This is a genomic window from Planosporangium flavigriseum, assembly GCF_011947225.1.
GTDB lineage: Bacteria > Actinomycetota > Actinomycetes > Mycobacteriales > Micromonosporaceae > Planosporangium > Planosporangium flavigriseum.
Genome location: NZ_JAATVW010000025.1, coordinates 1 through 57,671, shown reverse-complemented (window position 1 = coordinate 57,671; position 57,671 = coordinate 1). Strand labels below are relative to the sequence as shown.

The window sequence follows — 57,671 nt, the reverse complement described above, 5'->3', positions numbered from 1 at the left end:
ACACCGATGCAGCGGCCACCACCAGCGCGAACGCGGTGTGCCGCAGTGACTTCGGCGCTACCGGTAGCCGCCGATTGACCGCCAGCGGACCCAGGCGGCAGCACCCGGAACTGCCGGCCGAAGACCGAATCGTCACACCCCGGCACCACCGACCGTTTCCGCACCACCGGACGGGACGATCTCCCCCGATCCTCGGGGAACCAGGCGTAACGGAATGACCGTATTGACCGGGTCATTGTGGTCGCCGTCGAGCCGGGCGAAGAGACGCTCGGCCGCCAGTCTCCCGAGCAGTTCGGGAGACTGCTCAAGCACGGTGATCGCCGGTGACAGGACATCAGCAAGGGCGAAGTCACCGAACGACACCGTGGCTATGTCAGTGCGTTTCCGGTCATGGAGAACCTTGACCACACCCAGCGAGGTCTCCGAACGGGCACTGAAGATCGCCGTCGGTGGCTCGTCGAGGTCCAGGAACTCGCAGGTACGGGCCCGCGCCACGGCCGCATCGGCGCAGTCGGTCGCGACAAGCTCGGGCGCCACGGGCAGATCGGCCTCCATCAGCGCGTCGACATACCCCGCGTGCCGGTTGCGGGACGTCTCGACCTCCAGGTCATCACTGACGAAAGCAACCCGCTGATGGCCGTAGCGGAGCAGATGACGGACCGCCATCCGCGCGCCGCCCCGGTCGTCGAACGTCACGACATCCGCCGGGAAGTTGCGGGGATGACGGTCCACAAACACCACCGGGGTGTCGGTGGCCGCGAGATACGACAGGTCCGATGTATGCGGCGTGATGATCAGACCGGCGACCCGCCGCTGCTGGAGACTGTCGACGATCGCGACCTCCCGGTTGGGCAGCCGCCGGTTGCTCGTCACGATCACGTTCAGTCCGCGCCGGAGCGCCGCGAGCTCGATTTCGCTGATCACCGCCGCGAAGAACGGGTCGGCGATCGACTCGACGATGACACCGATCGTGTCATCCACACCCCGGCGCAGCGACCGGGCCAGCAGATCGACGCGGTACCCGAGCCGGGTGACGGCCTCCTCCACCCGCCGACGCGTCTCCGGAGCCACCCGCGGATCCCCGTTGATGACCCGCGACGCTGTCTTGGCGCTCGTCGCAGCAGCCAAAGCTACGTCGCTGAGCCGCACAACCTTCTTCGTCATGACGCCCGCGCACCCATCGCGGTGAGGGCGAGGACACCGACGCGTAACGCGACGCGTGCGGGCGCGGCAGTCCCTCCGTATAGATGGTCGTTCATCAACCGGCTCGCCGTCCTCTCTAGCCAACGTGAGACGAGGTAATCGTTGTCACGGGATATTGCGCCGAGACTGCCATCGGCGCCGACCTGCGTTAATGCTCGATGCTATGGCACAGCGCTCGGCGCCGTTGCCCTCAGCGGGTTACGGCGTACCCGACTGCCCCAGGTGCGGGATGAGGTCATGCCAGTCGTAGTCCTGTACGTAGTACTCGCGCACGCTGTACGTACCGTCCATGGTGTCTTTGAGGGACTCCGGGCCGGGGAAGCCGATGACGGTCCACCCGATCCGATCCCGGTTGCCGCCGTAGACCGGGTCCCCGTAAAAGCCCTGCCGGGTGTGCGCGACCAGGGCGTCGAAGAACGTCAGGTCGTCGTCGAACGCGTACACCTGAATGGTCGGCTTGCCACCGTCGTCCACGAGCGCCACCGGCGCCGGCTTCGGCCGGCCGGACAACTGCACGAGCACCGCGTCCTGGTCGGACTCGCCCAGTGCCACGAAGTCCGCCCCGAACCGCTCCCGGGCGATCGCGTCGAGATCGCGGACGCCCTGGCGGTAGACCCGGCCCAGATCCGAGACGCGGGCCCGCCAGGCGTCGGCCAGCTTGCCGCTCATCTGCAGGAAGCCGCTACCGTCGGCCGCGGCGTACACGAAGTCGATGCCGGACAGGTACCGGTCGATGAACCGCACGGCGCCCGCCTCGCGCGCCCCGGGGTCGTGATCGGTGGGGATGATGCGCGCGCACGCCGCCTCGATCGTGTCCCACTCGTGGTCGTCGAAGAAGAGCCGCTCACCGGAGCCCGAATCCGCGGGGGCCGGGACGACGGGCCAGTCAGCCATGGATGTCATCGTCTTCTCCTCAGCTCGTCCGTGCCTCGACCCGGCCGGCACGCCCCGGTGCCAACCGCTCGACGCGCCCCTTGGCGTGCACCTCGGCGATGTAGTCGGCGCACCGCCAGGCGTTGGCCATGATGGTCAGCGTCGGGTTCACACCGGTCGCCGTCGGGAAGCTGGCGCCGTCGAGCACGTAGAGGTTGTCGACGTCGTGCGCCTGACACCACTCGTTGAGGACGGTGGTGCCCGGGTCGGTGCCCATGCGTACGGTGCCGTGCTGGTGGCAGGTGTTCCCGCTGGCGCGGCCGCGCTCGAGGTAGACCGGGATCGTCTTCCAGGCGCCCGCCGCCTCGAGGATCTCCACGTTCTTGTCGACCTGCCATTTGGCCAGGCGGAAATCGTTGGGGTGCGCCTTGTGAGTGATCCGGGCCGCCGGCAGCCCCCAGCCGTCCTTGACGTCGGGGTCGAGGTCGACGCGGTTGGATTCGACCGGCATGTCGTGCAGGGTGTGGCCGATCTTCATGGCGTGGTTGTAGAAGTCGCGGTCGGCGTCCTTGGCCGCGCTCCCCCACGCCGGACGGCCGGGGAAGTTCCAGTTGATCGGCTGGCCGACGTGCGACGCGCCGATCAGCGCCCCGCCGATGTGCCCGCGGTCGTAGTCGGTCTCGTAGAACTGGAACGACCCGCCGCTGATGTAGTTGCCGGGGAATCCGTACAGCGGTTGCTCGTCGTTGAACAGGCCGACGGCGAACAGGTACTCGTGGAACGTGGCGTTGCGGCCGACCTGCCCGCTGCTGTTGGCGAGGCCGTCCGGGTGCTGCCGCGACGTCGACAGCAGCATGAGCCGCGCCGACTCGACCGCGCCGAGGCACAGCAGGACGAGGTTGGCCTCCTGCTCGATCTCCCGGCCGTCGGCGTCGACGTACACCACACCGCGGGCGCGGCCGTCCGCACCGACCGTCACCTCGCGCACGTAGCACTCCGACCGGAGTTCGAGGTTGCCCGTCGCCAGCGCCTCCGGCACGAACGTGTCCAGCGTCGACGAGCGCATCCCGCTCGGATCGCCGTACCCGTTCCAGAAGCTGGTCCAGTTGGACGGGGTACGCCCCTTGTAGGGCTTGGTGATCAGTGCCTGCGGGATCGGCATCGCGTTGATGCCCAGCTTCTTGCACGCGTCGTAGAAGCGCTTGCCGGCCCGGGTCGGCGGCGCCGGCGGGGTCGGGTACGGCGTGCTGCGGTACGGCTCGTACTTGTCCGCGCCGTCCAGGCCCGCGCAGCCGAAGGCCCACTCCACCTTGGACAGGTACGGCTCGAGGTCGTCATAGGTGATCGGCCAGTCGGCGAGGCTGGCGCCCTCGATGTCGCCGTGCAGCCTACGCATCATGAAGTCCGACGGGCGCGGGCGCGGCAGCCAGCCCGCCCAGTGCACGGTTCCACCGCCGACCATCTGCGGGACCATCGAGAACGGCGTCGGGACGGCCTTCTCGGTCTCGTCCGTGCGTACGGTCCGCGGGTTCACCCGCGGGTCCGACCACAGATACGTGCGGTTGAGGAACTTGATCTCGTCGCCGGAGAAGTGCTCGCGCGGCCGCAGCCACGGCCCCCGCTCCAGGCCGACCACCTTCAGGCCGGCCTCGCACAGCACCTTCGCGGCGGTGCCCCCGGACGCGCCCATCCCGACGATGACGACGTCGACCGGCTCCGGCTTCCTTGCGTACTCCATGCAGCTGACCTTTCAACCGGAGCGGGCCGGGGCAACGCCCCGGCCCGCTGGCCACCTCACGCGCTTGCTGCCGCCAACTTCCGGGAGCTCCGCGCCTGGTAAACCTTGTCCAGCACCACGGCCAGGACGAGGATCGTGCCCTTGATCAGGTACTGGTAGAACGACTCCACGTTCATCATGTCCAGGCCTGTGTTGATCTCGCTGACCATGATCGCCGCCAGGACGGTGCCGAGAATCGAGCCCCGGCCGCCGGCCAGGCTGGTGCCGCCGATGACGGCGACCATGATCACGTCGAGCTCGTACCCGGTCGCCGCCAGCGGCGTGGCCGACGACAGGCGGCCGGTCAGGATCAGGCCGCCGAGGCCGGCCAGCAGCCCGCTGATCGCGAACACGATCACGATCGTCCGGCGGACGTTGATACCGGCCAGCCGGGCATTGTCGGCGTTACCGCCCAGGACGAACAGGCTGCGCCCGAACGGGGTCGCCTTCAGCATGAACGCGATCAGGGCGGCGAGGACGACGAACAGAACCGTGATCGCGGGGATCGGCCCGTAGTTGGTGAGGCCGAACCAGTCGAACAGCGGGTCGGAGAACGTGATGCCGGCGGTGTTCGCGCTTCCGATCGCCCAGGCGATCATTAGATAGGTCAGGCCGCGCGCCACACTCATCATGCCCAGCGTGACTGCGAAGGGCGCGAGCTTCAGCCGCGCGATCAGCAGACCGCTGATCGAGCCGAGCACCCCGGTGACCACCAGCGCGATCAGCACGGCGACGACGGCCGGTAGCTTGACCGGGTTGGCGGCACTGAACGCGGTGCCGAGCAGGCCGGCGCCGATCGCGCCACCGAGCGCCATCATGGACCCGACCGACAGGTCGATGCCGCCCAGCGACCCGGTGCTGATGATGACGATCGTCAGGCCCAGGCCCACGATGCCGTACATCGACGCACTTCGTAGCAGGTTCTCGATACTGCCGGTGGACAAGAACTCCGGCGACTGGCTGGCGAACCCGCCCGCGAGCAAGGCGATCAGCACGACGAGCGCGAGCTGCTGCCCTTGGATGGGCAGCCGGCGACCGGCCTTGGGCTTGCTCGCTTCACGCGGGCTCGCTGGCGTCTCTGTCAACGTCGACATCTACTTGCTCCTGCTCTCTGCGCGCGCCGGCCGATGCGATCCGAACGCCCTCATGACCGCCTCCGGCGCCGGGCGAGCCCGTCGAGGCTGATCGCCGCAAGCAGCACCAGCCCGGTGACGACGTACTGGACCTGCGTTGAGGCCCCGAACAGGTCGAGCGCGTTCTTGATCACGCCCACGGTGAAGACGCCGATGAGGCTGCTGACGACCGAGCCGCGGCCACCGACCAGGCTCGTCCCGCCGATCACGACCCCGGAGATCGCGATCAACTCGAAGCCCGCGCCGTTGACGGTGGTGGCGCTGGCGAGCCGCGACGTCAGCACGATCCCGGCCAGCGCGGCGAGGAAGCCCAGCAGCGTGTACACGAAGATCTTCGTCCGGTCGACCTTCAGGCCGGACAGCCGGGCCGCCTCCGGGTTGCCGCCGATGGCGTAGATGGCGCGCCCGACCGTCATACGCCGGGAGACCCACCACAGCGCGGCGACCACGATCGCGAACGCCCAGACCGGCGTCGGGATCCCGAGCAGCGCGCCCTGGCCGATGAAGGCGAAGTCGCGCGGCATGGGCTTGAAGGTGATCGGATATCCGCCGGTGAACAGGAACAGCAGGCCCTTGATGAAGATCATGGAGCCGAGGGTGGCCATGAACGGCTCGATCTTCGTCTTGGTGATGATCAGGCCGTTGATGAAGCCGATCAGGGCGCCGACGGCGAGTCCGACCAGCACGGCGAGCGGCACCGGCAGCTTGAAGTCGGTGACGAAGGCGGAGTTGCTGGCGGAGTTCGCCACCAGCGACGCGGTGACCGCCCCCGACAGGCCCACGGTGGAGCCGACCGACAGGTCGATGCCGCCGGTGATGATCACGAGGGTCATGCCCGCGGCGATGATGCCGGTGATGGCCACGACCCGGGCGATGTCAAGGAAGTTGGAGAACGACAGGAACGCCGGCGAGACGATGCTCATGACGATCACAAGACCCACCAGCACGATGGCGCTGGCGATGTTCTCGAGCTGGATGTTGAACCGGGCCAGGCCGCGTTTCGGCGCCTCGACGACCTGACGGTCCACCTGCGCGGTGGTGCTCACGCGTTCGACCCTTCCTTGATTGGCTCAAGTCCCGAGGCGTACATGACGATCGCCTCCTCGCTGAAGTCCTTCCGGGCGAGCTCACCGGAGATGCGACCCTCGTGCATGACGAGAATCCGGTCGCTCATGCCCATGACCTCGGGAAGGTCGGACGAGATAATGATGATCGTCGCGCCCTGCCCGGCCAGGTCATTGAGCAGCCCGTGGATGGCGGCCCGGGCGCCGACGTCGACACCTCGAGTCGGCTCGTCCACGATGAGGATCTTCGAACCGGCGAACAGCCACTTGGCCAGCACGACCTTCTGCTGGTTACCGCCGCTCAGGCGACCGGTCTCCTGCTCGGCGCGCGGCGGGAAGACCTGCAGGTCGGCGACTAGCTTCTTAGCCGCCTGCTTCTCGGCACCCCGGTCGAGCTGACCGAGCCGGCTCACCTTCGACATGCAGGCGAGGCTGATGTTGTGCGCGTTGCTCATCGACAGGACCGCCCCCTGGAGTTTGCGGTCCTCGGGCACCAGGCCGATGCCGTGCCGGATGGCGGTGCCCGGCGAGTCCACCGTGACCTTCTCGCCCTCGACGAAGATCTCGCCGGCGGTGATCGGGTCCGCGCCGAAGATCGCCCGGGCCAGCTCGGTACGGCCCGAGCCGACCAGGCCGGCGATACCGAGGATCTCGCCCTGGTGGGCGCTCAAGCTGACGTCCTTGAGCTTCACGGTCGACAGGTTCGACACCCGGAGAGTCTCGCGGCCGCGCTCGTGCTCGGTCTTCGGGAACAGCTCCGACAGCTCGCGGCCGACCATCATGGTGGCCAGGGTGTGGGAGCTGGTCGTCTTCGCGTCGACGGTGTTCACGATCTTGCCATCGCGGAGGATCGTCGCCCGGTCACAGATCTCGGCGACCTCGTGCAGCCGGTGCGAGACGTAGAGAACGGAGACGCCGTCGGCCTTCAGCGCCCGCATGAGGGTGAACAGCCGCTCGATCTCCGCTTCGGTCAGCGACGCCGTCGGCTCGTCCATGGTGATGATCCGGGCGTTCATCGAGAGCGCCTTGGCGATCTCGACGAGCTCCTGCTCGGCGGTGCCGAGGCGGCCGACGATCGTGCGCGGGTCGATCTTCACCGCGAGACGCTCGAGGATCTCCCCCGCCTGCCGGTAGCAGGCCGCCCAGTCGACCAGCCAGGGGGCGCCCTTACGGCGGGGTAGGCGGCCGATGAAGATGTTCTCCGCAACGGTGAGGTACGGCAGGACGCTCAGTTCCTGGTGGATGAAGGCCAGGCCGGCGTCCTGCGCCTGCTTCGGCCCGGCGAACTCGACCGGCTCGCCGTCGAGGTGGATAGCGCCGGTGTCGCGCTGGAGCACCCCATTCAGGATGTTCAACAGCGTCGACTTGCCGGCGCCGTTCTCACCCAGCAGGCCCAGGACCTCGCCGCGCCCGACCTCGAGGTCGACACCGTGGAGCACCTGGACGTTGCCGAACGACTTGGTTATGCCCTCCATACGCAGGAGGGGCTGTGGAGTCGATGAAGCGACCATGGAACGCCCCCTTTCTCGTACTCCCGTTGCGGTCGGTCGATGTGCGTTCTTCCCGCTCGCCGTCGGCTGGACGGCGAGCGGGAAGAACGGGTGCGGATTGCGCTCCGCGACGTCTAACCGGGTCTGTTACCAGCCCTTGTACATCGGGTCGTTCATGTTGGTGGAGTCGACACCGAAGAAGTCCGGCTTCACCCAGGGCATGCCCTCGTGCTCGACGAGAGCGGCCTTGCGGCCCTCGTACTCCTGGTTGGCGAGGTCGGGCTTCTCACCCTTGAGCTTCTGGGCCATGAGGCGGGTGCCGATGACGCCCTCGTCCTTGGGGAAGAAGATGCCGTCGTAGTCGATCTCACCCTTGCGCAGCAGGTCGAGCGCGTTCTTGTCGCCGTCGCAGCTGATGATCTTCAGGTCGGCGCGGCGGCCGGCGGCCTTGACCGCCTGGATTCCACCGAACAGCATCTCGTCGGCCATGTAGTAGATGGCGTCGATCGAGCCCTTCGGGAAGCGCTGGAGGATGGCTTCGGTCACCTGCTGGCCACCGCTGCGCTTGAAGTCGCCGTCCGCCTTGTAGACGACCTCGATGCCCGGGTTCTGGGTGATCACCTTGTAGAACGCGCCACCGCGGTCGACCGTGGAGCCCGCGCCGGCCGTGCCCTCGACGACGGCGATCTTGCCCTTGCCGTTCAGCGCCTTGACGACCTGCTCACCGCCGACCGTGCCGGACTTGACCATGTCCCAGCTGACGAGGAAGTCCCACTTGATGCCGGAGCCCTTGGTCTCCATCCGCCGGTCGACGATCGCGAACGGCACCTTAGCCGCGTTGACCTTCTTCACCGCCGGGATCATCGGGTCGGAGACCGCCGGGGTCAGGATGATTCCGTCGACCTTCTGGGCGAGGAAGTTGTTGAGCTGCTGGGTCTGGATGGCCGGGTCGTTCTTGCCGTCCGAGAGGATGACCTTGACGCCCTGCTTGGCGGCCTCCTCCTTGATGCCTTCCATCATCAGCTGGTAGACGGGGTGGTCGAAGTACGCCACCGACCAGCCGATGGTGAGCTCCTTCTTACCCGAGTCGCTCTTCGAGCCCGACGACGAGCCACAGGCCGTGGCCGTGGCCAGCACGGCGGCGCCGGCGAGGCCTAACGAGCCGCGGCGCGTCAGCTTGGCGCTGAAAACGTCCATCCGGTACGTCCCTTTCGAAGGTGTTACGCGTTTATAGGGGGCTTGCCTCTTAACTCGCCGAGTCGCTGCCGCTCCAGCGCCTCCGTCCGGTGGCGTCGCACCGCGACACCACCGCGGCCATCGGAGCCGATCGGGCTCCGACCGGCAGTTTCCCGCGCCTTACCCGCTCCGACTCCGGAGTGTTGTGCCATGGGAGGTAATCGATGTCACGACCGAGTGCACTCAAGCTAGGTACCGCCAACCGGATTGTCAATCCTCTTCGGCGCCAGGACGGCCAGTGCTCACCGCCATGGAAAATCCACAACGGACCGGCCCGCCGCACGGCGACGAAACTTTCCTTATCGGACGGAATTTCCGCTTTGCCACACCCGGCGGTTAAGCGCCACGACGTGCTGGTTCGGCACGTTGACCGAGCCGACCGACGGCGCGACGCGCGACGCGACGCTGACGGACTACTCACGCTCGCCGCCGGCACCACGACACCACCACCTCCCGACGGTCACGCTCGTTCCGAGCGATCGCGTCACGAAGCAGCGCGGCCCACCGTGTGGGCTGGACCAGCACTGTTCCTACCGCTCGCCACCGTTCGATGTGATCGTCGTGAGGCGAGGTAATCGATGTCACAACAGGGTGCTTAGAACCTAGGGGCAGCAATCCGCGATGTCAAGGATTCGTGTCACGCCGTTTACGTGTCTGTTACGCGGGCACCTGCGGCCGGCGCCATGTGCGGCGCGGCGCGGCGCGGCATAGTGCCCAATCAGCCCCATGAGCAGGGGCGGTACCGCATTCGACGGCTTGCGCAACCGCCCGCGCGAGTACCTCGCCCGGGTCGACCAACGGCGATTTCTCCGGCGTGTCGGGGATCCTCGGAACAAAGCGGACGTCCGGGTTCATGCCGACGTCCGGGCAGGGCGGGACGATTTCCGCCGCAATATAAAGGACGCCCGACCGCTCCGGTCTGGCCGCAGCGGTCGGGCTCTGGCTGGTACTGCGCCCGGGTGGCTACTGCACCCCGAGAAGGTCAACCACGAAGATCAGGGTCTCACCGGGCTTGATGACGTTGCCCGCCCCGCGGTCGCCGTACCCGAGCTGCGGCGGGATGGTCAGCTGCCGGCGCCCGCCGACCCGCATGCCCTGGACTCCCTGGTCCCACCCGGCGATGACCCGGCCGGCGCCGAGCGGGAACGCGAACGGCGAGCCCCGGTTCCACGAGGCGTCGAACTCCTCGCCGGTCGAGTGCGCCACGCCGACGTAGTGCACGACCACCTGGTCGCCGGCCTTGGCCTCCTGGCCCTCGCCGACGACGAGGTCCTCGATCTGGAGGTCGGTCGGGGCATCGCCCCCGGGAAATTCAACGGTCGGTTTGCTCGCGGTCATACCGGCCAGCCTAGATCACAAGCCGCTCGGCGGCCTGCCGCGCCTCCGGTTGCCGCCCTCGGCGGCAGGGCGCAGGCTCGAAGCATGGCCGTTTGCGAAGTCTGTAAGAACGACTACCGCATGTCGTTCGAGGTCCACGCGGCAGGCGACGTCCACGTGTTCGACTCGTTCGAGTGCGCCATCCACCGGCTCGCGCCCATCTGCGAGCACTGCGAGGTCAAGATCGTGGGGCACGGCGTCGAGGTCGACGGCCGGTTCTTCTGTTGCGCGCACTGCGCCCGCGCAAGCGGCATGGACAAGGGTCGCCAGGTACGGGACGCCGTCGGGGCTCCCCCGGGTGGCGGGACCACCCAGCTGTGAGGCTCGCTGCCCCGTGAGCGGCCGCTCACGGGGCAGCGAGTTCGGATCACTCCGCTACGACGGCCCGCAGGATGTCGACCTTGGCTGCCCGGCGCGCCGGCAGGATCGCGGCGACGACACCGGCCAGCGCGGCGATGATCGCGCACACGACCGGCTGCACGATCGGAACCGCGACGGTGACAATCCCGATGTCCGCGAGCGCCCGGGAGAACGCCGCGCCGAACGCGAGCCCCAGGCACAGCCCGAGGACCGCGCCGACGGCCGCGATCAACACCGCTTCCCACCGAACCGCTGAACGGACCTGCCGGCGGGTCATGCCGACCGCCCGGAGCAGGCCGAGTTCCCGGGTCCGCTCCAGCACCGACAGCGCCAGTGTGTTGACCACGCCGAGCAGGGCGATCACGACGGCCAGCAGGAGCATGACATAGACCATCCCGAGCAGCTGGTTGACACTGTCGTTCTGGGTCTTCTTCAGCTCGGCGCTGTCCTGAACCGAGACGTTCGGGTACTCCGTCAGGGCCACCTTCGCCGCCTGCTTGACCTGCTCGGTGGTCACTCCCTTGCGGGCGCCCACCAGCACCGCGATATCGAGGCGCTCGCTGAAGTTGGCGTTGTAGGTGTCCAGGCTGATCAGGTAGCTGGAGCCGACCAGGGTCTTGTCGGTGAACGTGCCGGCCACCCGCAGCTTCTGGTCGCCGGTCTGCGCGAACTTCACCGTGAACGGCGAGCCCACCCGCAGACCCTTGGCCTTCGCGACGTCGGTGTTGACCAGCACGCCGTCGTGACCGAGCGCGGCGACCGAGCCGGACGCGACGCCGAGGTTGGCCATCCGGTCGACCGTGGCGGGGTCCACCCCGGCGATGTAGTCCGTCATGCCGCCGATCTGCGCCGCCCCGAAGCGCAGCTGCGACACCGCACCAACTTCCGGCAGCTTACGCAGCTTGTCGGCCACCCCGGACGGGAAGCCCGGCGCGAACTGGCTGGCGGACTTGAGGATCAGGTCCGCCTTGTTCGCCCGGTCGACCACGTCACCGACCGACGCCTTGATCGACGACGCCACCACGGTGATGCCCACGACGAGCGCGAGCCCGATGACGAGCGCCGTCGCGGTGGAGGCGGTACGGCGCGGGGAGCGTGCCGCGTTCAGCCGGCCCATGCCGCCCGTGACGCTGCCCGCGATCGGCGCGCCGAGTACCCGTACCAGCGGCCGGACCACGACCGGCGCCAGCATCGTGAGCCCGAAGAACGTGGCCAGCGCCCCGACACCGGCGGCGGCCACCTGCGCGTCCACGCTCATCGCCCGGACCAGCCCCGCCACCCCGCCGACGAACAGCAAGCCACCGAGGACCAGGCGCCAGCGCGAGACCCCCTTCGCCGGGGTTGCCGCGTCGCGGAGCGCGGCGATCGGCGGAATGCGGGTCGCCTTCCACGCCGGTGCCAGCGCCGCCACCAACGTGATGCCGACGCCGACGGCGACGGCGGCGACCACCGTACGGGCGTGAAGCTGCAGCGTCGTGTTCGGAAGCTCCATACCGATCACCGACAGCAGCCCGCGCAGACCGCTCGCCACCAGCAGACCGACGCCGAGGCCGAGGCCGGAGGCGACCAGGCCGACCACGACCGCCTCGACGAGAACGCTGCCGAGGATTTGCCGGCGACCGGCACCGATCGCCCGCAGCAGCGCGTGCTCACGGGAGCGCTGGGTGACCAGGATCGAGAACGTGTTCCAGATGATGAATGAGCCCACCAGCAGCGAGACCGCCGCGAATCCCAGGAAGATCGCGGTAAAGATCTTGAGCGCCTCACCGACGGACTTGCTGGCCTCGCTGGCGACGGTCGTGCTGGTCACCGCCTCCATATCGGCGGGGAGGACGCGCGCGATCCGCGCCCGCAGCTCGTCGGGCTTGACCCCGGACTCACCGCGCACGTCGATCGTGTCGAACTGGCCGACCCGGCCGAGCAACTGCTGGGCCGTCGACATCTGGAACGTGGCGAGCGTCGCCCCCGCCAGGTTGTCGGCCTCGCCGAACCCGGCGATGCCCACGACGGTGAATGGCCGCTGGCCACCCGTCGCGAACATGACCTTGATGGTGTCGCCCGGCACGAAGCCCTGCTTCTTGGCCGTCGCCGCGTCGATGACCACCTCGGTCGGTGTCTGCGGCCCCCGCCCCTGGCGCAGCGTGAACCCGCCGGCCAGCTTCCGGTCGATCTGGTAGCCGGCGCCCAGGGTCGGCGCGCCGCCGGGCTGGATCGGCTTGCCGGACTTGTCGAGCATCAGCGCGTACCCGGTCAGCGAGCCTTCGGCAGCCGCGACGCCGTCCACCTTGCGGACCTGGTCGACGACCTTCGTGTCGAACGGCTTGGGCGAGCCCAGCGTAGAGGTGTCGGTGAACGCCGACTTGGCCCGGACGGTCACGTCGGTGCCCTTGGTCAGCCCGGCGTAGAGCTGGTCGAACGCCGCGTTCACCGTGTCGGTGAGGACGAGCGTGCCGCTCACGAACGCCACGCCGAGCATGACCGAGATCGCCGTCAGGAACAGCCGCACCTTACGGGCGAGCAGGCCCTTGAGGGTGAGCGTGAACATCACTCACCGAGGCCCTTCATGGCGTCGAGGATCCGGTCGGCGGTCGGCTCGGTCATCTCGGAGACAACCTGGCCGTCCCGCAGGAAGAGCACGCGGTCGGCGTAGCTGGCGGCGACCGCGTCGTGGGTCACCATGACGATGGTCTGGCCGTACGCGTCGACCGCGTGGCGCAGGAACCGCAGCAGCTCAGCGCTGGAGCGCGAGTCGAGCGCGCCGGTGGGCTCGTCCGCGAAGACGATCTCGGGCCGCGTGATCAGCGCCCGGGCCGCGGCCACGCGCTGCTGCTGTCCACCGGACAGTTCGGCGGGCGTGTGGTGGAGGCGGTCGGCGAGCCCGACCGCGGAGACGACCTGGGCGAGCCACTCGTGGTCGGCCTTGCGCCCACCCAGTCGCAGCGGCAGGACGATGTTCTCTTCCGCCGTCAGCGTCGGCACCAGGTTGTACGTCTGGAAGATGAACCCGAGCCGGTTGCGGCGCAGCAGCGTGAGGTCGCCGTCGGACAGACTGGAGACGTCGGTGTCACCGATGAACACCTGGCCGGACGTCAGCGTGTCCAGCCCCGCCAGGCAGTGCAGCAGCGTGGACTTGCCGGACCCGGACGGGCCCATGATGGCGGTGAAGACTCCGCTCGGGAACTCCACACTGACATCGTCGAGCGCGCGTACCGCCGAATCCGCCCGGCCGTATCGCTTGGTGGCTCCGACCGCTCTCGCCGCGGTGCCCACCCCGGTCGGGGACTTGACCATGGACATCTGAGGTTTACCCTTCACTACGTGTACGTTGTTCTGAGTTAAACGTACGGCGTAAGTAATAACGAGTACGCGAGTCATGTAGCAGTCGGCCGAACGAAGGAGGCGGAAATGCCCAGAAAGGCACGCCTCACCGAGCGCGGGATAGCCGAAGCGGCGCTGGCCGTGCTGGATGCCGAAGGCCTCGACGCGCTGACGATGCGCCGGCTGGCCACCGAGCTGTCGACCTCGGCGATGGCGCTCTACAACTACTTCCCGGACAAGGAAGCGGTCCTGGAGGCGGTCACCCAGCTCATGCTCGCCGAGATCGAAGCGCCGCCACCGGGGGTGAGCTGGCAGGAGACCGCGCGCCGGATCATGCGCTCGGCACGGACAGTCGCGCTGCGGCACCCGTACGCCGCGACGCTGATCGCCCGGTTCCCGCCCCGCACCCCGGACGCCCTGGCCTTCGTGGAGGCCGGTTTCCGGTCGTTTCGCGCGGCGGGGTTCGACCCGCGGAACACCGCCCGGGCCTACCGGACGCTCGTCGCATACTCGCTCGGAACACAGGAGATCGAGCTGCGCGACTACTTCGCCATCCACCCGGCGGCGCGCCCGCCCGCGGACACGCTCGACCAGCCCTCAGCGGGCCGGCTGCTGCCGACCGTCGAGGAGGTCGGCCCGGAACTCGCCAACTCCGATCCCGAGCAGGAGTTCGAGTACGGGCTGAACGTGGTTCTGACCGGTCTCGAGGCGCTGCTCCCCCGCCCCTGAACGCGCCGACGGGCCCGCCCCCACCTGGGGACGGGCCCGTCGATTGTCACTCCTGGTAGGAGCCGTTACCTCTGGTCGGCCGGGGCCGACGCGCCCTTCTGGTCGGCGACGAACGCCGTGACCCAGGCCAGCGGAGCGTTCCAGTTGATGGTCAGCTCGTTGCTTGCGAACGCCATGATGTCGTCCAGGTAGCAGTACTGACCGACGCAGCCGGCGAGCTGCTTCTTGGCCAGGTCGTCCTCGTTGCCGGAGTTCGGACCACCGGCGAGGGTGCCCACCGGCGGCGGCGGCAGCTTCTTGTCCAGCTGCTTGGCGTACCAGCGGGAGTGCTGGTTGACCGAGTACGACGTGCCGAACCCGGTCACGTAGGACCGGTTCAGCACGTTGCGGCCGAGGATGTAGTCCATGCCCTGCAGCACGGCGTCGCGGTACTTGACATCACCGGTGATGTCGAACCCGGTCGCCAGCACCACCATGTTGTTGAGGATCTGGGCGTTGGAGCCCCAGTTGTAGCGGTCCGACACCGCGTACGGCATGCCCCACGGGTTCTTCTGCACCATGGCGAGGTACTTGTCGGCGCCCTCGACGACCGACTTGCGGACCCGGTCCCGGTCCGCGAGCTTGCTCGGCACGGTGGCCAGGTCGAGGCGGCCGAGCTGGGCGACGTTGCCCCAGTCGAAGCCGGTGTCACTCCAGATCGCGTCCTTGTGCAGCGGCGAGTTCTGCAGGTAGTCCGCGTACTCCTTGTCGCCGGTCGTCAGGTACAGCTCGGCGGCCGCCCAGTAGAACTCGTCCTGGGTGCTCCAGTCGCCGTAGCCGCCACCGCCCGAGCCGCTGTCGCCCGACGCGGCCATGTTCGGGTTGGCCTTGGCCGCGGCCCAGGCCTTCTTCGCGGCGGCGAGGTTCTTCTCGGCGAACTTCTTGTCGTACGGGGTGAACACGCGGGCCGCCTGGGCGCCGGTGGCGGCGAGGTTGAGCGTCGCGGCCGTCGACGGCGGGTACAGCACCCGCTTCTTGGTGTCCTGGTGCGGCAGCGTCGGCAGCGCGGTCCAGCTCTCGTCGTGCATCTTGTGGTGGGCCATGCCGGCGTTCTGCTTGCCGTCCGGCACCTGCATGCTGAGCAGGAACTCCTGCTCCCAGCGCGCCTCGTCGAGGATGTCCGGGACCTTGTTCTTGCTCTCGGGGATGGCCAGCGTGCCGTCGCCCATCTTGGCGGCCTGGGCTGTCTTGGCGGTCTTCGAGCGCTCGAACTGGTTCATCAGCTGGAAGGCCGAGATCCCGCCGTTGACCACGTACTTGCCCTGGTCGCCGGCGTCGTACCAGCCGCCCTTGACGTTGAGCTTGTAGTCGCAGCCGTTGTTGACGCAGCCCACGGCGAGGTCGCCGGTCTCGCCCTGCGACACGTGGCCGGCCGGCCGGCCGTACCCGGGCCGCAGCTTGTCGTCGATCGCGATGCCGCTGCGCTGGGTGTAGTAGAACCTCAGCGCGTCCTGACGCAGGTTGTCGTACAGCTTGTCACCGATGGCGAACGGGTGGCTCGTCTCACCGTCGACGACCAGCTTGTACCCCTTGCCGGGGGTCGCGTACTTGCTGAAGTCGATGGTGTGCACCGAGTGCGCCGAGGCGGCGTCCGGGCCCTGGGGCGTCGTCGTGCCGCTGGCGACGACCTTGCCCTTGGCGTCCTTGAGCTGCCACGGCAGGCCCTTTTCGGCGCCGGTGGTGAAGGTCGCGTTCTTCGGGCCGTTCGTCAGGTACCCGACCTGGTTGACGCGCACCCGGGGGCCGGTGCCCGACTTGTACATCTCCGGCACGGCGCCGGGCTGCACGTTGGCGCTGAGGCCGGACGAGTTGGCCGGCTCCGCCGCGAACGCGGTCGCACCGGGTGCAATGGCGAGGAGTCCAGTTGCGGTGAGCGCGGTGGCGGCAGTCACCGCCGTGCGCATACGCGCCGACCATCGGCGCCGATCGAAGATCACGTGCTCTCCCAGGGGTCGGTGAGGGGGCGGCCCATGGTAGCGCTCCCAGTTACGAATCGACCACGGAGAGCGATATTTCCTGACGATCGGTAGGGTTTTGGGCGGCTTTACCCACCCAAACTCTTACCGAACGTGATCAACAATCAGTCCAGGATCCGGCGCACCTCGACTCCACCACTGGCCCCGGGCAGCGACGGCCACTCCTGGGCGACGGCGAGCGCGGCGTCGAGGTCGTCAACCTCGATCACGACGAAGCCGCCGACGACCTCCTTCGCCTCGCTGTACGGTCCGTCGATGATCTTCTGACCTCCCGCGCGGCGGCGCACCGTACGGGCCTGCGCCGACGGCTCCAGCGCTCCCCCACCGACCATCCGTTCGCCGTGCCGGCGCTGGAACTCGTCGATCTCACGCATCAACGCGGCTCGCTCGGCGTCGCCGGCCCGCTCCCAGGCCTCCTCGGCACCGGTCAAGAGCAGCAGGAATTTCATCCATACCTCCAGGTGATCTACGTCCTGCATACTCGTCGATCGGCGGCCACGATTTTCGACAAACAAACGTCAACGAGATTCGACGCGGACGCGTGCTGGGACGACGCTATTCGATGGCAGCGGTCGCCACCCGCAGGCGGTCGTGCAGAGCCGCCGCCTCCTGCTCATCCAGGTCGGTCACGGTACGGGCGGCCAGCCACGCCGCACCGACGGCAGCGGTGGTGGTGACCAGCACCGGCGCATTCCAGCGGCGCGCCAACGTCCGGCGTACCGCGTTCTGGATCGGCCCGGTCGAGGTGAGCACGCTGCCGCCCAGCACGATCGGTGTCCGGGCCGCGTCGTCGCGTACCTCCGCGAGGGTGCCGGTCAGCCACCGCACGGCGTCGCGCACGATCGCGCGGGCGGTCGGATCGCCAGCCGCCGCAGCCTCGCTGACCAGCGGCGCGAGAGCGGCGAGTTCGGCGGGTCGCCGCCGGTACACCTCAGCCACGAGCGCCCGGGCAGGTTCGGTCGGCGGCTCGTCCCCGAGCAACCGTCGCGTCACCAGCCGGCCGAGCAGGCCCAGCGATTGTCCGGCGGACAGCGCCCGGGCCACCTCCCGCGCCGCCGCTCGCCCCAGCCAGAACCCCGAGCCCTCGTCGCCGAGCAGCCAGCCCAGCCCGCCGGCGATGCGCGTGAGCATCCGGTCGTCGACGCGGCCGGCGACCGCGCCCGTACCGGCAACGAGCACCGTGCCGGACGGCGCCGGGGTAGCGGCGACGTACACGACCGAAAGGTCGGCGACGACGCTCATCGGGCACCGCAGTCCCGCGCCCCGCCAGGCGTGCTCAAACGAGTCAGCGACCCGGGGTTCGGCCATCCGGGTGAAGCCGGCGACGCCCAGCACGCCGGCCCGTACCGCGCCCGGATCCGCGGTGGACAGTGCTATTCGGATCGCCGTGGCGACACTGGCCGCGGCCACCTCAGGCGGCCGGGACGCCGGGTTTCCCCCACCGGCCCGGCCGTGGCCGGCAAGCCGGCCGTCCAGCGTCACGACGACGGCTCGCGAGGCCGTACCACCGACGTCCAGGCCGAGCACGAGCGCGTCGTCAGCCGTCATCGGACCTCCGCGGGTCGCGCGCCCGAACGTGGTCACGCGCCTAGACTTGCGAGTATGGTCCGGCCCGACGAGGCCGTCGAGGCGCTGCTGCAAGAGTTCGCCGACCTGCTCGCGATCACCGACGGCGACCCGTACAAGATCCGGGCGTACGAGAACGCCGCGCGCACGATCGCCGGCTACCCCGCCGACGTGTCCCACCTCGACGTCGAGAGCCTCCGGGAGATCCCCAACATCGGCCGGTCGATCGCCGAAAAAATCACCGAGTACTTCACCACCGGCCGGATCGAGGCCCTTGAGCGGCTGCGGGAGGAGATCCCGGCCGGCGTACGGGAGCTCGTCAAGATCCCCACGCTCGGGCCGAGGCGGGCCATGGTTCTCTACACCGACCTGGGCATCGCCTCCGTGGCGCAGCTGGAGGACGCGATCCAGTCCGGCCTGCTGGAGGAGCAGCACGGCTTCGGCCCCAAGACCGCGGCGAACCTGCTGCACGGCATCGAACTGCTCACGCAGAGCAAGGGGCGGATACCGCTCCGCGACGCTCTTGCCACCGCCGAGGAGATCATCGTCCATCTCTCCGCCGTACCCGCCTGCATGACCTGCACGTACGCCGGATCGCTGCGCCGGATGTGCGAGACGGTCGGCGACGTGGACGTGCTGGCCGCGTCGACCGAGCCCGAGCCGGTGATGGACGCGTTCACCCGCCTCCCGATCGTCGCCGAGGTCATCGCGCGCGGTCCGACCAAGACCTCCGTACGGACCGCCACCAGCCTGCAGGTCGACCTGCGCGTCGTGCCGCCGGCGTCGTGGGGCGCCGCGCTGCAGTACTTCACCGGCTCGAAGGAGCACAACATCCGGGTACGCGAGATCGCGGTGCGCAAGGGGCTGAAGCTCTCGGAGTACGGGCTGTTCCGGGTCGACGACGACAGTCTCGTGGTGTCGGAGACCGAGGAGGAGGTCTACGCGAAGCTGGAGTTGGCGTGGATCCCGCCCACCCTGCGCGAGGACCGCGGCGAGATCGAGGCGGCGCGTACCGGTCGGCTACCGCGCCTGGTCACGGTCGCCGACATCCAGGGTGATCTGCACACCCACACCGACCTGACCGACGGGGCCGCGACGCTGTCGGAGATGCTCGCCGCGGCGCAGGGGCGCGGCTACCACTACTACGCCGTCACCGACCACGCCAAAAACTTGACCATGCAGCGCATGACCGACGAGAAGATGCTCGACCAGCGCAGCCGGCTGCGGATGCTCGCCGACACCACCGACATGGAACTGCTGCACGGCACAGAACTCAACATCGAACCGGACGGCGAGGTCGACTGGGACGCCGACTTCCTCGCCGGGTTCGACCTCCGGGTCGCCTCGATCCACTCGCGCTTCGGCCAGCCCCGGAAGGCGATGACCCGCCGGCTGGTACGCGCCTGCGAAAACCCGCACGTGAACATCATCGGCCACCCGACCACCCGGCGGATCAACCAGCGCCCGCCGGTCAACGCGGACTTCGACGCCGTGTTCGAAGCCGCGGCGGCTACGGGTACCGCGCTGGAGGTCAACAGCTCCCCCGACCGGCTGGACCTGCCTGACGACCTGATCCTGCGCGCCCGCCACCACGGCGTGAAGTTCGCCGTCAACACCGACGCGCACGCGGTCGCCCAGCTGGACTTCCTCCGGTACGGGGTGGGCACCGCGCAGCGGGGCTGGCTGACCCCCGACGACGTGATCAACACGTGGCCGCTGGAAAAGCTGCGGGAGTTCGTCGCGGCGAAGCAGGAGCGGCTCACTCCGGCCGGGGTGCCCCACCGGCGGGCGCCCCGCCGTACCTGAATGCGGTGCCCTCGCTGGATCGCCCCACATCCCAACACGCACAGTACGCAAACATGCACAACGCGAATTGTTTCTTGCAATTTCGTCAACAATCCCCGGCTCCGGCCGACGAACTGGTCACGAGCCAAGTGGGCCATCAGGTGGCACCACCCCACGTGAAGGAGACCGCACGAAATGGAGTCTGATTTACGCACTGTCGCGGTGCCGGGCCGGGCCCGACTCAGGCCGCTGGGCTGGCTGGCCGACCGGTCGGTACGCGCGAAGATCCTGCTCTCCGTCGCTGTCGCCGTAGGTACGGGCCTGCTCGTCGGGTACACCGCGGTGCACCAGCTGAACGCGGTCGACGGGGACGCCCACCTTCTCCACGCGGACGGCGTGACCAGCACCGAGCAGGTCGGCGAGATCCGCCGGCTGGCGACGCAGGCGCGGCTGGACTCGCTGTCGCTGCGCACCTCGAAGGGCGCCGACGCGGTGAAGACCAATACCGAGGCCCTGCAGAAGACCGACGCCGCGCTGGACGCCGCCGTCGCAACCTACGGTCAACGCCCGCTCTCATCCGAGCAGCGCGCTCTCCTGACCGCCTTCGCGGCCAGCTGGAAGGACTACCGGAATGTCCGCGACGAAATCACCGCCCTGTACGCGGCCGGTGACACGGCCACGTACGAGAAGCGGCGCAAGGCGGAGCTGAGCCCGCTCAGCGACAAGGCGCAGGACTACCTGGCCAAGCTCACCGACTCGACCGAAAAGCTGGCGCAGCAGCGGCTCGACGACGCCCGGCGCAGCCGTGACACGGGTGTGCAGGTCGTCGTCGCCGTCCTCGCCGTGGGTGCGCTGGCGGCGCTGGCGCTCGGGCTGTGGACCGCCCGTACCGTCCGGCGCGGGGTGGACCGGGTCGCGCAGGTGGCCGATGGGCTCGCCGACGGCGACCTGAGCGTACGGGTGGAAGCGCACTGTAGGGACGACCTCGGGCGCGCTATCGCGCAGCTCGACCAGGGCACCGCGCGCATGGCCGACATGCTGCGCACCCTGACCCGCAACGCCTCGGCCGTCGCCTCGGCCGGCACCGGGCTCAAGCGGACCTCGGCGGAGATCGCCGACAATGCGGTCACCACCCGCGACCAGAGCCGGCTGTTACGCGAGTCGACCGAGGCGGTCGCCGGCAACGTGCAGACCCTCGCCGCCGGCGCGGAACAGATGACCGCGTCCATCGAGGAGATCGCCCGCAACGCTCAGGAAGCGGCGAGCATCGCCAATGACGCCGTCTCCACGGCGCAGGCGGCCAACTCCACCATCACCAGCCTCGGCAACTCCAGCGCCGAGATCGGCGACGTGCTCAAGGTGATCACCGGGATCGCGGAGCAGACCAACCTGCTGGCGCTCAACGCCACCATCGAAGCGGCCCGGGCTGGCGACGCGGGCAAGGGCTTCGCCGTGGTCGCGTCGGAGGTCAAGGACCTCGCTCAGGAGACTGCGAAGGCCACTGAGGACATCACCCGGCGCATCAACGCCATTCAGCACGACACCGCGCAGACGGTCGACGCCATCAGCCGCGTCGCGGACATCATCAGCCGGATCAACGAGTCCCAGGCGACCATCGCCACCGCTGTCGAGGAACAGAACGCGACGATGAATGAGATCAGCCGCAGCGCCGCTCAGGCCGCCAACGGCTCGTCCGACATCGCCGGGGCGGTCGCCATCGTCGCTGACGCGGCCAGCGCCACGACCACGGCGGCGGCCCAGGCCGACGAGGCCACGGACCAGTTGGGCGGGCTTGCCGCCGCCCTGGAGGAAGCAGCCGGCCGGTTCCGAACCTGAACCGGCGTTTGCCAGCGTACGGGCGCACCGGGACCCGGTGTGCCCGTACGCGCTCTACCGGAGGTCGAACTCACCGGCCTTGACGCCCTCGACGAACGCTGCCCAGTCCGCCGGGGTGAAGGTGAGCATCGGGCCGGTGGGGTTCTTGCTGTCGCGTACGTCGATCGCGTCGCCGCGGTCGCGCACCTCGGTGCATTGGCCGTTGGATCCTGAGCGGCTGGACTTGAGCCAGACGTTACGTTCCACTTGCTCGCTCCCTGTTGACTTCCTCCACCGCTTTGAAGGGCGGGGATTCCCGCGGTCGCCCGTGGGGGTTCCTGCTTCGCCGGGCCGTGCCGTCCCCGCCGTGGCGGTTGTGGTCTCACCGGCCCTCCACAGGCGTTTTACCTCTCGACCAGCCCGGCCGCGAGGATGTTCTTCGCCGCATTCACGTCCCTGTCATGCCTCGCGCCGCAGGGGCACGTCCACTCCCGAATGGCCAGCGGCATCGTCTCGGCCAGCCGCCCGCACGTCGAGCATCGCTTCGACGACGGGTACCAACGGTCGACCACAACCAGCCGCCGGCCGTACCAGGCGGCCTTGTAGGTCAGCATCGACCGCAGCTGCGCCCAGGCTGCATCGGAGATGGCACGGGCCAGGCGGTGGTTGGCGAGCAGGTTGCGCACGGCGAGGTCTTCGATCACGACCGTTTGGTTGTCACGGACGAGTCGCGTGCTCAGCTTGTGCAGCAGGTCGCGGCGCCGGTCGGCGACGCGGGCATGGATGCGCGCCACCGTGAGTTTCGCCTTGGCCCGGTTGGCCGAGCCCTTCTGCTTGCGGGCAAGGCACCGCTGCGCCTTGGCCAGCTTGCGCCGGTCGGTGCGTTCGTGCCGGGGGTTGGTGACCTTCTCGCCGGTCGACAGGGTCACCAGGCTGGTGATGCCGACGTCCACGCCGACGGCGGCCTCGGCCGGGGGTAGGGTTTCGATCGTAGTCTCGACCAGGATGGCCACGTGCCAGCGGCCTGCCGCATCCCGCGACACCGTGACGGTGGAGGGTTCGGCGCCTTCGGGCAGCGGGCGCGACCACACAATGTCCAGGGGCTGGTCCATCTTGGCGAGCGTGAGTTTGCCCTCGCGCCAGCCAAACGCCGAGCGGGTGTACTCGGCCGATACCCGCGACCGCTTGCGCGACTTGAACCGCGGATACTTGGCGCGTTTGGCGAAGAACGCCGCAAACGCGGCGTTGAGGTGTCGCAGGGCCTGTTGCAGCGGCACCGACGACACGTCGCCCAGGAACGCCAGGTCCGGGTCGCGTTTCCACTCCGTCAGCATCGCGGAGGTTTGCCCGTAGGTGATGGTGCGGCGATGCGTGCTCCAGGCGCTCGCACGGGCGTCCAGGGCCTTGTTGTAGACCAGCCGCACACAGCCAAACGTGCGGTTGAGCTGCTCGACCTGGGCGTGCGTCGGATAGAAACGGTACCGGAAGGCCCGCCGCACCACACGTGTCATGCCCCGCATGCTGCCATGGGGGTACGTCAATTCCGCATCAGCACGCCCGGCGGTTACTGCCGCGCCTGTGGCGAGGAGGAACCCTGCCCAGTCAGACTTTCCGCCAGCCAGACGTTCGCCCGCTTCGGGCAGTTGCCGAGGCGTACGCCCGGCGAGGCCAGCCGGATGTTGCTGGGACGGGCGCGATGACTCGAATGCGGCGGCGGGAGGTGCCGGAGTTCAGCGAGCAGGGCCCCAGCAGTACGTGACCACAACGGTGCCGGCCGGGAGAAGTCCCGAGGCCCGCGCGACGACCTCGGCGGTGGGCAGGTGCACCGCGCCAGGTAGGTGGCCCGGCCGCCACGCCTCGTGGCTGCGGGAGTCGACGACGACCAGACCAGCCACGCCGGCTTCGAGGTCGGCGTGAACGTCGAAGACATCGGCTTCGAACGACAGGCGGGCGGCAAAGTGGGCGGCAAAGTGGGCCGGGTCGGCCGGCGGAACGAAAAGTACAGCGGACATGGCAACCCTCATCGCGGGGTACGGCAGTCGGGACAGCGGCGTTAGCGACGCTATTCGCTAGACGCTGTTCGCTAAGAGCCCGCCAAATCTCACCGTCAGAACACCGACGGCCCTCTCAGCCGAGGCGGACGAGCATCTTGCCGACGTTCCGCCCCCGGAGCATGCCCAGGAACGCGTCCGGCGCGTTCTCGATGCCCTCCACGACCGTCTCGTCGACCCGCAGTCGACCCTCCCGTAGCCAGCGACCGGCTTCGGCCAGGAAGTCCGGCGTGCGGTCGGCGTGGTCGCCGACGATGAACCCGCGCAGGGTCAGCCGGTTGGTGATGGCCAGCCAGAGGTTGCGTGGCCCGGGCGGCGCCTCCTCGAGGTTGTACCCGGAGATCGCCCCGCACAGCGCGGCCCTGCCGAACCTGTTCAGTGACGAGATCGCCGCCTCCAGGTGATCGCCGCCAACGTTGTCGAAGTAGACGTCGATGCCGTCCGGGGCGGCTTCCCTGAGCTGCTCGGCCACCGGGCCCTTCTTGTAGTTGAATGCCGCGTCGAAGCCGAGTTCGCGGGTGAGGTACTCGACCTTCTCGTCGGACCCGGCGCTCCCGATGACCCGAGGCGACCCGCGCAGCTTGGCAATCTGCCCCGCGATGCTGCCCACCGCGCCGGCCGCGCCGGAGACGAAGACGGTGTCGCGCGGCCGCATCGCCGCGATGTCGAGCAGCCCCACGTACGCGGTCATCCCCACCATGCCCAGCGCCCCGAGGTACGCCGAGGGCGGCGCGGCTTCCGGGTCGACCTTGCGGACCTTGTCCGCGTCGGCCACCGCGTACTCCCGCCAGCCGAGACCGTGCAGGACGGTGTCGCCGACCGCGAGGTCCGGACTGGCGGACGCGACCACCTCACCGACGGCCCCGCCGTCCAGGGCCTCCCCCAGCCGGAACGGCGGGACGTAGGACTCCACGTCGTTCATGCGCCCCCGCATGTACGGGTCGACAGACATCACGAGGTTGCGGACGACCACTTGACCCGGGCGGGGTTCGGGGACCGCGACCTCGACGAGGCGGAAGTTGTCGGCGGTGGGCCAGCCCGTCGGGCGGGCTGCGAGGTGTACTTCGCGACTGGTCTGGTTCGTCATGGTTCCCACGTTATGACGGTCCGGCCTCAGCCGATGAAGCCCTGCTGCTTCATCCAGTTGGCGGCGACCGTGGAGGCCAGTTCGCCCTTGACGTCGACCTCCTCGTTGAGCCGGCGCAGGGTGGCGTCGTCGAGCCTGGCGGTGACCGGTTCCATCAGCTTGACCAGGCTGGGGTACTTGGCGGCGGTCGCGCCGTTCAGCGTGAGCGCGGGGTTGTAGATGGGGAAGAACCTCTTGTCGTCGACGAGCGGCACCAGTTTGAGGTTGTTGATCCGGCCGTCGGTGGTGAACACCTCGCCGAAGTTGCAGGCCGTGCCCTTCTTCGTCTCGGTGTAGACGACGCCGGTGTCGACGGTCTTGATGTTGTCCGGCGGCACGGTCAGGCCGTACGCCTTGGCCATGCCGGGCCAACCGTCGTTGCGGCTGGCGAACTCGCTCTCCAGGCAGAAGGTGGCGTCGGCCTGGTGGGTCCTGGCGAACGTGGCCAGGTCGGAGAGGGTCTTGAGGTTCCACTCCTTGGCCTTGTCCGCACGTACGGCAAGGGCGTAGGTGTTGTTGGCCGGCGCCGGGCTCGCCCAGACCACCCTGTTCTTCGCCCAGTCCTCCTTGACCACCGCTTCGTACTGTCCCCGGGAGTCGGGGACTGGGTCGGTGTGGTTGAGGTAGGTGATCCAGGCCGTTCCGGTGTACTCCCACCCCGCGTCGATCTCGCCGGCCACCAGCGCCTTGCGCGAGTTCACCGAGCCCTTGATGTTGGTGCGGTTGTCCACCTTCGCGCCGGCCGCCTTCAGCGCGATCATCGTCAGGTGTCCGAGGAGGATGTTCTCGGTGAAGTCCTTCGAGCCGACCGCGATCGTCTTCCCCGCCAGCGCCGGGTCCTTCTTGATCGAGCCGCGGCCGACGGCCACCGCGGCGGCGTCGTTCTCGGTGGTCACCTGCGTCAACTTGCAGCCTGACAGCAGTGTCAGGGCGACAGCCGCCCCGGCGGCGATGAGTCCGGATTTTCTGGCACGCATGAACGAACTCCTTCGACGGTCAGGCAACGCCGCGCGGGCGCAGCAGGTCCGAGATCAGGCCGCCGAGCCAGTCCAGTGCCAGCGCCAGCGCGGCGGTGAGGACGGCTCCGGTGACCAGTACGGAGGCGCGCTGCAGCTTGATCCCGGTGACGATCAGTTCGCCGAGCCCGCCGACGTTGATGAAAGCGGCTAGGGTGGCGACCCCCACGGCGAGGACCAGCGCGGTGCGGATGCCGGCCATGATGACCGGCAGGGCCAGCGGTAGCTCGACGCGGACCAGGACGGCGAGCGGTGACATGCCGATGCCCTTGCCCGCCTGGACCAGGCTCCGGTCCACCTGGTTGATCCCGACGATGGTGTTCTGCAGCACCGGCAGCACCGCGTACGCGATGAGCCCGATCAGCGCCGTGGTGAAGCCGATGCCCAGCCAGATGCTGAGCAGTACCAGGAGCCCGATCGCCGGGGTGGCCTGCCCGATGTTCGCCAGGGCCGTGGCTCCCGGTGCGAGCCAGCGCAGCGCCGGGCGGGTCAGCAGGATGCCCGCGCCGACCGCGAGGACCACCACGACAACCGTGGTCACGGCTGTGAGCTCAAGGTGCTGGCGGAGCAGTCGGAGCAGCGTGGTGGCGTTCAGTGAGCGCTGCTCGATGTCGTCCAGCCGGCTGCTCCGCACCCACAGATAGGTGCCGAGCAGCGCTGCCGCGATGACCAGCGGCATGGCCGAGTGGCGGCGCAGGAGGCCGGGCCAGCGCGACGGCGTGGCGGTGCCGGCGGCGAGCGTACTTGCCGTCACCGCGACTCCAGGGTCCGGACCGAAGCGGAGTCCCGGCTGCCGTCCGACTGCCGAGGTAGGCGCGGCGGCGCCTCGGCCATGCCGCGGTCGCGGTCGCGCTCCACCTCCCGCATGTCGCGGATCGCGCGCATCAGGCTCTCGATGTCGAGCACGCCGCGGTAGCGGCCGTCGTCATCGACGACGACGCTCGCCCCGCAACCGGCCCCCAGCATCGCGTCGAGCGCGTCCTGCAGGGTCGCCCGCGGCTCCACGACGGCGACGGGGATGCCCACCCCGTCGAGGCTGGTCTGGCCGGGCTCCAGGTCGCGCGGACCGACCCACCGCAACGGACGGCGCTCGCTGTCGACGGTGAGCACGGCCCAGGCCCCAGACTCGTCGAGCCGGCGCAGCACGGCGGTCGGCGACTCGTCACGGTGCATCAGCTCGGCCTCGTTCCACTCGACCGCGTCGACCCGCCGCAGGTTGAGCTGCTTGAGGGCGGCGCCGGCGCCGATGAACTGGCCGACCGTCTTGTCGGCGGGTTCGGCGAGCAGCCGCTCGGGGGTGTCGAACTGGCGGATCCGCGACCGCTCGCCGAGCACCGCGATCCGCGTACCCATCTTGATCGCCTCGTCGAAGTCGTGGGTGACGAACACGATCGTCTTCTGCAGCTTCTCCTGCAGCCGGAGGAACTCGTTCTGCAGCCGGTCGCGGGTCAGCGGGTCGGTGGCGCCGAACGGCTCGTCCATCAACATCACCGGCGGGTCCGCGGCCAGCGCGCGGGCCACGCCGACCCGCTGCTGCTGCCCGCCGGAGAGCTGGCGCGGCAGTCGGTTGCGGTACTGCCCAGGCTCCAGGCCGACCAGGTGCAGCAGTTCGTCGACCCGCTCGTCGATCCGCCGGCGGCTCCACCCGAGCATCTTCGGCACCATTCCGACATTGGTGGCCACGCTCATGTGCGGGAAGAGACCGCCCTGCTGGATGACGTACCCGATGCGGCGGCGCAGTTCAGTGCCGTCGAGGGAGGTGACGTCGGCACCGTCGACGCAGATCCGACCGCTGCTCGGCTCGATCAGCCGGTTGATCATTTTCATGGTGGTCGTCTTGCCGCAACCGGACGGTCCCACCAGGACCACGATCTCGCCGCGCCGGATCGTCATCGACACGTTCTCCACCGCGGGCGCCTTCTGCCCCCGGTACCTCTTGCTGACGTTCTCGAGGCTGATCATCACGTCGTCGGTCATCGGTGAGCTCCTGTAGCGGTGAGCGAAACGGCGGCTGGTGTGCGGGCCGGCCGGAGCGGACCACGCCGACCAGACGCGGCTGACCTGGCGCGGCGGCCGGGCCTGGTCAGGGCACCGAGCAGGGCGAGGCAGCCGTCGATGGCGAGCGCCAGCACGACCACGCCGACGGTGCCGACCAGTGCCTTGTTGAGCGAGTTGACCCCGCCGAGATTGGCCAGGCCGGAGAAGATCTGGTTGCCCAGCCCCGGACCGCCGACGTACGCGGCGATCGCCGCGATACCCACCGTCATCTGGGTGGAGACCCGGATCCCGGTCAGGATCACCGGCCAGGCGAGCGGCAACTCCACCGTCACCAGGGACCGGAGCCGGCTCATGCCGATGCCGCGGGCAGCTTCAGGCAGCGCCGGATCGATCCCGGTCAGGCCGACGACGGTGTTGCGGATGATCGGCAGCAGGGCGTACAGGCTCAGCGCGACCAGCGCGGGCAGGTAGCCGAGGCCCAGCGGAGCGATCATCAGGCCGAGCAGCGCGAACGACGGGATCGTCAGGATCGCGGCGGCGATCGCGGTCGCGATCGCCCGGGCCCGTCGACGGCGGTACGTGGCGACGCCGATTCCGACTCCCACGACGGTCGCGAGCGCGACGGACATCAGCACGATGATGGCGTGCTCCAGCGTCTGGGCCAGGACCAGGTCGCGCCGGCTCTCCAGAAATTGCAGGAACGTCATCGACCACCCCTGTCGGCGTCGGGCTGAAGCGGGCGCCGGCGCCAGGGGCAAGCGCATTCCACTCAAGCAAGATCAGTGGTCGTTGCGTACCCGACGGGTAGAAGCGGTAATCGTCGCGCAGATCACATAACAGAGCTCGGACACCTGGACCGGCTGTTACCGGTCCAGGTGTCCGAGATCGGGAGTCAGAACGTGACCGGAAGCTCCAGCAGGCCGTCCGACGGAACCTTCCAGTTCTTCGGGTACAGGGTCACGTACGGGGCGATGGCCTCGGCTATCTGCTGAAACGCGGGCAGTCCGCGGGGCCGCTCCAAAGCTTCGGGTCCACGTTGCGCTCGATCACGTGGATGTACAGGTCGTCCAGTGAAAGCAGGCTTCGCCCGATCACGCCGGAATTGTGGATGCGGTAGCGAGCCGATCACATACGCCGCGGCCCGGCCCAGCGCGCGACCGCCTCCCGGACGGGGCGTCGCCGGTGCTGCCCGTGCCCGCCCGCACCGGCGCTGCCGACCTTCTCCGGCCGCCGGAGCGTCCATCCGCCGGGCGCCAGGCGCCAGCCGGACCGGTGGACCAGCCGCACCTTCGGCAGGATCGGCCGAAGCTCGCCCGCCGCCTGCGACGCGGCGTCGATGACGAGCCGCGCCGCCTGCCGCTGACGCTCCACGCCGAGCCGGGACCGCCAGGGCGCGCGGGGTGGCCGGACGGCGGCCTCCACCTCCACGCGTACCCGGTCGATCGCCGCGAGCAGCGCGCCGTGCTGCTGCCACGCCCCCTGATCGGTATGCGGATCAACCAGCAGCAGCCCGCTGAGCCGGTGGCGTAGCCGGTGCATCTCGGAGAGACGGGCCTCGACCCGCTCCCGCGCCGCCTCGGCGGGTCCGGCACCACACGCGATGACGATGACGCTGCCCAACGCCTCGGCAGCGCGCTCGAGGATGTCCGCGAGGACTTCGCGCACCTCCGGCTCGTACGCCTCCACCCCGTCCTCGCCGGCAACGGTGCAGGTGTGGTCGTACAGCGCCCGGGTCAGGTGGCGCAGCGAGACGTAGCAGTGCTCCAGGCCGGTCAGCGCCGTGCGCAGCCGGGGCTGCGCCTCCCGGGCGACCGCGCCGCGCGGGTTGAGCCGGGCGCTCTGCTCGGCCCGCGCCACCGACTGGTCGGCGCGCTGCACGTCCCTGGCCAGCGCGCGCGACTCGTCCAGCCAGCGCTCGGCCGCCTCCCGGGACCAGCCGGAGCGCAGTTGCTCCGCGAGCCCCCGCAAGAACACGGCCATCCGGTTCGCGAGCTCGCCGATCGCCTCGCTGGCCGGCCTGATGTACAGCGGCGGGGCGATCACGACGTTGACCAGGACTCCCCCGGCCGCGCCGATAAGCGTCTCGTACACCCGCCCGATGGCTGCCTCCTGGGCGCCGCTGACCGCGAGGATCAGCATCGCGGTGATCGGCACCTCGAGGAGGTGTGGCCCCAGCCGTACCAGCTCACCGACCACCAGCGACACGGCGATGAGGGCGCCGAGGCTCCACCAGGTCAGCCCGACGAACGTCGCCACCCCGAGCGCGACCAGTACCCCGGAGACCACGCTCAGGATGCGCTCCAGGCCGTGCTCAACGGTCTCGTACAGGGTCAACTGGACCACGAGCAGCGCGGTGAGGGGCGCGAGTACCGGCTGCGGGCTGGTCTTGAGGCGCTCGGCCACCACGTACGAGAGGACGGCGGCCAGCGTCGTCTTCGCCGTGCGTAGTCCGAACTCGCTGCTGCTGCGGTACAGCCTCGACCAGGCGGTGCGACCCAGCAAAAGCCGCAGCCGGCGCATCCAACCCATCCCGCTCCTGGCTGATCATTGGTACCGGCTCCCATAACCGACGGTAGTCACCATCGGCGGCACCCGCATGCCGCGTTGTGCTCAGGTCACGCCGCCCGGCCGTCGTTTAGACATTGATGACCGATGGGTATCAACCTCGCGCCTGCCGGCGGAGCCCACAACCGCCGGCGGCACCACATCCGGATCTTGTGACCTGGAGGCAGGGATGCGCACCGGAGGTATAGGCGGAGTCATCATCCTCATCTGGCTGATCATCGGCGCCCTGGCGGCCGGCCAGCGCGGATACTTCAGCAGTTCAAACGACAACTGCGCGAAAGCGGGCACGACGGCGGTCACGGTGATCGCCGGGCCGCTGAACTACATGGGCGTCAACCCGAAGATCAACTGTCAGGTGCCACAGCCTTCCCAGTGAGTGCGATCTTGGCACGGGGCCCATAGTGTCTCGTGCAGGCACTCGGCAGCCGCGCGTCGCCGGCGGCAGGCCATCCAGGTCCAGCGCCTCACTCACCTGCTCGACGGTGCTCACGCCGACGATCGGCGTGAGCACCGAGTCCCTTTTGTTGGTCACCACCACAGACACACGATCTTGTGGCGGTACCTTCAGCCATTTCCCGCCACCGTATGCGCTCCGAGGTGCTGTCGTTGCCCGGATCTTGACTAGGCGCCTGCTAGACAAGACGGGGCTACGACGCGGACGAGGAGATCATGAAACAAAAACGACGCGCTGTAGTGGTCGCCGCGCTCGTCGCCGCCCTGGGGCTGACCGGATGCGGCAACGGCGGCACCAGGTTCGTCAACCCGGGCAGCCCGAGCGCCGCGCCGGGCCCGACGTTGAACGTCAACCCCGCCGACAACGCCACCGACGTACCCGTCTCGGTCGAGATAGCGCCACACGGCGGCGACAAGCTGACCGGCGTCGACCTCGCCGACCCCGCCGGCAAGCGGATCACCGGCAAGCTTCGCGACGACACCAGCTCCTGGGTGCCCGACGAACCGCTGGCCTACGCGACCACGTACACGGCCAAGGTCGCCGGCAGCACGGCCGCCGGCAAGAGCGTCACCCGGACCACGAAGTTCACCACGATGCAACGGCCGGCCAACCGCATGGACGCCCACCTCTACATGACCGACAACGCGGTGTACGGGCAGGCCATGCCGATCGTGCTCGAGTTCAAGCAGGGCGGGGTGGCGCCCGCCGACCGCGCAGCCGTCGAGCGTCGCCTGTTCGTCAGCACCGAGCCGGCACAGCCCGGTGTCTGGCACTGGGACAGCAACACCCAGGTCGAGTACCGGCCGAAGGAATTCTGGCAGCCCGGTACCAAGATCCGCGGGCGCCTCGCGCTGGGCGGGCTGCCCGTCGGCGGCGGGCGGTACGGCAAGCAGGACATCACGATCGAAGCGACCATCGACTCGGTGGCCAGGGTCATCGAGGTCGACAACGCGACCAAGCAACTGACCGCCAAGGAGGACGGCCGGGTGGTCAAGACGATGCCGGTCAGCCTCGGCAAGCCGTCCCACCCCTCCTTCTCCGGCACGATGACGATCATGGAGAAGATGGCAAAGACCACCTTCGACTCGTCGACCTACGGCACGCCCGTCAACTCCCCCGAGGGCTACCGCACCGAGGTCCAGTTCGCCGAGCGGCTCAGCTGGGACGGGCAGTTCATCCACGCCGCCCCCTGGTCGGTCGCGCAGCAGGGCAACACCAACGTGTCGCACGGCTGCGTCAACGTCTCGCTCGAGAACGGCCAGTGGATCTACAACTGGACGAAGATCGGCGACCCTGTCATCGTCAAGGGCACCGAGCGGCACCTCGGCCAGGGCAACGGCTGGACGGCGTGGGACCTGCCGTGGGACGAGTTCGTCAAGGGCAGCGCCCTCCCCACCGCCCCCACCGCCGGGGGGTCCCCCAGCGCCAGCCCGACGCCGACCCCGAGCGCTACCTCCTGACCACGGATAGTCCGGCCGTCAGGGAAACTTCGATGGTCATGGTCACAGACGCGTTAACTCCGCTGGCGCTCGGCGCCGCTACCCCGGCAGACTGGCCTCCTTCCTGCGCCAACTGATGGAAGGTGGACCCGACATGGGCGAGGCAGGCAGGCGGTGGGCGCGCCGGCTGGCGACCACCGCGGTCGTGGCGGCCGCCGGCGCCTGGGCGCTGCGCGACGTGCGGGACGCGCTCGGCGCGCCCCCGTCCGGCACCCGCGCCGACCGGATCCGGCGGTCGCCCCAGTTTCGCGACGGGGCCTTCCACAACCCGGTAGCCGCCCAGGTGACGCCGACCGAGACGACCGTGCAGTTGCTGGGAAAGCTCCTGCGCGACCGTCACCGGCGCCGACCGTCGGCCGCGGTGCCGCTGGTCAGTGCGGACGACGCGGCGCCGCTGCCCACCGGCGGGCTGCACGTGACCTGGTACGGGCACTCGTCCGCCCTGGTCGAGATCGAGGGCCGGCGGGTGCTGTTCGACCCGATCTGGAGTGAGCGGTGCTCACCCTCGCCCCGGCTGGGGCCGCGCCGGCTGCATCCGGCGCCGATCCCACTGGACCGGCTCCCCCGCATCGACGCGATCGTCATCTCCCACGACCACTACGACCACCTCGACATGGCAACCGTGCGCGCGCTGTGGCGCACGCAGTCGGCACCGTTCCTGGTACCCCTCGGCGTCGGCGCGCACCTGGAGCGCTGGGGCGTACCGCAGGCCCGGATCATCGAACTGGACTGGGACGAGACGGCCGACGTCGCCGGTCTCCGCCTCACCTCCACCGCCGCCCGCCACTTCTCCGGCCGGGGCCTGACCCGCAACAACACGCTCTGGACGTCCTGGGTCGTCGCCGGCCCGACCCGACGGGTCTTCTACAGTGGAGACTCGGGTTACTTCGACGGGTACGCGGCCGTCGGCGCCGCGCACGGCCCGTTCGACGTGGCGCTCATCCAGATCGGGGCGTACGGCGACGCCTGGCCGGACATCCACATGACCCCCGAGGAGGGCGTCACCGCCCACCTCGACGTGCGCGCAGATCTGCTGATCCCGCTGCACTGGGGCACGTTCAACCTCGCGTTCCATGACTGGAGCGAACCCGCCGACCGGGTGTGGCAGGAAGCAAAGGCCCGCGGCGTCCGGCTCGCCGTACCCCGGCCGGGTGAGCGCGTCGACGTCGACGACCCGCCGCCGGTGGACGGCTGGTGGCAGGCGATCGCCTAACCGCGAGACTTGCCCTATGGCGCTGACCGTGATGACCTACAACATCCGCAACGGCGGCCGCGACAGCCGCGGCAGCCGCCTGGACGCGATCACTGAGGTCGTCACCGCGCACCGGCCGGACGTGCTGGCGCTGCAGGAGCTTGCGCACTTCCCGCGCGACGGCGGGCGCCGCCTGCGCCAGCTGGCCGACGCGGTCGGGATGCGGCCGCACCTCGTCCGGTCCTGGCTCGGCGGCCAGCCCGTCGCCGTCCTCGTCCGGAACGCCGCGGCGGTCATCTCCACCGGACGGATCCGCCGCCCGTTCCACCACGCCGCCGCCGAGGTCACCGTCGCCACCGACCGGGGACCGCTCACGGTGATCAGCACCCACCTGTACCCGTTCTCGGGCGGCCGCCGCCGGTGGGAGGCCCGGTGGCTCGCGCCCCGGGCCGACCGCGAGCGGATGGTGCTCCTCATGGGCGACCTCAACTCACTCGACCCGTGGACCGACCACACCGAGCGGCTGCGCGCCCTGGCGCCGCAGCACCGGTCCCGCCACCTGCGGCGGGGCGGCGACGTGGACACCCGGGCGGTCCAGGTGCTGGCCGACGCCGGTTTCGTGGACCTGTGCCGCCAGGTCGGCGCCGCGGACCATACTGTGCCCACCGGGTACGCCGGGCACGAGTTCTCCCGGATGCGGCTGGATTACATCCTCGGTACCGAGCCGGTCGCGCGCCTGGTGCGGTCCTGCCGGGTCGGGTCGGGCGGCGCGGCCGAGACCGCGTCCGACCACTACCCGGTCGTCGCATCGCTCGACCTCACCGTCGGCTAGGGTCGGATCATGGACCTGCCGGAAGATCAGCGCGCCCGGCGCCTCTTCGGCGGGAGCGCGGTGGTGCTGGGAAACCTCGCCGCGAGCCCCTACCGGGTCGACCGGGACCGGATCGTCAGCTCGCCGTACTTCGCGCGGCTCGGCGGCGTCACCCAGGTGATCAGCCCGGGCGGGTCCGGCCTGCTGGTGCACAACCGCCTCACCCACAGCCTCAAGGTGGCGCAGGTGGCCCGGGCGATCGCGGAGCGGCTGACCGGCGATCCCCGGTACCGCGACCTCCTGGACAAGCTCGGCGGCTGCGACGCCGACGTCGTCGAAGCCGCGGCGCTGGCGCACGACCTGGGGCACCCGCCGTTCGGCCATCTCGGCGAGCGGGTCCTCGACGGCATCGCCCGGCAGCGGTTCGCCCTGCCGGACGGGTTCGAGGGCAACGCCCAGTCGTACCGGATCGTGACCAGCACCGAGATCCGCGGCGAGACGACCGGGCTGGACCTCACCGCCGCCGTCCGGGCGGCGATGCTCAAGTACCCGTGGACGCGGCACACGTACCCGCAGCCGCACGTACGCCACCTCGATCCCCCGCCGCGCGGGGCGGCGGCGCCCCCGAACGACCCGACCAGGGGGTCGGTCAAGTTCGGGGCGTACGTGACGGAGCTGGCCGACCTTCGGCAGGCCCGCGAGCCGTTCGCCGGCCGGCTGGCCGACTGGCAGCAGACCGTTGAGGCGTCGGTCATGGACACCGCCGACGACATCGCGTACGCCATCCACGACGTGGAGGACTTCCACCGGGTCGGCGTGCTCCAGCAGGGATCGGTCGCCAGCGAGCTGATGGCCTGGCAGCGCGACGCCGACCAGTTGCGGTCGCTGCCGGCCGACATCCTCGCCGCGACCGCGCGCCGGCCGGGGCGCTCGGTCGAGCGGCTCCGCCGGGACCTGCACCGCAAGGACAGCTGGATCTCGGACGACGACGCGTTCCGCGCCGCCGTCGAGCACGTACGCGCCGAGCTCGTCGACGGGCTGCTCGCCGCGCCGTTCGACGGCTCGATCGAGGCGGAGCGGAGCGTGGCCCGCTTCTCGGCGCGCTGGACCGAACGGCTCATCGACGCGATCGAGGTACGCCCCGATCCACCGGTGCGCTCGGGTCACGTGCTGCTGCGCCCGCTCCAGTGGCACGAGGTGCAGGTCCTCAAGTTCGTCCATCACCGGTTCGTGCTGGCCCGGCCGGACCTGGCCCTCCATCAGCGCGGCCAGGCCGCCCTGATCGAGACGCTGGTCGAGGCGCTGCACGACTGGCTGGTCGACCTCGACGAGACCGCGCGGCTGCCCCGCCGCGTGCACGACTTCGTCGAGCTGGCCTTGTCGGAGCTGGCGGGCCTGGTGGACGAACCGAGCGCGCTCGGCCTGGTCGCCGCACCGACCCGGGCGGAGCTGTCCGCGATGGCGCGGGGCCGGGCCATCGTCGACTTCGTCGCCTCCCTGACCGACGGCCAGGCAGTGGCCCTGCTCGACGCGCTGTCGGGCCGGTCACGTCAACTGTGGACAGATTCATTCGTTCTATGACCACCGAGACTTTGCGGCGCTATGGCACCGCAAAGTCTCGGTGATCACGGACCATTTAAGCTGCGGATATGGATCAGCGTGACGACGACCCGCGCCGGCTGCGCCGAGCGGACTTTCCCGTCCTGCGCGACCTGCCCACCCGCTGGTCGGACGACGACGTCTACGGCCACGTCAACAACGTGGTCCACTACCTCATGTTCGACACCGCGGTGAACGGGTGGCTCATCGAAGCGACCGGCACCGACATCCGGCGACTGCCGGCGATCGGGGTGGTCGTCGAGACCTCCTGCCGGTACTTCGCGGAGTTGCGCTTCCCCGAGGTCGTCACCGCCGGGATCGCGCTCGCACACCTCGGTACGTCGAGCGTCGTCTACCGGCTCGCGCTGTTCGGGCAGCGCTCGGAACAGCCGGCCGCCGTCGGGCGGTTCGTGCACGTGTACGTCGACGCGGAGACCCGGCGGCCGGTGCCGGTGCCGGACGAGATCCGCAAAGCTCTGGAGGTGATCTCATGACCGCGGAGACCGTGTTCACGTACGGCACCCCGGACCTGAAGTTCGGCGCCGGGGCCGCCGACGAGATCGGCTTCGACCTGAGCCGGTACGGCGTACGCCGGGTCCTCGTCGTCACCGACGCCGGCGTCGCGGCCACCGGCTCACCACAGCGGGTGGCCGACGCCATCCGCCGGTACGGCATCGAGGTGGAGGTGTTCGCGGAGGCGCACGTCGAGCCGACCGACGCCTCGCTGCGGCACGCCGTCTCCGCAGCGCGGGCAGACGGGCCGTGGGACGCGTTCGTGGCCGTCGGCGGCGGGTCCAGCATCGACACGGCGAAGGCCGTCAACCTGCTCACCACCAACCCCGGCGACCTGATGGACTACGTCAACGCGCCGGTCGGGGGCGGACGGGCGCCGTCGCAGCCGCTCAAGCCGCTCGTCGCCGTCCCGACCACGACCGGCACCGGGTCGGAGAGCACGACGATCTGCGTCCTCGACGTGCTCGACCTCAAGGTGAAGACCGGCATCAGCCACGCCCGGCTGCGACCCACCCTCGCGGTGGTCGACCCGCTGCTCACCATGTCCCAGCCGGCGACCGTCACGGCCGCGTGCGGCATGGACATCCTCTGCCACGCCCTGGAGAGCTACACGGCGAAGCCGTACGACGCCTTCGAGCGCAAGCAGCCGGAAGAGCGGGTACCGTACTGCGGCGCGAACCCGGTCGCCGACATGTGGTCGGAGAAGGCGCTGGCACTCCTGGCGCGATCGTTTCGCAACGCCGTCGCGGACGGCGACGACGTCGAGGCGCGTACCGACATGGCGCTCGCCGCGACGTTCGCCGGTATGGGCTTCGGGAACGCGGGCGTGCACATCCCGCACGCCAACGCGTACCCGATCGCCGGCGGCGTACGCGACTACCGGCCCGAGGGCTACCCGGACGCCGAGCCGCTGGTGCCGCACGGCATGGCCGTGGCGCTGACCGCACCGGAGGCGTTCCGCTTCACCTTCGCCGCGTGCCCGGACCGGCACGTGCGCGCCGCCGGACTGCTCTCGCCGGGCACGCGGGCCGACGATCCGGCCGACCTGCTGCCGGCGGCGCTGACCGCGCTCATGCGCGACATCGGGATCCCCAACGGCATCGGGGCGGTCGGCTACGCCGAGTCCGATGTGGACAGGCTGGTCGAGGGCGCCATGAAGCAGCAGCGGCTGCTGGCGACCGCGCCCCGGCCGGCCACCGCCGAGGACCTCGCCGGAATCTTCGTACGGTCGCTCACTCTCTGGTGACCCGTCCGTCGCCGTCGGGGTGGAACACCGCGCGTACGCAGCCGTCCTTCTTGTTCTTGAACAGGTCGTAGCCGCGCGGCCCCTCGGACAGCGGCATCGGGTGCGTCATCAGGTGAGCGGTCTTGAACTCGCCGCGGGCCATCCGCTCCAACAGCATCGGGATGTAGCGCTCGCCGTGCTGCTGAGCGCTGCGCATGGTCAGGCCCTTGTTCATCAGGGCGCCCATCGGAAACTTGTCGATCATCCCGACGAAGACGCCGAGGACGTACACCATGCCGCCCTTGCGGCACGATATGATCGCCTGCCGCAGCGAGTGCGGCCGGTCCTGCTCCAGGACGCGCGTCTGCTGCTTGACCTGCTCCCAGCGGTACGCCACCGGGTTGGGTGTGTGCGACTCCAGCCCGACCGCCTCGATGCAGACGTCGGGCCCCCGCCCGTCGCTGCGCTCGCGCAGTTCCGCGTCGATGTCGGTCTCCTCGTAGTTGAGCGTCTCCACGCCCAGGTGGTGGGCTGCCATGTCGAGCCGGTAGTCGAACCGGTCCATCACGATGACCCGCGCGGCGCCCTTGAGCATCGCGGACTGGGCGGCCATCTGGCCGACCGCACCCGCGCCCCAGACCGCCACCACGTCGCCCTGCTTGACCTCGCCCAGGTCCGCGCCCATCCAGCCGGTCGGCGCGGAGTCGGAGGCGAACACCGCCGTCGCGTCGTCGACGCCGTCCGGCACGGTGAAGGCCGTGTAGTCCGCGAACGGAATCCGGGTGTACTCGGCGTGGCTGCCCCGGAACCCGCCCATGGCGTGCGAGTACCCGAAGATCCCGGCGGGGCTCTGCCCCCACATCATCTCCGGGATGCCGGGATTGGTGTTGCTGTTGTCGCAGTCGGAGAAGAGCCCCTGCTCGCAGAACCAGCAACGGCCGCAGGCGATGACCGAGCAGACCACGACCCGGTCGCCGACGTTGTGCCGGCGCACCTCGGACCCGGTCTCCACGACCTCACCGAGGAACTCGTGGCCGATCACGTCGCCCGCGCGCATCGTGGGGATGAATCCGTTGAGCTGGTGCAGGTCGGAGCCGCAGACCGAGCTGAGCTTGACCTTAACGATCATGTCCTGCTTGTTGTACATCTGCGGGTCGGGAACCTCCTCGACCGCGACCTCGCTGACGCCTTCCCAACAGATGGCCTTCACAACCGCCCCTCCCCACGCGCCCGACTGACCGCGAAGTCCACCGGCAGGCCGGTGAGCGTCCGCTTCACCGTGCTCACCTTCTCCGGCTGGAGGATCTCGCCGGTCTCGATCAGTTGCTTCGACTCGCGCAGCGCCACCCGGACCCGCTGCCGGGGATCGGTGCCGGCGACCCGCGCGGCGGTGGCGGCGACCCCGGTCGGCTCGTGCCGCAGCCGCGCGGCGAGCGCCGTGCCCCGGTCGCCGACCGCACGATTCACCTGTACCTCGACCTCGTCGCCGAGCTTCGCGAGCGGCTCGGGCAGCCGCCCGCCGGGTGCCACCTCTTCCGGAGATTTGTTGATCGTGACGACGTGCCAGCGCGCGTGCCGGCGGTCCTGCGCAATCGTGGCCATCGGCCAGAGGTTGCGATTACGCGCCGACATGATCCGGTTGACGACGACTCCGGCGACCGCGGCCCCGATGACGCCCATCGTGGTCATCCTCATGATTCACCTGCTTCTGGGTGGGGATGTCCGGCGAGGGTTGGAGCTTCCCGGCATCTCGAGCCTCTAAACCGGCCGAGGCGAGGCCGCCGACGAGGCCGTGGACGAAGACCGACGCCTTACCCGGCGCCGGTCGCGCCGTCGACCGACCAGCCGCCGTCCCGTCCCCTTCGTCGGCGACGGCGGCCGGCTGCCCCGCCAGCACGCGCTGGAACCAGTTGCGTTCGACTACGGCCCAAGTGCCGGAGCAGGCCGGCGAGGGTGGTGAGCGAGGGGACGAGACGGCGCTTGGCGTCCTCGTCGGACACGCCTCACAGCTGCTCCAGGGCGGCAGCGTCCCGGGCCAGCAGAAGGCCGATGTCGTCAGCGGGTAGCGGGCGGACCAGGTGGTACCCCTGGCCGAGCCGGTAGCCCAGCGCGCACATCCGGTCGGCCTGTTCCTGGGTTTCGATCCCCTCAGCGACGGCGTCCAGGCCCAGGTCGTTGGCCATATGGAGGACCGCGGACGCGACCGCCGTCTGCCGCTCGGCCCACCGCGACCGCCCTTGCGACCGATCCGGCCCGGAGTCCATCACGAACGACTTGTCGAGCTTGAGAATGTGCACCGGACAGGTACGGATGAGGCCGAGCGACGACTGGCCGGTACCGAAGTCGTCCAGCGCAAGGCTCACGCCGAAGTCCCGCAGGGCGTGCAGGGTCTCCAGCGCCTGCGCTCCGGTGAGGACCGCCGTCTCGGTCACCTCCAGCACGAGGTTGTGCGGCTCCAGGCCGGCTTCGTGGACGGCGTCGGCCACCTCGTCAGCGAAGCCCGGTTCCTGCAACTGCCGACCGGAGACGTTGACCCCGATGGTGGCCGGAGAGAGGTCGCCGTACGCCTGCCGCCACACAGCCTTCTGCCGGCACGCCTCGCGCAGCACCCAGCGGCCGAGGGGCACGATGAGGCCGGTCCGCTCCGCCGTGGGGATGAAGTCACCGGGCGAGACCGCGCCGCGGGTGGGGTGCCACCACCGCACGAGGGCCTCCATGCCGATGATCCGGCCGTCGGCGAGCCGGACCACCGGCTGGTAGAGCAGGCGCAGTTGACCGTCGTCGAGAGCCTGACGAAGCTGGGCACCGAGTTTGGCGTGTTCGAGTATGCCGGCCCCCATCCCGGGCACGTACCTGGCGAAGCCGTCCTTGCCGCCCTCCTTGGCGGCGTACATCGCGATGTCGGCCTTGCGCAGCAACGCCTGCGGGTCGTCTCCCGGGGCCGCACCGGTGACCCCGATGCTGGCCTGCACGAGCAGTTCGTACCCGTCGACGACGACCGGGCTGCGCAGGCTCGCGAGGATGCTCTCGGCGATGGCGTCAACCGTCGCCGGCCACGCCTTCCGCAGCAGCACCGCGAACTCGTCGCCGCCGAGCCGGGCCACGGTGTCCTCCGGGCGCGCGCAGCGGCGGACCCGGTCGGCGACGACGGCCAGCAGGCGGTCACCGACGCTGTGCCCCAGCGTGTCGTTGACCGTCTTGAAGTCGTCGAGGTCGATGAGCAGGACGGTCGGGCCGCCGTCCGATCCTGCCCCGGCGAGCGCCGCCTCGACGCACTCACCGAAGTACGCCCGGTTGGCCAGCCGGGTCAGCGCGTCGTGTGAGGCCTGGTGGCGCAGCCGCTCCTCCTGGTGCCGGAGCCGGTCGACCAGCCGGGCGTTCTCGGAAGACGCGACCAGTTGGCGTACGACGACGAGCGCGGTGATGGTGATGGCGCCGCCGACGACCACGTACAGCCGGTCGTCGACGTGGCCCGCCACCGCCACGACCAGCAGTACGTCGGTGGCGACGACCGCGGCGTAGGGCAACGGGCTGACCTTGGCCAGGCACCACGGTTGGCACGCCGGCCGGTCGACCGTCTCCGCCCGCTGCTGCCGGTCGGCGGCGAGGACGAGGAGCACCGCGATGTAGGGCACGGCGATCTGCCCGGACACCAGGTACGGCTGGCCGCCGAACAGGGTCACGGCACCGGCGCTGGCGCCGCCGATGAGGACGCCGAAGCCGAACAGGCGCAGCGCGCCCGCGTCCACCGGCGCCTCCTCGACGAAGACGATCCGGCACACCGCCGCCACGGCGACGAGGCAACCGGCGCCGACGGCCAGCAACGCCCAGGCGTCGCTGCGACCGACCCCGGCCAGCAGCGGCCCGAAGCCCACGTACCACATGAAGACGGCCGCGCCGAGCACCACCGTCGCACAGTCCAGTGACACCCGTACCCACTCGCCCCGGGTCCGCGTCACGACCGGCACCCGAAGCAGCGCCCACAGCGCGTACAGCATCGCCGCGACAAAGCACATCCCGGCCGGCAGCGGCACCGTCGTCGCGTCCGACCGGGTGCCGGCGATCGCGTAGGCCGCCTCGACCACCGTGCCGGTGGCGGCGATCGCGGTCGCGGTGGCGAGCCGGTGCCAGAGTCGTCGTGCGACGACCGGAAGCCCTGGCGACATCGCGCTACGGCGCTGCGCCAGGGCCGCCAGGGTCAGCGTTGCCGGAGCGGCAATCCAGCCCAGCACCAGCGGACCGCGCGGTCCGTGCTGGTTGAGCACGAACCAGCCGGTGGCCGCGACGGTGAGCACGATGACGGCAGGCAGGAATGCGGCCGCGCTGGTCCGCCTGATCTCTCCACCGGCCGCCATGAGCAACTCGTGTTCGCCATCCGCGCGGTAGTCCGACCCCTACGAGCCCAATACCGTACCGGCTACCGCCGGAAATTGACATTCAGCTGTCGGGCAAATCGACTGACGCCCGGAACCGACTGCGCAACGGGTCGTTGGCTCACCGGCCTACCCCGTACCGGCGCGACGCCTGCCTGGCCCACGTCGCCTACCGCCGGCACCGTCGCTGAACTGCGACCGCACGACATGACAGTTGGCCCGCGCCCCGGAGTCGGGGCGCGGGCAAACTGTCATGTGTCGCGGCCATCCACGTGGCCGCTACCAATAATGGCGCCTGCCGCCGATCGGCCGCCCGACCGATCCCATGATGAAGAGAACCGCGCCGATGACGAGCAGGATCACACCGATCGTCGTCAAGATCGAAATCTTCAGGAATATACCCAGTAGAAGAAGGATGATGCCTAAGATCAACATCTCTCGTGCTCCCAGGTCCCTAGTTGGAGTGCCTCAGTGGCCTGGTAATACCCATGATCACCGATCGCTAATCATGCCCCTGGCGACTGCCGGGACGACGCAAGGGCAGATAGGACAAAGCCCCCGGCGCGCTCTTCGCAGCCGGAGGCTTCGTCAGTTCAGGGGGCGGTCCTGGGGACCACCGGACGGTGGTCCCCAGGACCATTGGGGGGGAGGAATCAAGCCGGGTTGTTGGTGGGCTTCGGAGCCATGGGCCCCTGGTAGCTCTTCAACAGGTCCATCTTGTCCTTGTTGACCGTGGTCCAGTCCTCGCCGACGATGCCGCCGGTGTCACCGGAGTTGGGGTTCCACGACCAGTAGGTGTAGCTGATGTTGTTCTGCTTGAGGTAGTCGATCAGCGCGTGCTGCCAGACACCCTCAGCGTCCTTCGTGTCGACCGAGCGGCCACCGAACTCACCGAGGATCACCGGAGCGGTGTTGTCCTTGACCAGGTAGCCCCACTGCTGGTCCCACAGGGCCGGCATGTTCTTGGGGAAGTTGGGGTCGCTGAACCACTGCTGGCCCCACACCTTCGGGCTGTAGTCGTGCGCGGAGTAGACCAGCTTGGACTGGTCGGACAGCTTCACCGGGTGCTCCTTGGCGCCCTGCAGGTTGCCGCCCCACCAGTAGCCCTTGCCGCCCTCGCCCTTGTAGGTCTCGATGCCCTCGACGACGATCAGCATGTTCGGGTTGGCCTTGAGGATGGCGTTGCCAGCCCGCTCGGCGGCCATCTTCCAGTCGGTCTTCTCGTTGCCGTCGCCCCAGGTCGCCTCGGCGTGCGGCTCGTTGTGCAGGTCGGCGGCGATGACCAGCGGGTTGTTCTTGTACTTCGTCGCCAGCTTGACCCAGTCGTTGATCCAGGTCTCTTCGCTGACCTTGTCGGTGTACCAGAGGCTGCTCTGGCCGTACTGGTCCGGACGGTGGCGGTCGAGCATGACCATCATGCCGCGGCTGGTGGCCCCGTTGACGATCTTGTCCATGATCTGCTCGCCGTTGAGGCCGACCAGGTCGGGGTTCATCTTGGTGTCGATGCCCTGGGTGGGAATGCTCTTCGCCTGGAGGGCCTCGTTGCTGTAGGGCAGGCGCAGGGTGTTGAAGCCCTGGCCGACCATCTCGTCGAGCATCTGCTGCCAGTTGCGCTGCCAGATGCCGTGCGGAGCGTAGTTGCCGGTCTCCAGACCGAACCAGTTCACACCGGTGAGCACGACCTCTTTGCCGTTCGCGTCAACGATCTTCCCACCCTCAGCGCGCAGCGGGAACTTCATCGAAGCCTTCGACTGCGACTGCGACTGCGCCTCACCGGCGGGCTTGTCCATGCTGAGCGAAGGGATCGAGACCGCGGCCGCGACGGCAAGCAGCGTCGCCAGCACGCTGGTGTAGAGCACCGGCTTGCGCACGCGCGAACGCGACCTCAAACGCTCGATCGTCTTGGGAAGCCAGGAAGGTCCCATACGTGGCTCTGTCCTAACGGTCGGTCGACGCCACGCATCGAGGGCACGCCGGTGGTCGGCGATACCGCGAGCAGCGCGGTCGTCGGATCAATCTGCGGCTGAGGATGCGAAAAGCCCGCCGGCGCTACACCGACGAGCCCATCTGGCCTCCGGCCGCCACGGCCGGTGAACCTCCACCTGCCGAGGCGAACCGCGACACGCTCCGGTCAGGGAAGTGCCGCTCAACCTCTCGGGCAAGAGCAAACGCTACGGACGAGTGTGGGATAGGTACCCGTACCGATGAGCGGACTTTGCCCGCGTGATTCGCTCGACCGCTCCCCCTCCACCTGGCCTACTACAAATGAACGAGGACGGCGGGGATTCGGTGGCACGGATGGACGACGCCGGCAGGAATTCAGCGGGGCAACTGGGCCGGGTCGGCAGGCATTCAGTGCTGCCACTCCGACAGGCCCCACTCGGCCGCCTTGACGACGGCCTCCAATTTGGAGTGCGCGCTCAGTTTGTTCAACAGGTGGCGGACATGGCTACGTACTGTCGTGTAGCTCACCCCGAGCTGACGCGCGATGTCGCGGTTGTCCATGCCTTCGGCCATCAATCCCAGGATCTGCCGCTCGCGCGGAGTGAGGCTCTCGATCATCCGCGCACGCTCGGCCTGCCGCTGCGCCTGCTCCCGCCGGCGCGCCAACAGGGCAGCCAACTGGCGCGCGGGCACCACGATCTCCCCCTCGGCCGCCCGGCGTACCGCAGCGGTCACGTCGGCCCCGCCCGCGCTCTTGATCAGGTATCCGGACGCGGCGGTCTCCAGCGCGGCCAGCATCGACTCATCGCTGTCGTCCGCGCTCAGGAACAGCACCATGATCTCCGGCCAGTACCTGCGCAGCACCGCCGTCGCGTCCACGCCCGTGCCGTCGGGCAGCCAGTAGTCCACCACCGCCACGTCGACCGCCGCGCTGCCCGCCCACCGCTCGACGTCGGCGACACTCCCGGCGATGCCGACCACCTCCAGGTCGGGGTGCTCCCCCAGCAACGCGGCGAGGCCCTCGGCGACTACCTGATGGTCCTCGACGATCAGAATCCGGTGCCGGCGCTCGCTGGTCATCACGCGACCGCATCGTCGCGGGGCGGGCTTGCGCGCAGCGCCGGCGGGCGGGGGGTCGTCTCGAGGTCGGCGCCGCGCGGTATCCAGACCGAGACCGCCGTCCCGGCGCCCGGTTCACTGTCCAATCGGAACCAGCCACCGGCGAACGTCGCCCGCTCGCGCATCAGCACCAGCCCCAGATGCCCGGGCGCGGGCTGGCGGGCGCGGCGGTCGCCGGCCGGCAGCCCGACTCCGTTGTCGCGTACGCGCGCGAAGAAACCGTCGTCCTGATGCTCGAGAGTTACCTCCACGCGGTCGGCAGCCGCGTGCCTGGCGACGTTCGCCAGCGCCTCCTGGAGGATGCGGTACAGCAGCACGCGGGCGGGCAGCGGCGGTTCAGCGGTCAGGCGGTTGTCGAGGATGACCTCGATGCCGATGTCGTCGTGCATCCGCGACAGGGCGTCACGCACCGCAGCGGGCAGCCCGACGCGCTCCAGCGCGGGCGGCCGGAAATCGAAGATCAACCGTCGCAGCCGGTCCGCGGCGAGGGCGATCGTCTCCTCCAGCCGCTCCAGCACCTCGAGCGCGTCGGGGTCCCGTAGCCGGCGGCGCAACTGTTGCAGGCGCAGCATCGCCGCGGTGATCACTTGCAGGCTGTCGTCGTGCACCCCGGCGGCGATCCTCGCCCGCTCGCGCTCCTGGGTCCGGATCAGGTCGCCCAGCAACCGCTCCTGCTCCTGCTCGGCGTCGGCGAGCCGGCGCAGGCGGGCCTCCAGCGCAGGGCGGGAACGGCCCGGCTCGCCGAGTTCGTCGACAGCGATCACGATGCCGCCGTCAGCGGTGCTCATCCGCAGATCGACCGGTACCTGGCCGCCGTCGGGCAGCCGCAGCGCGGAGGTGGCGAGCACCGGCCCTGCCGCCTCCGCAGGCGGGCCGGTTCGCAGCGACCGGGTCGGGTCACCGACAAGCAGTCCGTCCAGCCGCTGCCCGACCAGGTCGGCGGTGCCCCGGCGCAGCAGGCGCTCGGCCTCCGCACTGACCAGCCGGACCACCCCGGCGCCGTCGACCACGAGCAGCGCCTGCGGTGCCGCCCGGAAGGCCGCCTCGTACCTGACCGGCTGGGTCATGTCGGCGCCTCCCGGGGGCGGCTAATTCTGCAGATCCGGGGGCAGCGCGTACGGCGGCTGCGGCGCGACGTCAACGGGGCCGGCCGAGTTGTCGACCTTGAAGGTGACGGTTGCTGAACCACCGCTACGCTGTCCCACCAGCGTAAACAGCACGGCGTCCCCCGCGTCGCCCGGGACCGTGTATCGGCCGCCGGCCCGCGCGCTGCCGGTCGCGTCGACACGGAACGCGGCGACCAGTTCACGCTTGGCACCCTTGCCCTTGGCCGCGTACACGTGCACGGCCTCGTTCGCGCCGAACCCGGTGGCGTAGAAGCTGATGATCGTCCCCGGCGACCCGCCGTACGTGCTCGTACGCACCATGGGCATGTATGGCAGGACGGTGAAGCTGGAGTTGACCGTCGCACGGCTCAGTTCGCCGGTGAACACGATCCGCTGCGCGCCCTTCAACTGGTACGGCACGATGAAGCCGCCGCTTCTGAAGGTTCCCGCCCCGTCGGTCTGGGCCACCAGGATGGGTGCGCCGCTGGCCGAGTTGAGCCGGATGAGCACTCGTTCATTGGGCATGAACCCCTTGCCGGTGAAGCCGATCGGGTTCATCGCCTTGACCGCGTACGGCTTCAGCGCGATCGACGGGTAGAGCTTGAGCACCTGGAACGGCAGGCTCGCCGCGGCGCCACTCTTCTGTCCGACGATCACCAGGCTGGTGGTGCCGACCGCGGAGACGCCGACCTTGAGCGGAACCTTCTGGACCGAGCCGGTGCTGTCGGTCTTCAGCGTCTCGTTGGGAGTTCCGCTGATCCGGCCCCAGTAGACGGACAGCTCCTCGTACGGCGAGAAGCCCGACACCGACAGCGTCACGGTGTCCCCGGGCTTGCCGACGACCGCCGAGAGCTTGGCCACGCCGGCGGCACCCGCGGCCATCTGGGCCTGCGCCTTGGCCACTTTCTTGGTCTTGCCGCCGCGCTGCTGGGCCGTGATCTCGCTGTTCTGCCCGCCCGCGTTGGGCCCCTGGGCCGGGAACTTGAGGGTCGTGTAGAACGCCCCGTACCGGTCCCCCGTCGCCGTCGTCAGCGGCGTGGTCTTGGCCTTCTTGCCGGAGCCCTTCGTCATCAGTATGTCGATCTTGGCCCCGGGGTCGAACCCGGAACCGACGATCGTCACCGGCATGTCGGGCCGGACCATACCGGGATCCAGGGTGACGATCGGCGCCCCGCTGCCGAGCACCTTCACGCCGTTGACCTCGGCGGTCGCCGGCGGCATGGTCTTGGCCCCGGTCGTGGCGCCGGAGGTGGGCCGGCCGGTCAGCGGAGTCTTGACCCCGAGCGTCGGCAGTACCGAGCGGGCCAGGTTGACCACCACGAACACGGCCACGACCAGGATCACCAGCCTCTTCCAGTTCTGCCGGGCCCGGACGCGTGCCTCCTGTACGGACTGCGCCGACCGGGTGCGCACCGCGTTTGCCATCTCTACCCTCCTCTGCCGTGCGAGAGGCCGGCGGTCAGCCGGTATTGTTGATCTTGATGATCTCCAGGTGCACGTCACCTCGATCGATCCGCCACACCTGTTCACCGTGCTGGTCGATGGCCTCCATGATCCAACCCTCGTTGTTGCGCTGGAGCGCATCGCGCATCTTGTTGGACATCACGACGTAGTCGACGTTGTGCCAGTCCTGATGGAAGATCTTGTCCCGGACGTCCGGGTCGGACGCCGCCTTGAAGTGCGACTGCGCGTTGGGGTACTTCGGCGTGCCTTCCCGCAGCGCCACCCAGATGTCGTCGTCGATGATCAGCCGAGCGTCCGGTGGAATGTTCTCCCTGATCCACTTCACCTGCAGGTTCTGCATGTTGGTCTGCGGCAGCCGGTACTGGTCGGCCAGCAGCAGCCGGGTACCTGTGGAGTCCCACGCCACCAGGTAGCCGTGCGGCTGCGACAGCGGCAGCGCACAGACGATGGCCGTCAGCAGCGCCACCGCGATCGGCTTGCCGTAGCGGGTGATGCGGCCGTAACACAGGCCGATGTTCAGCGCCAGCAGCGGCACCAGCGGCGCCACGTAGAAGTCCAGCAGCACGCTGCGCGTCAGGTAGAAGCCGTACCCAATGGCCAGCAGCCCGACGCCCAGCATCGGCACCTCGCGCCGCCGCGCGTTCAGCGACAGCACCAGGTTCGCGATGGTGGCCGCCGTGCCGGTGATCAGGATGTACTTGTCCTTCCACATCCAACTGTCGTGCAGCAGCGTGGAGAACATCGTGCCCTGACCGCCCGACGCGGTGCGGTTGAGCTGCCACCAGATCGTGTACAGCAGCGACACGTGGTCCGCCGGTGGCGAGGCCAGGTTGAAGTCCAGGTTCGCCGGCAGCAACTCGTTCTTGATCTGGGCGTACAGCATGTACAGCGAGACCGGCGCCCCCGCGGCGAACCACCAGAAACTGGCGGAGAACCGCCGGTTGCTGTTGTCGACGATGCTCCGGTGCAGCAGATACCCGAAGCCGGGCAGCAGGAAAGCCGCGTTCTCCTTCGTGATCAACGCGAACCCGAACGCGAGCCCCGCGCCCATCGCGGTGACGATCCGGCCGTCCTTGCGGGCGAGGATGTACAGCCCGACCAGCACCCAGAAGACCATCAGGTTGTCCAGCAGCACCATGCGCTGGAAGTACACGGCCAGCGGCGAGACGTTGAACAGGAACGCCGCCAGGGTCGCGGCGGCCCTGCTGCCCGAGTACCGCCGGACCACCTCGAAGAGCAGGAAGACGCAGCCGGCGTGCACCAGCACCATCAGCGCCCGGCCGACGTTGACCGGGAAGCCGAAACTGTTGAATTGGCCGGGGATGACCGCGACCCACCCCGCGATCGTCAACCAGCCCAGCGGGGCGTGGTCGTAGAAGTACGTGTACGGCGACAGCTTGCCGTGGCGGAGCACCGACCACGCCTGCTGCATGTAGATGCCTTCGTCGGACAGGTACAGCGGGTACTTGAACAGGTTCCAGCCGTGCGTCACCAGGCCGGTGACGATGGAGAAGACCAGTAACGACACCCCGAGGCGGCCCAGCCGGCCCTCCTCGGACTCCGACGCCGCCGCCGGTGGTGGGCGGGGCACGGGGTCCTGCTCGAGCAGTATGGTTTCCCGCTCACGCGGCACGGCTCGTCACCTCCTCGGCCTCCGCGGTGCGGTGCGCACCCACGTGTGCCGTCTTCTCCCAGTCACCGACGCCGCCCAGTTGGCGCTTCAGGGCCCGCATCGCCGCGTAGGCCAGCACCATCTGGTACGGCATCCACCCCACGGCCATGACGATGACGGTCCGGGGTGTCGCCCGCAGCCCGTGCGCCTCGGTGAACTCGTACAGTCCGATCACCTGCGTCACGAAGTGCGCCGCCAGCAGCAGCACCGGCAGCCAGGACAGCAGCGCCACCGGTACCGGCGCGCGCAGCACGAACGCGGTCAACACGGCGACCGGCAGGTACAGGCCGAGCAGCGCCTGGGCGTACGGGAAGGCCAGCGTGTACCAGGCCAGCCAGCGCTGCTTCCGGGTGGGCAGCTCCTTCCAGGTGCCCTTCTTCAGCGTCTGCATGAACCCCTGGCTCCACCGGGTCCGCTGCTTGATGAAGTGGGTCAGGGTGGGCGGGGTCTCTTCCTTGGTGACGTACCGGTGGTCGTAGACCACCCGCACCCGCTCGCCCATCGCGCACACCCGCAGGCCGATGTCGGCGTCCTCGGTCAGGCACTTCTCGTCCCAGCCGCCGATACGCTCCAGCAGGTCGCGGGCGAAGAAGATGGTGTTGCCGCCGAGCGGGATCGCGCCGGCCTTGGCCTGGTAGTGCAGCCGGCTGCGAAACCAGAAGAAGTACTCCAGCACGTTGAACGTCGAGTACCAGTTGGACTCGTAGTTCATCAGCTGAACGCCGGCCTGCACGACGTGCACCCGCTCGGTAACCATGATCGTGTTGACGATGCTGAAGATCTCGGGGTGGATCTCGTCCTCGGCGTCGAAGATCGTGACCACGTCGGCCTGCGAGTGCACCAGCGCCGCGTTGAGCCCGTGCGGCTTGTTGATCGGCTCGTCGCTGAAGACCACGAGCTGAACGTTGTCGCGGCCCGCCGCGTTCAACCGACTGATCGTGGCGGCGGCGCGTTCGATCGTGCCGGTGTCGTCGGCCGAGCACACCACGATGATCTGCACCAGTCGGGCCGGGTAGTCAGTGCGAGCGACGCGGTCGATAGTCTGCTGGATGACTTCCTCCTCGTGCCGCGCCGGCACGATGGCGGTAAAGGACAGCTGCGGGCCGGCGCGCACGTCGGGCACCCGGGCCAGCGTGTCCGCCGCCGGCTGGTCCCAGGTGTAGATCATCAAGTAGAGAACGTGCGCTGCCTGAATCGTCAGCATCAGCGAGACGAGAGCTATGGCGGCCAGCAGAATGTGCTCCATCGGTGCGTTCACTCCATATCCACGTCGAGCTGACCGCGAAGTTGATGGCGAAGGCGGCGCCGATGCCGACCAGGTTCGCGAGCAGGTAGTACAGGCCGACCCCGGCCAGTACTCCGACGATGCTCACGTTGACCAGCAGCGCGGCCGCCGCGACCAGGCTGTAGCTGATGAACCGGCGCGCCGAGGGACGCCGATGCCGGAAGGTCCACACCTCGTGGAGCAGGTAGTTGTGCACCATCGCCACTTCGACGGCGGCCACGGTGGCGGGCACCAACGCCAGCCCCAACAGTCCGTGCAGTGCGAACAGAACGATGTTGTTGACGACGATGCCGATCACACCGACGAGCGAGAACCGGCTCAACGGCGGCAGCGTCCGTGCGAGCGTCGACCGCCAGCGCCCCTCCCTTCGACGGTGCGGGGTCGGGGTACGGGCTGGCGGCACGGCACACCAGCCCGGCGGATGCCAGGGGTGATCACTGACCGGCGACATGGCAGGCCCCTCACGTACGTAGTCGTAAACGCGGGGGCGTAATGCGGCGCGAAGGTCCTCGTTGACCAGCGCGGCGCAGCGCCGCCGCGTGCCTGTCGGGTACGGATCGGTTCCTTCCGTTCCACCCTGCCGATCCGGCAAGACGTGCCGCTTCCCGCCGCGGAGGCGGTCCCGGCCCCTCCTTCGGCCTCCCCCACCCGACCGACGCCGGCTGGCTCCCGGGGCCGGCCACCGGCACCGGCGGATCGGCATCGCCGCTGACCATGTCGGTTTCCTGCCGGTGATGCCGGGTACCTGCGAGAGGACGAGTCGGGGTGACGACGAGTCGGGGTGACATCGTCTCCGCCCAGCGCAGCACCGGCGTCCAGCTCCCGCGTCCGGCCTTACCGAAACCGTCCACTGCATGGATGAGGAGTAGGTCCGATGAACATCCGCATCCTGCTCGCCGACGACCACACCATGGTGCGGCAGGGGCTGCGCGCCTTCCTCGCTCTCAGCAAGGACTTACAGGTTGTCGGTGAGGCCACCGACGGGCGGCAGGCAGTCGACCTCGCCCACCGGTTGCACCCCGATCTCGTACTGATGGACCTGCTGATGCCGGGCCTGGACGGGGTGAGCGCCACCTCCGCGATCCGCCGGGAGCTGCCGAAGGTCGAGGTGCTGGCGCTGACCGGGTACCTCGAGGACCACCTCATCGCCGACGCGCTGCACGCCGGCGCGGTGGGGTACCTGCTCAAGGACACCGACGCCGAGGAGCTTCAACGCGCCGTCCGGGCCGCCGCCGCCGGCCAGGTGCAACTGTCGCACGCGGTGGCGGCCCGGCTGGTCCGCGACGGCCACCTGCCCAGCAGCCAGCCGCAGCTGACCCGGCGCGAGGAGCAGGTGCTGATGCTGCTGGCCAGGGGCCGGGCGAACGGCCAGATCGCCCGGGAGCTGCACATCGCACCGCAGACGGTGAAGACCCACGTCAGCAACATCCTCGCCAAGCTCAACGTGCAGAGCCGCACGGAGGCGGCGCTCTACGCGATGCGGGTCGGGCTTGTCCCCGTGAATGAGACGGCGCCCAGTTGACGGGAGGCCGAACCGGTGGTGACTGCACAACGGCGCGCCCGTCCGGCCGATCGGTACGCACGGCTCGGGCGCGCGATCGCAGCGCTCAACGCCCAGGTGATGCAGGGGCGTGACCGTACAGAGGTCCTCGAGCGGCTCTGCGCCGACGCGCGTACGCTCGCCGCGGCCGCCAGCGCGACCGCGATGCTCGCCGACTCCGACCGGGTCCTGGTGGTACGCGCCGTGGCCGGGCGGGTAGCCACCTGGCAGCCGGGGGTACGGATACCCGTCGACGACACGATCGCCGGCACGGTGCTGCGCGAGCGCGGGCCGCGGGCGACCGAACCGCTGTCCGCCACGCTGTACCGGCCACCACACCGCCACGAGCAGGCCCTCGCAGCGGCCGGCCTGCGGCGCGTGCTCTACCTGCCGATCCCCGGGTACGGGTCGGCCGCCGGGGTGCTCGGCGTCGCGTACCGGCGCGGCGGCGCGGTGACCCTGGATGAGCTTCGCCTACTCGAGCCCCTGGCCGCGGTAGCCGGCCTGGTACCAGCGGACCCGACGCCCGACGGGCGGGCCGGGCCGGACGGCCGCGCCGGGCCGGCCGCAGCCGTCGACGGGTCGCACGACCAGCTACAGGCCCTCGTCGCGCGGGTCATCGCGCTGACCGCGGCGACCACCTGCGCGGTGTACCTGCCCAGCACCGGCCGCACCTTCGCCCCGCTCGCGGTCGCCAGCACCGGGCCGAACAGCGACGGGCCGATAGATCCGGTACTGGTCCCCCGGCTGCTCGCCCAGCGGCGCCCGGCCACGCTGTGGCGGCTGCCGGACGGCGCGCTGCTGTGCGTACCCCTGGCCGTCGCCGGCACCGTGCTGGGCGCGCTGTGCGCCCGCTGGCCGGCGGGCGCCCAGCCCGACCGGACCGAACGGATGCTGATCAACCTCACCGCGGGCGAGGCCGCACAGCTGGTCGACAGCGGCCGGCGCCGGGCCGCGGGCGAGGAGCAGGTCGCCGCCCGTGAGCGGGAATGGCTGGCCCGCGAACTGCACGACTCGGTGGTGCAGACGCTGTACGGCATCAGCCTCGGCGCCGGTGCGGCCGGTGAATTGCTGCGCACCGACACCGCGCAGGCACGGGAGTCGGTGGCCTGGATCCACGAGACGGCCGTGGCCGGGCTGACCGAGATGCACGGCCTCATCCAGCGGCTGCGCCCGGATGCGCTGTCCGACAACGGGTTGACCGCCGCGCTCGGACGGCTACTGGAGACCCTGCACACGCTGCACGGCTGCCGCACCAGCGCCGACCTGGGCCCGGAGCCGCCGGTCAGCCCGGAGGTACGCCAGGCGCTGTACCGCATCGCCCAGGAGGCGATTGCGAACGCCGCCAAGCACGCCCACGCCGGGCAGGTCACGGTACGGCTCTTCGTGCAGGACCCGTACGTGGTGCTGGAGATCGTCGACAACGGGCAGGGCTTCCCACCCGACGCCGACCTGCGCGGGCGGCTCGGCATCCGGTCGATGCGGGCCCGGGCCGAAGCCGTCGGCGGCCGGCTCGATGTCGTCAGCGGGCCCGACCGGGGCACGGTGGTCCGCGCCGAGGTACCCGTGGGCGCTTAGCCTTCGAGCTGCGCCAGGTCCTCCTCGGTGAGCTTCAGCCCGCCGGCGGCCAGGTTCTCTTCCAGGTGCGCCACCCGGCTGGTGCCCGGAATCGGCAGCATCACCGGTGACCGGGCCAGCAGCCAGGCCAGGGCGACCTGCGTCGGCGTGGCCCCGTGCCGGACGGCGACCGCGGCGAGGCGATCGTCGGCTCCGCCCCCACCGGCCAGGAGGGGGAAGAACGGCAGGTACGGGATGCCGGCGGCGGCGCACCGGTCGAGCACCGGCTGGTCGTCGCGCAGCCCGAGGCCGTACTGGTTGGAGACGGTGGCGACGTCGGTCACCGCGAGGGCCTGCTCAAGCTGGTCGAGCGTCACGTTGGACAGGCCGATCCGCTGGATCTTCCCCTCCGCCCTCAGGTCGAGCGTGGTGCCGAGCGCGTCCTCGAAACGCACGTCGGGTTGATCCATCCAGCGCAGGTGCACCACGGGGATCGCCTCAAGGCCGAGCACCCGCAGGTCGCGTTCGCAGCCGGCGCGCAGTTCGGCGGCGGTCACCGCCGCGTACCAGGAGCCGTCGTCGCGCCGGGCACCGCCCAGCTTGGTGACCAGGACCAGCTCCTCCGGGTACGGGCGGAGCGCCGCCGCGATCAGCTCGTTGGCCACGTCGGGGCCGTAGTACCAGGCCGTGTCGATCACCCGCACGCCCAGCTCGACGGCGCGGCGCAGCACGGCGAGCGCCTCGTCCCGGTCCCGCGGCGGCCCCCACACCCGCGGCCCGGGCAGCCGCATCGCGCCGTAGCCCAGCCGGGGAACATCGCAGTCGGCGAGGCGGACGGTACCGGCGGCACGAGCATCGGGTACGGGCACGGCGTCAGCCTATCGACAGCCCCTACCGGTGGCCATCGAACGCCGGTGGTGTCCGGTTTACGCGCCGGTGTGATGATCTCGGCATCTTCGCCTGAACCGGCCGGGTAGCGCGACAACGGGCCGAGGTGCCGGCACAATGCACCCGAACCCACGACGAAGGCGGATCAAGATCGTGACGACGTCTGTGAACCAACGGATCGCCGACGAGCTCGGCGTACGTGAGCGGCAGGTGAAGGCCGCCGTCGACCTGCTCGACGGCGGGGCCACCGTGCCCTTCATCGCCCGCTACCGCAAGGAAGCCACCGAGATGCTCGACGACGCGCAACTGCGCACGCTCGAGGAGCGGCTGCGCTACCTGCGCGAGATGGAGGAGCGGCGGACCGCGATCCTCGAGTCCATCCGGAGCCAGGGCAAGCTCGACGAGGCTCTCGAAGCCCAGATCATGGGGGCCGACTCCAAGGCCCGGCTCGAGGACATCTACCTGCCGTACAAGCCGAAGCGCCGCACCAAGGCCCAGATCGCCCGCGAGGCCGGCCTGGAGCCGCTCGCCGACCAGTTGATCGGCGACCCGACGCTCGACCCGCAGGCGATCGCCGCCGGGTACGTCGACGCCGACAAGGGCGTGGCCGACACCTCGGCCGCGCTGGACGGGGCGCGCGCCATCCTGGTCGAGCGCTTCGGCGAGGACGCCGACCTGATCGGCACCCTGCGCGAGGAGATGTGGACCCGCGGGCGGCTGGTCGCCAAGGTACGCGAGGGCCGGGAGGAGGCGGGCGCGAAGTTCGCCGACTACTTCGACTTCGCCGAGCCGTTCACCAAGCTCCCCTCACACCGCATCCTCGCGATGTTCCGGGGCGAGAAGGAGGACGTCCTCGACCTCGTCCTGGAGCCGGAGGAGGTGTCCGAGGGCGCGCCGGTGCGGAGTTCCTACGAGGCGCGCATCGCCGACCGCTTCGGCGTCAGCGACCAGGGCCGTCCGGCCGACCGGTGGCTGCTGGACACGGTGCGCTGGGCCTGGCGTACCCGGATCCTGGTGCACCTGGGGATCGACCTGCGCGGGCGGCTGTGGCAGGCGGCCGAGGACGAGGCCGTCCGCGTGTTCGCCGCCAACCTGCGCGACCTGCTGCTCGCCGCGCCGGCCGGCACCCGCCCGACCATGGGCCTCGACCCCGGTCTGCGTACGGGCGTGAAGGTAGCCGTGGTCGACACGACCGGCAAGGTGGTGGCGACCGAGACGATCTACCCGCACGAGCCGCGCCGCCGCTGGGACGAGTCCATCGCCATCCTGGCCCGGCTCGCCGCGGTGTGCAAGGTCGAGCTGATCGCGATCGGCAACGGCACCGCCTCCCGGGAGACCGACAAGCTCGCCGCCGACCTGCTCAAGCGCCACCCGGAACTGAACCTCACCAAGGTCATGGTGTCCGAGGCGGGCGCCTCGGTGTACTCCGCGTCGGCGTACGCCTCCCAGGAGCTGCCCGAGCTCGACGTGTCGCTGCGCGGCGCGGTGTCGATCGCCCGCCGGCTGCAGGACCCGCTCGCCGAGTTGGTCAAGATCGATCCGAAGTCGATCGGTGTCGGCCAGTACCAGCACGACCTCGCCGAGAGCAAGCTGTCGCGTTCGCTCGATGCCGTGGTGGAGGACTGCGTCAACGCCGTCGGCGTCGACGTCAACACCGCCTCGGCGCCGCTGCTGACGCGGGTGTCGGGCATCAGCGACTCACTGGCGCGCAGCATCGTGGCCCACCGCGACGCCAACGGCCCGTTCCGGTCCCGCGGCGCGCTCAAGAGCGTCCCGCGGCTGGGGCCGAAGGCGTTCGAGCAGTGCGCCGGCTTCCTGCGCATCCCCGATGGCGACGACCCGCTCGACGCGTCCAGCGTGCACCCGGAGGCGTACCCGGTGGTGCGCCGGATCCTCGACACGACGGGCAGCGACCTCAAGGCGCTGTTCGGCAACGCCCGGACGCTGCGGGCGCTCAAGCCCGAGCAGTTCGTCGACGAGACGTTCGGCGTGCCGACCGTGACCGACATCCTCGCCGAACTGGAGAAGCCCGGGCGCGACCCGCGGCCGGAGTTCAAGACGGCCGCCTTCACCGAGGGCGTGGAGACCCTGGCCGACCTCAAGCCCGGCATGGTGCTCGAGGGCGTGGTCACCAACGTCGCCGCTTTCGGCGCCTTCGTCGACATCGGCGTGCACCAGGACGGGCTCGTCCACGTCTCGGCGCTGTCGAAGACCTTCGTCAAGGACCCCCGTGACGTGGTGAAGCCCGGCGACATCGTGCGCGCGCGGGTGCTCGACGTGGACATCCCGCGCAAGCGGATCTCGCTCACGCTCCGCCTCGACGACGAGGTGGAGAACCGTCCCGAGCGGCGCGGCCCGTCCGAGCCCGGCCGGGGCGACGGCCGGCGGGGCGGACCCGGTGGCGGCGACGGGCGCCGGGGCGGACCCGGTGGCGGCGACGGGCGCCGGGGCGGACCCGCGGCCGGCGGCCACCGCCAGGGCCAGGGCCAGGGCCAGGGCCAGCAGCGGCAGGGTCAGGGGCGCGGCGCGCCGGCCGACACCGCGCTCGCCGACGCGCTTCGCCGGGCGGGCCTGCTCGACCGCTGACGATCGATCACCCAGGCCAAGATCCGCGCAAGAAGTCACATATTGCTGCAATCTAAGCAGCGGTTAGCGGCTATATGTGCGACATTGCGCATATATGTGCAACATTGCGCGGATCTTGGCAGCGGGACCGGGCTGGGCGTTATCGGATCCCTTCCGTGGATACCCCGGCCTTCAGGCCGGGGAGGAAACGGAACGCCTGCGGAGCAGGGCAGGGAAAAGCCGATCCGCCGCCAAGGCGGATAGGTGTCTACCCGCGTGTCGCCGCAAGGTTCACTCGTTAGTGCGCTAGTTTGTGGGCCATGTCCAGGGCCGTGAAGCGGGCGTTCAGGTACCGCTTCTACCCGAGA

49 protein-coding genes are annotated in these 57,671 nt (G+C 69.7%); 14 read left to right on the top strand and 35 right to left on the bottom strand.

Features of this window, described 5'->3' with window-relative positions; translation table 11 throughout:
* Positions 1 to 132: 132 nt before the first annotated feature.
* From HC028_RS24425 to HC028_RS24390, 8 genes are all read right to left on the bottom strand, one after another.
* Entirely contained in the window at positions 133 to 1,164 is a 1,032-nt protein-coding gene (locus HC028_RS24425; RefSeq protein WP_168079756.1) for a LacI family DNA-binding transcriptional regulator, read from the bottom strand.
* A gap of 237 nt (positions 1,165 to 1,401) precedes the next feature.
* Complete coding sequence (locus tag HC028_RS24420; RefSeq protein ID WP_239075652.1) at positions 1,402 to 2,097, bottom strand: gluconate 2-dehydrogenase subunit 3 family protein; 696 nt, start codon at positions 2,095 to 2,097, stop codon at positions 1,402 to 1,404.
* A gap of 19 nt (positions 2,098 to 2,116) precedes the next feature.
* Complete coding sequence (locus tag HC028_RS24415) at positions 2,117 to 3,814, bottom strand: GMC family oxidoreductase (RefSeq protein WP_168079754.1); 1,698 nt, start codon at positions 3,812 to 3,814, stop codon at positions 2,117 to 2,119.
* Between the two features lie 56 nt (positions 3,815 to 3,870).
* Positions 3,871 to 4,947 carry an ABC transporter permease gene (locus tag HC028_RS24410; RefSeq protein ID WP_168079753.1) on the bottom strand — a complete coding sequence of 359 codons (1,077 nt, stop codon included), beginning with the start codon at positions 4,945 to 4,947 and terminating at the stop codon, positions 3,871 to 3,873.
* 50 nt (positions 4,948 to 4,997) lie between these two features.
* The gene (locus HC028_RS24405; protein WP_203981506.1) at positions 4,998 to 6,032 is read right to left on the bottom strand and encodes an ABC transporter permease; all 1,035 of its coding nucleotides are present in this window, start codon (positions 6,030 to 6,032) and stop codon (positions 4,998 to 5,000) included.
* Positions 6,029 to 7,561 carry a sugar ABC transporter ATP-binding protein gene (locus HC028_RS24400; protein ID WP_168079752.1) on the bottom strand — a complete coding sequence of 511 codons (1,533 nt, stop codon included), beginning with the start codon at positions 7,559 to 7,561 and terminating at the stop codon, positions 6,029 to 6,031. Before HC028_RS24400 ends, HC028_RS24405 begins: the two co-directional genes overlap by 4 nt.
* Positions 7,562 to 7,687: 126 nt before the next feature.
* Positions 7,688 to 8,737 (bottom strand): substrate-binding domain-containing protein, encoded by a 1,050-nt coding sequence (locus HC028_RS24395; RefSeq protein WP_168079751.1) that lies wholly within the window; start codon positions 8,735 to 8,737, stop codon positions 7,688 to 7,690.
* A gap of 1,002 nt (positions 8,738 to 9,739) precedes the next feature.
* Positions 9,740 to 10,114: an FKBP-type peptidyl-prolyl cis-trans isomerase gene (locus tag HC028_RS24390; RefSeq protein WP_168079750.1), complete on the bottom strand. Its 375-nt coding sequence runs from the start codon at positions 10,112 to 10,114 to the stop codon at positions 9,740 to 9,742.
* 84 nt (positions 10,115 to 10,198) lie between these two features.
* Between HC028_RS24390 and HC028_RS24385 the strand changes: the two genes are divergently transcribed.
* On the top strand, positions 10,199 to 10,474 hold the full coding sequence (locus tag HC028_RS24385; RefSeq protein WP_168079749.1) for a Prokaryotic metallothionein: 276 nt from the start codon (positions 10,199 to 10,201) through the stop codon (positions 10,472 to 10,474).
* A 46-nt stretch (positions 10,475 to 10,520) separates the two neighbouring features.
* Here HC028_RS24385 and HC028_RS24380 read toward each other — a convergent pair whose 3' ends face one another.
* Both HC028_RS24380 and HC028_RS24375 read right to left on the bottom strand, forming a co-directional pair.
* Positions 10,521 to 13,058: an ABC transporter permease gene (locus tag HC028_RS24380; RefSeq protein ID WP_168079748.1), complete on the bottom strand. Its 2,538-nt coding sequence runs from the start codon at positions 13,056 to 13,058 to the stop codon at positions 10,521 to 10,523.
* Positions 13,058 to 13,804 carry an ABC transporter ATP-binding protein gene (locus HC028_RS24375; RefSeq protein WP_168079761.1) on the bottom strand — a complete coding sequence of 249 codons (747 nt, stop codon included), beginning with the start codon at positions 13,802 to 13,804 and terminating at the stop codon, positions 13,058 to 13,060. Before HC028_RS24375 ends, HC028_RS24380 begins: the two co-directional genes overlap by 1 nt.
* Positions 13,805 to 13,918: 114 nt before the next feature.
* Here HC028_RS24375 and HC028_RS24370 point away from each other — a divergent pair, with 114 nt between their 5' ends.
* Positions 13,919 to 14,560, top strand: coding sequence for a TetR/AcrR family transcriptional regulator (locus HC028_RS24370; RefSeq protein ID WP_168079747.1), 642 nt, complete (start codon positions 13,919 to 13,921; stop codon positions 14,558 to 14,560).
* Positions 14,561 to 14,625: 65 nt separating this feature from the next.
* On the opposite strand, the gene HC028_RS24365 is transcribed toward HC028_RS24370, so the two are convergent.
* The 3 genes from HC028_RS24365 to HC028_RS24355 all read right to left on the bottom strand — a co-directional run bounded on the left by HC028_RS24365 (position 14,626) and on the right by HC028_RS24355 (position 18,123).
* Entirely contained in the window at positions 14,626 to 16,503 is a 1,878-nt protein-coding gene (locus HC028_RS24365) for a glycoside hydrolase family 9 protein (RefSeq protein ID WP_168079746.1), read from the bottom strand.
* 176 nt (positions 16,504 to 16,679) lie between these two features.
* The gene (locus tag HC028_RS24360) at positions 16,680 to 17,024 is read right to left on the bottom strand and encodes a YciI family protein (RefSeq protein WP_168079745.1); all 345 of its coding nucleotides are present in this window, start codon (positions 17,022 to 17,024) and stop codon (positions 16,680 to 16,682) included.
* A gap of 106 nt (positions 17,025 to 17,130) precedes the next feature.
* Positions 17,131 to 18,123 carry an N-acetylglucosamine kinase gene (locus HC028_RS24355; protein ID WP_168079744.1) on the bottom strand — a complete coding sequence of 331 codons (993 nt, stop codon included), beginning with the start codon at positions 18,121 to 18,123 and terminating at the stop codon, positions 17,131 to 17,133.
* Positions 18,124 to 18,177: 54 nt separating this feature from the next.
* Here HC028_RS24355 and polX point away from each other — a divergent pair, with 54 nt between their 5' ends.
* Positions 18,178 to 19,947, top strand: coding sequence for a DNA polymerase/3'-5' exonuclease PolX (polX, locus tag HC028_RS24350; protein ID WP_168079743.1), 1,770 nt, complete (start codon positions 18,178 to 18,180; stop codon positions 19,945 to 19,947).
* A gap of 174 nt (positions 19,948 to 20,121) precedes the next feature.
* On the top strand, positions 20,122 to 21,762 hold the full coding sequence (locus HC028_RS24345; RefSeq protein WP_168079742.1) for a methyl-accepting chemotaxis protein: 1,641 nt from the start codon (positions 20,122 to 20,124) through the stop codon (positions 21,760 to 21,762).
* A gap of 54 nt (positions 21,763 to 21,816) precedes the next feature.
* On the opposite strand, the gene HC028_RS27935 is transcribed toward HC028_RS24345, so the two are convergent.
* The 10 genes from HC028_RS27935 to HC028_RS24295 form a co-directional block, all read right to left on the bottom strand.
* Positions 21,817 to 22,008, bottom strand: coding sequence for a DUF397 domain-containing protein (locus tag HC028_RS27935; RefSeq protein WP_168079741.1), 192 nt, complete (start codon positions 22,006 to 22,008; stop codon positions 21,817 to 21,819).
* 137 nt (positions 22,009 to 22,145) lie between these two features.
* Positions 22,146 to 23,261 carry an RNA-guided endonuclease InsQ/TnpB family protein gene (locus tag HC028_RS24335; RefSeq protein WP_203981504.1) on the bottom strand — a complete coding sequence of 372 codons (1,116 nt, stop codon included), beginning with the start codon at positions 23,259 to 23,261 and terminating at the stop codon, positions 22,146 to 22,148.
* Positions 23,262 to 23,471: 210 nt separating this feature from the next.
* Positions 23,472 to 23,753 carry a rhodanese-like domain-containing protein gene (locus tag HC028_RS24330; RefSeq protein ID WP_168079740.1) on the bottom strand — a complete coding sequence of 94 codons (282 nt, stop codon included), beginning with the start codon at positions 23,751 to 23,753 and terminating at the stop codon, positions 23,472 to 23,474.
* Positions 23,754 to 23,868: 115 nt separating this feature from the next.
* On the bottom strand, positions 23,869 to 24,879 hold the full coding sequence (locus HC028_RS24325; RefSeq protein WP_168079739.1) for an NADP-dependent oxidoreductase: 1,011 nt from the start codon (positions 24,877 to 24,879) through the stop codon (positions 23,869 to 23,871).
* 26 nt (positions 24,880 to 24,905) lie between these two features.
* On the bottom strand, positions 24,906 to 25,895 hold the full coding sequence (locus HC028_RS24320) for a glycine betaine ABC transporter substrate-binding protein (protein WP_168079738.1): 990 nt from the start codon (positions 25,893 to 25,895) through the stop codon (positions 24,906 to 24,908).
* A 19-nt stretch (positions 25,896 to 25,914) separates the two neighbouring features.
* Entirely contained in the window at positions 25,915 to 26,688 is a 774-nt protein-coding gene (locus HC028_RS24315; RefSeq protein ID WP_239075651.1) for an ABC transporter permease, read from the bottom strand.
* Positions 26,685 to 27,911, bottom strand: a complete 1,227-nt coding sequence (locus HC028_RS24310) for an ATP-binding cassette domain-containing protein (protein ID WP_168079737.1) — start codon at positions 27,909 to 27,911, stop codon at positions 26,685 to 26,687. Before HC028_RS24310 ends, HC028_RS24315 begins: the two co-directional genes overlap by 4 nt.
* Complete coding sequence (locus HC028_RS24305) at positions 27,908 to 28,639, bottom strand: ABC transporter permease (protein WP_168079736.1); 732 nt, start codon at positions 28,637 to 28,639, stop codon at positions 27,908 to 27,910. The genes HC028_RS24310 and HC028_RS24305 overlap by 4 nt, the downstream gene beginning before the upstream one ends.
* Before the next feature lie 185 nt (positions 28,640 to 28,824).
* A complete protein-coding gene (locus HC028_RS24300) occupies positions 28,825 to 29,175 on the bottom strand; it encodes a TcmI family type II polyketide cyclase (RefSeq protein WP_239075650.1) in 351 nt (116 codons plus the stop codon).
* Positions 29,058 to 30,461, bottom strand: coding sequence for an FUSC family protein (locus HC028_RS24295; protein WP_168079734.1), 1,404 nt, complete (start codon positions 30,459 to 30,461; stop codon positions 29,058 to 29,060). Before HC028_RS24295 ends, HC028_RS24300 begins: the two co-directional genes overlap by 118 nt.
* 205 nt (positions 30,462 to 30,666) lie before the next feature.
* Here HC028_RS24295 and HC028_RS24290 point away from each other — a divergent pair, with 205 nt between their 5' ends.
* The 7 genes from HC028_RS24290 (at position 30,667) to HC028_RS24260 (ending at position 37,811) form a co-directional block, all read left to right on the top strand.
* Entirely contained in the window at positions 30,667 to 30,873 is a 207-nt protein-coding gene (locus HC028_RS24290) for a hypothetical protein (RefSeq protein WP_168079733.1), read from the top strand.
* Positions 30,874 to 31,166: 293 nt separating this feature from the next.
* The gene (locus HC028_RS24285; RefSeq protein WP_168079732.1) at positions 31,167 to 32,411 is read left to right on the top strand and encodes a L,D-transpeptidase; all 1,245 of its coding nucleotides are present in this window, start codon (positions 31,167 to 31,169) and stop codon (positions 32,409 to 32,411) included.
* A gap of 115 nt (positions 32,412 to 32,526) precedes the next feature.
* Positions 32,527 to 33,663 carry an MBL fold metallo-hydrolase gene (locus tag HC028_RS24280; protein WP_168079731.1) on the top strand — a complete coding sequence of 379 codons (1,137 nt, stop codon included), beginning with the start codon at positions 32,527 to 32,529 and terminating at the stop codon, positions 33,661 to 33,663.
* Positions 33,664 to 33,679: 16 nt separating this feature from the next.
* Entirely contained in the window at positions 33,680 to 34,474 is a 795-nt protein-coding gene (locus tag HC028_RS24275) for an endonuclease/exonuclease/phosphatase family protein (protein WP_168079730.1), read from the top strand.
* A 9-nt stretch (positions 34,475 to 34,483) separates the two neighbouring features.
* Positions 34,484 to 36,034 (top strand): deoxyguanosinetriphosphate triphosphohydrolase family protein, encoded by a 1,551-nt coding sequence (locus tag HC028_RS24270; protein WP_168079729.1) that lies wholly within the window; start codon positions 34,484 to 34,486, stop codon positions 36,032 to 36,034.
* Positions 36,035 to 36,102: 68 nt separating this feature from the next.
* The gene (locus HC028_RS24265; protein ID WP_168079728.1) at positions 36,103 to 36,546 is read left to right on the top strand and encodes an acyl-CoA thioesterase; all 444 of its coding nucleotides are present in this window, start codon (positions 36,103 to 36,105) and stop codon (positions 36,544 to 36,546) included.
* Entirely contained in the window at positions 36,543 to 37,811 is a 1,269-nt protein-coding gene (locus tag HC028_RS24260) for a hydroxyacid-oxoacid transhydrogenase (protein WP_168079727.1), read from the top strand. The genes HC028_RS24265 and HC028_RS24260 overlap by 4 nt, the downstream gene beginning before the upstream one ends.
* Here the strand turns inward: HC028_RS24260 and HC028_RS24255 are convergent.
* The 11 genes from HC028_RS24255 to HC028_RS27915 form a co-directional block, all read right to left on the bottom strand.
* Positions 37,798 to 39,000, bottom strand: coding sequence for a zinc-dependent alcohol dehydrogenase (locus HC028_RS24255; RefSeq protein ID WP_168079726.1), 1,203 nt, complete (start codon positions 38,998 to 39,000; stop codon positions 37,798 to 37,800). The genes HC028_RS24260 and HC028_RS24255 overlap by 14 nt on opposite strands.
* Entirely contained in the window at positions 38,997 to 39,485 is a 489-nt protein-coding gene (locus tag HC028_RS24250; protein ID WP_168079725.1) for an SRPBCC family protein, read from the bottom strand. Before HC028_RS24250 ends, HC028_RS24255 begins: the two co-directional genes overlap by 4 nt.
* Positions 39,486 to 39,793: 308 nt before the next feature.
* A complete protein-coding gene (locus tag HC028_RS27925) occupies positions 39,794 to 42,145 on the bottom strand; it encodes a putative bifunctional diguanylate cyclase/phosphodiesterase (protein ID WP_168079724.1) in 2,352 nt (783 codons plus the stop codon).
* A gap of 297 nt (positions 42,146 to 42,442) precedes the next feature.
* Positions 42,443 to 42,598 carry a DUF6131 family protein gene (locus HC028_RS28260; protein WP_239075647.1) on the bottom strand — a complete coding sequence of 52 codons (156 nt, stop codon included), beginning with the start codon at positions 42,596 to 42,598 and terminating at the stop codon, positions 42,443 to 42,445.
* A 218-nt stretch (positions 42,599 to 42,816) separates the two neighbouring features.
* Positions 42,817 to 44,034 (bottom strand): glycoside hydrolase family 5 protein, encoded by a 1,218-nt coding sequence (locus HC028_RS24235; RefSeq protein WP_203981503.1) that lies wholly within the window; start codon positions 44,032 to 44,034, stop codon positions 42,817 to 42,819.
* Between the two features lie 481 nt (positions 44,035 to 44,515).
* The gene (locus HC028_RS24230; RefSeq protein WP_168079758.1) at positions 44,516 to 45,187 is read right to left on the bottom strand and encodes a LuxR C-terminal-related transcriptional regulator; all 672 of its coding nucleotides are present in this window, start codon (positions 45,185 to 45,187) and stop codon (positions 44,516 to 44,518) included.
* The gene (locus HC028_RS24225; RefSeq protein WP_168079722.1) at positions 45,187 to 46,293 is read right to left on the bottom strand and encodes a sensor histidine kinase; all 1,107 of its coding nucleotides are present in this window, start codon (positions 46,291 to 46,293) and stop codon (positions 45,187 to 45,189) included. The genes HC028_RS24230 and HC028_RS24225 overlap by 1 nt, the downstream gene beginning before the upstream one ends.
* A 21-nt stretch (positions 46,294 to 46,314) precedes the next feature.
* Positions 46,315 to 47,757: a hypothetical protein gene (locus HC028_RS24220; RefSeq protein WP_168079721.1), complete on the bottom strand. Its 1,443-nt coding sequence runs from the start codon at positions 47,755 to 47,757 to the stop codon at positions 46,315 to 46,317.
* Positions 47,758 to 47,791: 34 nt separating this feature from the next.
* Complete coding sequence (locus HC028_RS24215) at positions 47,792 to 49,429, bottom strand: ArnT family glycosyltransferase (RefSeq protein WP_203981501.1); 1,638 nt, start codon at positions 49,427 to 49,429, stop codon at positions 47,792 to 47,794.
* Entirely contained in the window at positions 49,419 to 50,546 is a 1,128-nt protein-coding gene (locus HC028_RS24210; RefSeq protein WP_239075653.1) for a glycosyltransferase, read from the bottom strand. The genes HC028_RS24215 and HC028_RS24210 overlap by 11 nt, the downstream gene beginning before the upstream one ends.
* The gene (locus HC028_RS27915) at positions 50,485 to 51,075 is read right to left on the bottom strand and encodes a GtrA family protein (protein ID WP_239075646.1); all 591 of its coding nucleotides are present in this window, start codon (positions 51,073 to 51,075) and stop codon (positions 50,485 to 50,487) included. Before HC028_RS27915 ends, HC028_RS24210 begins: the two co-directional genes overlap by 62 nt.
* A 552-nt stretch (positions 51,076 to 51,627) precedes the next feature.
* Between HC028_RS27915 and HC028_RS24205 the strand changes: the two genes are divergently transcribed.
* Together HC028_RS24205 and HC028_RS24200 are read left to right on the top strand one after the other, a co-directional pair.
* Positions 51,628 to 52,275, top strand: a complete 648-nt coding sequence (locus tag HC028_RS24205; protein WP_168079719.1) for a response regulator — start codon at positions 51,628 to 51,630, stop codon at positions 52,273 to 52,275.
* A gap of 15 nt (positions 52,276 to 52,290) precedes the next feature.
* Entirely contained in the window at positions 52,291 to 53,871 is a 1,581-nt protein-coding gene (locus tag HC028_RS24200; protein ID WP_168079718.1) for a sensor histidine kinase, read from the top strand.
* On the opposite strand, the gene HC028_RS24195 is transcribed toward HC028_RS24200, so the two are convergent.
* On the bottom strand, positions 53,868 to 54,719 hold the full coding sequence (locus tag HC028_RS24195; protein WP_168079717.1) for an aldo/keto reductase: 852 nt from the start codon (positions 54,717 to 54,719) through the stop codon (positions 53,868 to 53,870). The genes HC028_RS24200 and HC028_RS24195 overlap by 4 nt on opposite strands.
* Positions 54,720 to 54,891: 172 nt before the next feature.
* Between HC028_RS24195 and HC028_RS24190 the strand changes: the two genes are divergently transcribed.
* Complete coding sequence (locus HC028_RS24190; protein WP_168079716.1) at positions 54,892 to 57,324, top strand: Tex family protein; 2,433 nt, start codon at positions 54,892 to 54,894, stop codon at positions 57,322 to 57,324.
* Positions 57,325 to 57,671: the final 347 nt, after the last annotated feature.

Excerpts from the sequence above, each read along its gene's own strand:
- HC028_RS24265 (WP_168079728.1), top strand. The coding sequence starts at position 36,103 with ATGGATCAGCGTGACGACGACCCGCGCCGGCTGCGCCGAGCGGACTTT.
- HC028_RS24275 (WP_168079730.1), top strand. The coding sequence starts at position 33,680 with ATGGCGCTGACCGTGATGACCTACAACATCCGCAACGGCGGCCGCGAC.
- polX (WP_168079743.1), top strand. The coding sequence starts at position 18,178 with ATGGTCCGGCCCGACGAGGCCGTCGAGGCGCTGCTGCAAGAGTTCGCC.
- HC028_RS24395 (WP_168079751.1), bottom strand. The coding sequence starts at position 8,737 with ATGGACGTTTTCAGCGCCAAGCTGACGCGCCGCGGCTCGTTAGGCCTC.
- HC028_RS24400 (WP_168079752.1), bottom strand. The coding sequence starts at position 7,561 with ATGGTCGCTTCATCGACTCCACAGCCCCTCCTGCGTATGGAGGGCATA.
- HC028_RS24415 (WP_168079754.1), bottom strand. The coding sequence starts at position 3,814 with ATGGAGTACGCAAGGAAGCCGGAGCCGGTCGACGTCGTCATCGTCGGG.
- HC028_RS24300 (WP_239075650.1), bottom strand. The coding sequence starts at position 29,175 with ATGGACGCTCCGGCGGCCGGAGAAGGTCGGCAGCGCCGGTGCGGGCGG.
- HC028_RS24225 (WP_168079722.1), bottom strand. The coding sequence starts at position 46,293 with ATGACCCAGCCGGTCAGGTACGAGGCGGCCTTCCGGGCGGCACCGCAG.
- HC028_RS24310 (WP_168079737.1), bottom strand. The coding sequence starts at position 27,911 with ATGACCGACGACGTGATGATCAGCCTCGAGAACGTCAGCAAGAGGTAC.
- HC028_RS24250 (WP_168079725.1), bottom strand. The coding sequence starts at position 39,485 with ATGAGGATGACCACGATGGGCGTCATCGGGGCCGCGGTCGCCGGAGTC.
- HC028_RS24280 (WP_168079731.1), top strand. The coding sequence starts at position 32,527 with ATGGAAGGTGGACCCGACATGGGCGAGGCAGGCAGGCGGTGGGCGCGC.
- HC028_RS24390 (WP_168079750.1), bottom strand. The coding sequence starts at position 10,114 with ATGACCGCGAGCAAACCGACCGTTGAATTTCCCGGGGGCGATGCCCCG.
- HC028_RS24205 (WP_168079719.1), top strand. The coding sequence starts at position 51,628 with ATGAACATCCGCATCCTGCTCGCCGACGACCACACCATGGTGCGGCAG.
- HC028_RS24345 (WP_168079742.1), top strand. The coding sequence starts at position 20,122 with ATGGAGTCTGATTTACGCACTGTCGCGGTGCCGGGCCGGGCCCGACTC.
- HC028_RS24330 (WP_168079740.1), bottom strand. The coding sequence starts at position 23,753 with ATGTCCGCTGTACTTTTCGTTCCGCCGGCCGACCCGGCCCACTTTGCC.
- HC028_RS24260 (WP_168079727.1), top strand. The coding sequence starts at position 36,543 with ATGACCGCGGAGACCGTGTTCACGTACGGCACCCCGGACCTGAAGTTC.
- HC028_RS24290 (WP_168079733.1), top strand. The coding sequence starts at position 30,667 with ATGCGCACCGGAGGTATAGGCGGAGTCATCATCCTCATCTGGCTGATC.
- HC028_RS24425 (WP_168079756.1), bottom strand. The coding sequence starts at position 1,164 with ATGACGAAGAAGGTTGTGCGGCTCAGCGACGTAGCTTTGGCTGCTGCG.
- HC028_RS24370 (WP_168079747.1), top strand. The coding sequence starts at position 13,919 with ATGCCCAGAAAGGCACGCCTCACCGAGCGCGGGATAGCCGAAGCGGCG.
- HC028_RS24335 (WP_203981504.1), bottom strand. The coding sequence starts at position 23,261 with ATGCGGGGCATGACACGTGTGGTGCGGCGGGCCTTCCGGTACCGTTTC.
- HC028_RS24355 (WP_168079744.1), bottom strand. The coding sequence starts at position 18,123 with ATGACGGCTGACGACGCGCTCGTGCTCGGCCTGGACGTCGGTGGTACG.
- HC028_RS24380 (WP_168079748.1), bottom strand. The coding sequence starts at position 13,058 with ATGTTCACGCTCACCCTCAAGGGCCTGCTCGCCCGTAAGGTGCGGCTG.
- HC028_RS27925 (WP_168079724.1), bottom strand. The coding sequence starts at position 42,145 with ATGGCGGCCGGTGGAGAGATCAGGCGGACCAGCGCGGCCGCATTCCTG.
- HC028_RS24320 (WP_168079738.1), bottom strand. The coding sequence starts at position 25,895 with ATGCGTGCCAGAAAATCCGGACTCATCGCCGCCGGGGCGGCTGTCGCC.
- HC028_RS24305 (WP_168079736.1), bottom strand. The coding sequence starts at position 28,639 with ATGACGTTCCTGCAATTTCTGGAGAGCCGGCGCGACCTGGTCCTGGCC.
- HC028_RS24220 (WP_168079721.1), bottom strand. The coding sequence starts at position 47,757 with ATGGCAAACGCGGTGCGCACCCGGTCGGCGCAGTCCGTACAGGAGGCA.
- HC028_RS24270 (WP_168079729.1), top strand. The coding sequence starts at position 34,484 with ATGGACCTGCCGGAAGATCAGCGCGCCCGGCGCCTCTTCGGCGGGAGC.
- HC028_RS24295 (WP_168079734.1), bottom strand. The coding sequence starts at position 30,461 with ATGGGTTGGATGCGCCGGCTGCGGCTTTTGCTGGGTCGCACCGCCTGG.
- HC028_RS24325 (WP_168079739.1), bottom strand. The coding sequence starts at position 24,879 with ATGACGAACCAGACCAGTCGCGAAGTACACCTCGCAGCCCGCCCGACG.
- HC028_RS24230 (WP_168079758.1), bottom strand. The coding sequence starts at position 45,187 with ATGACCAGCGAGCGCCGGCACCGGATTCTGATCGTCGAGGACCATCAG.
- HC028_RS24360 (WP_168079745.1), bottom strand. The coding sequence starts at position 17,024 with ATGAAATTCCTGCTGCTCTTGACCGGTGCCGAGGAGGCCTGGGAGCGG.
- HC028_RS24420 (WP_239075652.1), bottom strand. The coding sequence starts at position 2,097 with ATGGCTGACTGGCCCGTCGTCCCGGCCCCCGCGGATTCGGGCTCCGGT.
- HC028_RS24375 (WP_168079761.1), bottom strand. The coding sequence starts at position 13,804 with ATGGTCAAGTCCCCGACCGGGGTGGGCACCGCGGCGAGAGCGGTCGGA.
- HC028_RS24410 (WP_168079753.1), bottom strand. The coding sequence starts at position 4,947 with ATGTCGACGTTGACAGAGACGCCAGCGAGCCCGCGTGAAGCGAGCAAG.
- HC028_RS24285 (WP_168079732.1), top strand. The coding sequence starts at position 31,167 with ATGAAACAAAAACGACGCGCTGTAGTGGTCGCCGCGCTCGTCGCCGCC.
- HC028_RS28260 (WP_239075647.1), bottom strand. The coding sequence starts at position 42,598 with ATGTTGATCTTAGGCATCATCCTTCTTCTACTGGGTATATTCCTGAAG.
- HC028_RS24365 (WP_168079746.1), bottom strand. The coding sequence starts at position 16,503 with ATGCGCACGGCGGTGACTGCCGCCACCGCGCTCACCGCAACTGGACTC.
- HC028_RS24385 (WP_168079749.1), top strand. The coding sequence starts at position 10,199 with ATGGCCGTTTGCGAAGTCTGTAAGAACGACTACCGCATGTCGTTCGAG.